Origin of the sequence: Campylobacter sp. RM16190 (assembly GCF_012978835.1) — a bacterium.
Classification (GTDB): Bacteria; Campylobacterota; Campylobacteria; order Campylobacterales; family Campylobacteraceae; genus Campylobacter_A.
Genome location: NZ_LIWS01000005.1, coordinates 1 through 55390 on the forward strand (window position 1 = coordinate 1; position 55390 = coordinate 55390).

Sequence of the window (55390 nt, forward strand, 5' to 3'; positions counted from 1 at the left end):
CAACTCTTAAACCAGAGAGTATACCGCATGGTAAATGTTTCAATCCCCTAAAACGGGGAAGCTCGAGCGAAATAAATTTACGCCACGGTTTGAGAGTGAATATAAGAAGGTTTCAATCCCCTAAAACGGGGAAGCTCGAGCGAAATTTATTAGCACTTTAGACGATAGTCTAAATGCTATATTGTTTCAATCCCCTAAAACGGGGAAGCTCGAGCGAAATCGGTATTCTGTCCAAAAGTTGGTAGAGATACCGTGACTAAAATGTTTCAATCCCCTAAAACGGGGAAGCTCGAGCGAAATTAAACAGACGCAAAAAAGAGGAGGAGATGACAATAGCGGATAAAGTTTCAATCCCCTAAAACGGGGAAGCTCGAGCGAAATCTGAATTACAAGATGTAGATCCTTTTGATCCTAACGTTTCAATCCCCTAAAACGGGGAAGCTCGAGCGAAATAAAACAATTGACACTACTATGGATAGTAAAACTACATACTATCGTTTCAATCCCCTAAAACGGGGAAGCTCGAGCGAAATAATATACTCTGAAATTCGCAGAAGGCGATTTGAAAAATTCCGTTTCAATCCCCTAAAACGGGGAAGCTCGAGCGAAATCGCGTTTACGTTAGAAGTTGCGGTTAAAACCGCCATTAGGGTGTTTCAATCCCCTAAAACGGGGAAGCTCGAGCGAAATTATGGCCCACCACCAAAACATGGTGAACCAAAACTTCGAAAGAGTTTCAATCCCCTAAAACGGGGAAGCTCGAGCGAAATCGAAGATCAAATCGTAGCGTTGGAAAACGCGATAGAGACTAAAGTTTCAATCCCCTAAAACGGGGAAGCTCGAGCGAAATACGTTAACCTAGGGGAGAGCCTCCTATGATGATTTTTAAAATATATATGTTTCAATCCCCTAAAACGGGGAAGCTCGAGCGAAATAAAAGGGTTGAAGATAGCTTTAAGGATACAATGCAGGATATGTTTCAATCCCCTAAAACGGGGAAGCTCGAGCGAAATATCTAATCTAAGATATCTAGGTGCGTCTGTAGTTGAAAAAAAGTTTCAATCCCCTAAAACGGGGAAGCTCGAGCGAAATTATCCTCTCATTCTACCTGGTGATGATGTTGAACTAACTGGGTTTCAATCCCCTAAAACGGGGAAGCTCGAGCGAAATGGTAATTTAATAGGCAGCCAAATTAAGGCGGAGCTTAGTTTCAATCCCCTAAAACGGGGAAGCTCGAGCGAAATAATAATAAACCGGAAGGTAAAGGTAATAGTATATTAGTTTCAATCCCCTAAAACGGGGAAGCTCGAGCGAAATAATGGAACTACACTTACAATCTGCTGCACAAGCACATCAGGCGTTTCAATCCCCTAAAACGGGGAAGCTCGAGCGAAATAAACTTGTCATGGGCAATGACGGAGAAATCCGTTTGGATGTTTGTTTCAATCCCCTAAAACGGGGAAGCTCGAGCGAAATTGAGTATGATGTTTATACCTTGACCGAAGTGGAGTGTTTCAATCCCCTAAAACGGGGAAGCTCGAGCGAAATAAATGTTTATTAACATAAAGACACAAACAAGCGAGGGAACTCGGTTTCAATCCCCTAAAACGGGGAAGCTCGAGCGAAATTACAATATTTGGAATGGTAAATATTGAAAAAGATGTGGAGGATATGTTTCAATCCCCTAAAACGGGGAAGCTCGAGCGAAATTATTGATACAAATTTTGAGGATATTGAGCATATTGAACATCAAGTTTCAATCCCCTAAAACGGGGAAGCTCGAGCGAAATAGAATAAGGATACAAAATTAATACAAGGAGTATAAAAGTTTCAATCCCCTAAAACGGGGAAGCTCGAGCGAAATTGACCTTGTAATACAAGGTCTTGAGTCAAATGGCAGGTTTAAAGTTTCAATCCCCTAAAACGGGGAAGCTCGAGCGAAATCATCCTCGACGGAGTCGGGGATGGAGAAATAGCTATGGCTGTTTCAATCCCCTAAAACGGGGAAGCTCGAGCGAAATGATCAAGTTTTCGTTACTCGTAACGATCTTGATAACAAATACGTTTCAATCCCCTAAAACGGGGAAGCTCGAGCGAAATAGTGTAAAAGAAATCAAAAAGGTCACTGACAAAAAACGTTTCAATCCCCTAAAACGGGGAAGCTCGAGCGAAATAAGTTGGGTAACTGAAGAAGATTTCTTCGAAGTTGACCCTAAGGTTTCAATCCCCTAAAACGGGGAAGCTCGAGCGAAATAGGTGGATGATAGCCAAAGCCGCCAAATTGATAATCTTAATGTTTCAATCCCCTAAAACGGGGAAGCTCGAGCGAAATTATAAAGCCTATGAAGCTCTTACAGCTGATCAAGAGCTGGAGAGTTTCAATCCCCTAAAACGGGGAAGCTCGAGCGAAATTGGCAGCCATCGCCTGGAAAGAGACTAACTTCGGTAAAATGTTTCAATCCCCTAAAACGGGGAAGCTCGAGCGAAATCCGCTTAATCTAAATAAAAAAAGGTGGGCCAATGGGAAAAATTGTTTCAATCCCCTAAAACGGGGAAGCTCGAGCGAAATTAATAGGTTGAACATTAGCTGTTCTTATTATAGGCTGGACATTTTGTTTCAATCCCCTAAAACGGGGAAGCTCGAGCGAAATAGCCAATAAAACGCATTAAAATTAACAATGAGTTTTTAAGGAACTATTTGTAAACGGCATTATATCACAAAGAGCCAAGAAGTTCGAAAATGCAGTGAAAAACATTTTCCAAATTTGAGGTATTTTGCTTATAGTTACATTAAAGTATCGATAAAAAGCATATTTGCAATAGCTAAAAAGTTCGAAAATATAAAATAAAATTTAACAAAATTGTGCTTTTTCGAAATTTATAGCAAATTTAGATAGGTTAAAAGCCGTAAAATTGAGTTTTTAAAAATTGAGTTTAGACAAAAATACGCAAATCTAGGTTTTGAAAATGTAAAATTTCGGATTTTCGAATATATTTATACTTAAACCAATATAAAATATCGATTAATGGGTAGGTTTGAAATTTTAAAAAGTTCGAAAACCTTTTGCGGATAAAAAGGTCTAGATGTAAGTATCAAGTGGATTAAAAATTTTGCCTTCTCCTAGACTTTCACTTTTAGCCAAGCAGGTTTTGCATATACGATAAAACAGCACTTTATCACTTTTTGGCTCTATGAGTTTTAAAATTTTAGACTTAATGAGATGATAATCGCTTTCTTTTATATCAAGTTCAAAAACCGAGTAGTTTGCCCTGACGCCGTAACTTTCCAGTAAATTTGATACCTTATTTCTGCGTTTATTCGAGCGTATATCGTAGCATATTATTAGATTCATTGAAATCTCGCTATGAAAGGTTTGTATTTTATATTTTCAGAAACGCAACGCTTGAGCGCGTATGCCTGTTTGGTTATGATGTCTTGAGTCTTTATCTCTTCGCTTCTAAATGTAGTATATGCAAATAGTTTTTCATTGACGTTTTTAGTGATATTACGCCTAGTATCGACGCTTAATAACCCGTCTTTGATGTCAAAAGGCTCATTTTTGTTTATCATAGATATTATTGCACGATCAACTATAAACGTCCTAAACTCTTCTATTAAATCAAATGCCAAAGTGGGCTTTTGCTCGTCTAATGCATGTAAATATGAGACGTGAGGAGAAAGACCCGCTGCGACTATGGACTTTAAGACTTTAGAGTAAAGGATAGCGTAAGCATAGTTGAGAGCCGAATTTACAGTATCAGTCGCACCCTTAGTAATACGTCCGGAAAAGCCAAATTTATAATCAATAGCCTTTGCGATAGCCTGCCAGTATGAATTGGCACTTGTGCCTTCATATCCCATAAGCTCCGCTGTGGAGGAAGATGTAGGTATAAAATTTTTTAAAATACCTTGCATGGCTTCTATTTCGCTATCTAAAATTTTATGGTATTTGTTTAGATATTTTAAATAGTTGATTTGATTTCTTACCTTACCGATAACGAATTGCTGGGCTATCCTAAGTGATTTTTTAGTTTTTATAAGCGAAATTTGAGATGCAGCTGTTTTAGTTATAGAGCTATTTGAAGTAAATAGTGTAGCATAGCTTAAATTTGTCTTTTCATCTATAAAATCTATAGGAATTTTCTTTTTAGAACACTCTTTGATGACGGACGAGCTTATAGAAGTGTCTGCATTTATTATAATTTGCAAAATTTGATTTATAGGAAATTTATGTTTTATCTTGCCATGCTCTTTGAGAACAAATTTGCCTTGAGAAAGAGCTAAGAAATAAAACGGAGTAGTGATATGAATAAGACTACTATGCGAGAAATTTTTAAGATACTCGCGCTTTTTGGCTTCTAGTGTGTTTTGGACAGATTTTATGCGAGGCTGCTTGGCGTTTTTGTAGTAGGACAGGAGTTTTGATTTTTTAAGCTGCTGGGTTAGAGGATAGGGAAATTCCAAATTCACAAGCTCGTTTACCAATGTTTGTTTGTCGGTAGTTTTTATAAATTTTCTAATTAAATTTGTAACCGTTTCATCAAAATGCCTTATAAGCCTATCTTGTTGGGATGGTGAAAGTAGCTTTAGTTTGATACTTTTTAAATGAAATATGTAGGAGTTTAAATTCTCTATACTCTCTTTTATAGTCGGTTTTCTAATTTGGGATGAGAGTTTTTTAAGAGTAGATAGAAGCTTTTCTTCGGATATGCTTAAATTTGCTCCCTTAAAATTTACACCCAAGAATGTAAATTCGCTATTTTGATCATGTATAGCAGTTTTGGTTTCATTTATAGATAGCTTGATGGTGGATAAAAAAGCTTTAAGCTCGGCTAGGATTTGTTCTGCACTCTCTTTAGAACTGCATAAAATAACAAAATCATCTGCATATCGCACAAAATCGATGGCTTTTGAGTGTAAAAACATATCCATTTGATTTAGATATATATTTGAAAGCAGCGGGCTTAAAACATCCCCTTGATGAACGCCTTTAGCGTGAGATAGATAGTCAAATTTAGAAAAAATACCGTTTTTTATCCAAAGTTCAATGAGTCTAATGATACGTGAATCCTTAATGTGATTATTTAATATCTCAAGCAAAAAATCATGATCTATAGTTTCAAAGAAATCTTTTATGTCACTTTTAATAGCATATGTATAGGTTTTTAGAAAATCTCTTGTGCGATAAATTGCGTTAGTATATGATTTACCGCTTCTATAGGCATAAGAGCAATTTGAAAAGCCTTTGTCAAAATATCTTGAAAGCTCGGATATAAGTATGTTTTGTATAAATTTGTCTTTTAATGACGGAATCGCCAATTTTCTAAGTTCATCCTTGTTTTCTTTGGGTATAAAAGCTCGCTTTAAGGGTTGAGGCGAATAAGAGAAGTTAAAAATTTCACCCCTCAAGTCCTCATAAAAAGATGCGGTGCAGATATCATCTATGTTCAAACCATCAAGTCCAAGTGATGTTTTCTTTAGTCTTTTTAGGGCTAACTCATAAGCATTTTGAGTAAATATATCCTCCAGATTAAGCTCAAACACAACTATTTCCTTTACATATTTATTATAAATCAATATGAGTTAAATTCGCTCCACTTTCATCTTGCCAAGTCCAAATGTTGTGCTTTTGCCAACATTTATTAAAGTGGCAAGTTCTAGTAATCTAGCGGAGCGTTCATCAAGCCCATAAACCCTCATATCTCCCATAATGCCACCAAATTGCATTTTTGTTCTTTGGCGATTTGAATATCGCTCGAGATCATAAAACTTAAAATTTTGCTCGAATTTATCAAATTTCACTTCAAATTTATCCATATTAGTATCCGTTAGTTCGCCAAATCTCATTGCTATTTGCCTAATAAACGATCTAAAATCAAGCTTTGATCTAACATAGCCGTTTTTTTGCTTAATACGAATCGTGGTTAAAGCGGTGATCTTATAGTTACCAGAAGGAAAACTTGGCGAAAAAACAAGAGTGTGATCGGATGAGTTGATAGACTCTTGAGGCGATATAGTTGTGTCATTTATAGTTAAATTTTTAAATTCAAATTTTTGCCTAGGCATGCCAAAGCCTATCTGACACATATTTTCTATTGCAATAATAACATGAGGCAAGTATGATGTGGCATGATCGAAAAGTAAAATTTGAAAATCAAAGCTGTGCGAGTTAAAATCTATATCAAGTATAAATTTGGGCGATTTTGAGACATTTTCAAAAAACTCAGCATATATACACTTGTCAAAATAACGACAATTTTCGCAACTTGCATCAACATAGGGACAAGTAGCCTGTCTTAAGCCTCTACCAAAAACACCTCTTATAGTAGAGCCAGTAAATGCATGAGTAGGTTTTATGCTAATGCCTTTTACGCCAATAGTTAGATATTTGATCATTATTATTCGCTTGTAAAATTTAATGTTGATTATACTGTAAAATAATTTTTCATGCTAATATAAAAAGTATTACGGTGTGGCAATACTTAAGTGCAATTGAAATAAAAGGCGATTGGCGACATTGTAGTAATTTATTGACGGTTTTTTTTGGAAATTTTAACGCTTAGTTTATAAGACAAAATAGAAACTAACACTATATCAGCCATTATTTTAGGGCTAGTAAGCATTGCTATAAGTGGTATCATTTTATATCCTTTCGATGTTTTTGTTTTCTTGTGTATATTTTTTTGGACTTTACAACTCTTGATCGCATACCAATCTCTCTTTTAATATCGGCCAATATATTCAAATCTCTCTGTTTAAATTTCATTTTACCCCTATCTTTTCATAATTTTTGACAAGAATCTATATACTGCAAATGCCGTAGTAACCGCTCTGATAATTCTTTGTGCTAAAATATATATTGCATTTTATCTCCTTTGGACTACTTAATAATTTACTTTTTAATAATACCAATTGATATATTTCCAAATTATATACCGGCTATACCACATAGATTACAGCTGCATCATTTTGGGATAATTTATTTTTTAGTATGTTTAATTACCACTTCTAAAACTTCTGCCACAATCTCTAATATTTTAACAATGTCCATTTTATCTCTTTTTTTTAATTTGTTTAGGAGAATTGTATATTATTATTTGGACACCATTTGACATTTTATAAATGAAAATTTATAAATTTGTTAAAAAAGACAATTTGTAATATAACAAAATAAGATAATATGTAGTTTTTGTTATCGTAATAATATTTTGTCATACAATATTGCAAAAAACAATCAAGATGATACATTAAGCATATTTACAATAATTAACCTTATGATAACATTTATATCTATTTTCAATTACTATAGAATCAATCAAAACTCTTAATATGCTATAAAATATTTTAAATTATATATCAAAATAGTTTAAATATTAAAAAATAACTATATTAATTAAACTGCTAATCGATGCAATGTGTATTTTTTAAAATAAAAGCAATTAATCTTTTGATTTTAAAAATTATATTTTTTAACTTAATTTTTTTATAAAGTAAATTTTATTTTTTTGATTTTTTGGATTATATCTATATATAACTTTTATATTAGATTCTTTATCAATACTAAAATTCATCAGATCTTTGCCTTGTATATAAAAATCTTTGCCCAGAAAGCCAAATGCAGGATTTAAATCCGAAGTATAATTTATATTGCGATATTGAACTATTTTTCCATCTATCTTGTATGACAATTTTAAAGAACCTATTATTATTTTAAATGGGCTTTCTACTTTAAAATCTCCTATACTCTTACCGGATTTTTTTATTTCTGATATTACTGGCTTATCATTTATAAATTTAAACTCAAAGCAAGATAAAAGATCTGTTTCTTTTACTATTTTTAATTGTTTTTTATTTATCTTAAAATCTTTATCACTAAAATTAGTAAAACAGTAATACTCTTTTTTCGTATTGTTGTCTAAATATTTATTATAAAAAAGACACTCAACAACTTTGATATCAGAATATAAAAAATTACTTAATCTATCTTGTGTACTTTTATAAAATTCGTAGTTACTTTTTGTACTTTGAGCGTTTTTTACAAGATCATAAAGCTTATAGAAATTAGAATCCAAATTTTTATTTTTTGTATTCTTATAACGCTCAAGTTCATATTTTGAATTTTCATAAAGCCCCTTTTGTATCAAAAGTTCGGCCAGCTTAAGTCTTATTTTGATAACATAAATATCCTCATTTTTTTGCATCAACGCCTTAGAGTACATACTAATGGCAAGATCTATATCGGCTTGCTTTACAAAATCACCAAATTCACTCCAGTAGTAGGATGTCTTGGATATCTTATCATGTAAATTTTTATAAATTTCTATAGATTTTTTAGTGTCTCCTATTTTGTGAGATAATTGTGCAAAATCTCGGCCAAACCATTGGTCATAAGACATAATATTAAAAGCATGAGAGCAAAATTTAACAAGCCATGAGATGTTGTAGTTTTTGTATTCTTTTTTTATAAAATTGTCTATTGCGATACGTAAGGCTCTTGATACAAGCGATGGGTATTGTATGATTTTTCCATCATTGCTTTTAAATTCTTTAGCAATATAATCATCGTTTTGAAAAAAATTCACATTCCACAATTCAAGAAATTTTACAAAATCAATTGATCCTGGATTATTGTTCTCAAATTTTATACAGGCATTTAATATTACCGAATGCAATATAGACGGCCTATTGTTTTTTAATTTTAGATATTTATATAAAAAATACTTAAAAGTATTAATTTTTATATTTTTTTCGTTAGATATATATCTATAAATAGCCCATCCAAAAGCCTCACTTTCTATATCATTAAAGCTACTCTGATCCAAGCTTTCGAAAATTTTAATAGCATCTAAACACTTATTTGCTTTACTAAGGGAATTTGCAAGTTTAATCTTTTCAAATTTCGGCACAAGATCACAGTCATTGGTTGAATCATCAAAATTTATTGATTGTCTTACTTTATTATTAAAGTATTTATCTGCGCTTAACATAATTTTATTTGACTATTATGGATTTTATCATCCCAGAAAGCTGGCTATCGCCCGATATGTCAATGCAAGTACTAAAACAACCTTTTTTATTAAAATAAAAATCTAAAATACAAATCATATCATCTTTCCTAAACATATATCTTTCATTGTATTGAAGATGTTTTATGTTTATTATTTGTATATTGTATGGTTTTATTGCTTCATTTAAATTTTCATAAAAATCTCTTAAAAAATCTTCTTTAAACTGAAAATTATTAACTTCAGAACGAGCATCTAAAATAGATTTTTCTAGTGGACATAATAGCGGTTGTATCGTTTTTGAAAGAATATTTTGTTCAATAAATAAAATTTTACTTATTTGATTTTTTGAGTTGTAATTTATATTTACTCTGGATGTTTCATTATCAAAACCTAGTGTATATTGCTCACAATATTGATTATGAACAATGTCTAATATTGATATATTTTTAGGCTTTAAAATTTTAGCTATTTTAATATAAATTTGATATTGTATTTGTGTTTGGAAGCTTTCTTTTGGGAATATAAGTTCATCTGTTTTAATATCTTCATCGACTGCTGCATTAACAGGTATCACAATATTGTTGTTTGAAATTTTTATATTTGAGAATATTCCAACATGTGGCTCATCCAAAACATAGAGATTGCAAGACGCCCTTGTAATGGCTGTATACAACCATCTAAAATAATCTTGACTTAAAATGCTCTGATGACTTTTACAGTTTAAAAATACATTTTTCCACTCACTACCCTGAGCTTTATGGCATGTTATGGCATATCCAAATTTAACTCTTAGTGCATTAAAATAAGGATCTGATTTTAATGCATCTTTCCACTCTTTTGTATTTGGCTTAAGATTTTTATGTCTCATAATGAAATCAACATAAATTGCCTTATTTTCGTCAGAACTAAGGTTCGGCTGCTCTGAATATAGTAGATTTTCTATAATCTTACATTTTACACGTACCGGAGTGCTGTCAATATCATAAAAAAGTATAACTACGTCTTTAAAATTTATTTTAACATCTATTGTCCTATTTTTAGTAACTATATGCCTTGTTTCAGTTTCTGATAATATGTCTTCTATAATACCGAAATCTCCATTTGATATAAAAATTTCATAATTAGCATTATTCATCAAGGACATTATTTTATCTCCAACCCTAATTTCATGTTCACTACCTGGAAAAAGAATTTGACGAATCCTGTCATTATACTCTTTAACACTTGCATTAGAGTAGGCTATTACCATAGTTTGATGATCTATCTTTTTATTTGTTATATCAATATATTTTTGCGCAAAATTCTCATGTTCAATATGCTCAATATCCTCAAAATTTGTATCAATATCAAGCTGATTAAAAACTTTCTTTTGAAGAGATTTTCTTATAGGTAAAGTATTTTTAAGTATCCCACTATCGTCTTTTTGCCTAACAACATCTTTAAGTTCAAACTCTTCAATATCAAAGCCAAAATTTTCTAAAATATATTTTTTATCCAATGCCGGTGAAAAATTCATACCAACTGGTAGAAGTTGTGCGTTATCCCCTATAAAAACAACCTTTTTTCTATGGTCGCTACAATCAAGATTAATATAATGCATAAAATCTTTTAATAGATATCCACTGCCAAATCTTATAAATTCCATCTCACTATAAATATCCGATATCATAGAAGCTTCATCTACTATATATAAGGTATCGCTCGGGTTTTCATTAACAGCGAGTGAATAGTAGAATTTAAATGTTTTGTCTAAAATATCTTGATATTCAACAATGTCTTTTGTGGTATATATTGTTTTGTGTATAGTATAGGCTCTGCTATTTGTTTTTTTGGCTATAACTTTTGCTGCTTTGCCTGTAGGTGCGGCCAAAATATACGATCTCTTAATATAAGCTAAGTATTCTGTTAATCCTTTTGTTATAAAAGTTTTACCTGTACCTGCGTAACCACGCAATAAAAATACTTTATTATCTGACTTTAAAAATAATTCCAGCTTTTCAACAAGTTCTATTTGGGATTGAGTTAAGTCATATCTTTTAAAAAAATCTGTCAAAGTTATCATAATGATCCTTTATATTAAATTTTGTATTATAATATGTTTTAAACAGCCAATTTTACAGTTTTATATACTTTCTAATTTTTATTGGTTTAATATTAAGATATATAATAGACACAATATGTCAAATTTTATAAAAAATATATTTTTAAATAAGTTTTTTAATTATAAAACAGAATATAATACTATTTAAATCATTCTCTCCAATTTAACAAGCAACTTCACTAAATTTACAAGATCTGTAATCATAGCGTAATATCCTGTATTAATCTCAGTAATATTCCAATTATATTTTTAGCACGATCTTTTGTCTAGTCTAGCATATTATATATAAGATTATTACAAATTATATAGTAGCACTTCATCCGACTCCTAGTTTACTACTTAGTTTTATCTTTGTTCAGACACAAATTAAAAAATAACCTTGGATTCTTTTTAGAAATTTGTTAGAATTGGGAAAATTTTTCGGACTAGAAAGGTAGATTCTTTTAATATTAAAAAAGCTTGCAAACACCTATTTAACAGTTATTTTATTTTTTAATCTATGGTGTCCCTATCTCCCGGCCACTTATTATTTCCATAATATATAATTTAAAAAATCCAAAAAATACTTTTTATAAAAATAAGAACATAATATGCTGATAAATTTCATCCAAAATATCTCGCCTTCAATAAATTCTAATAATATTTTTAAATATAAAATTTTATAAAAATGAAATACCAAAAACGAATTATTGTATAATTTTCAAAAGGATCTTATTTGTGGTATAGAATTTTGATACGGCTAAAAAAGCCAAGTAATACATTATGGGCTATGCCTACGATTGGTGCTGCCGTGGCTATAATATTTGCTTTTATGGCTTTTTTGGGTACTTTCTACTTGCCTCCGCAACTTTTACCTGATATAAAGCGAGATCTTTTGCAAAGCCTACTTGATATTATAACCTCAAGTATGCTTGCAGTCATTACTTTTTCACTCTCCATTATGGTTTCGGCATTTGCCAGTGCATCAGCAAATGCTACTCCTAGAGCTACGGAGCTAATTATGGCTGATGATGACACGAGACTAACGATAGCTAGTTTTATCTCTGCTTTTATATACGCAGTTATTGCAAGAGTAGCTTTGGGGTTAGAATATTATGGTCAAAACGGAAGATTTATACTGTTTGTAAGCACAGCTACGGTTCTTGTATATCTCATATACACATTAATAAAATGGGTTCATACACTCTCACATCTTGGTAGACTTGGAAATACTCTTGATAAAATTTATAAAGCAACCTCAAAGGCTATGAATAATTACAGCATAAATCCAAATTTAGGAGCCTGCTGGAGGCCAAACGATAAAAAGCCAGATTTTATACTTAACTCTAAAGATACAGGGTGTTTAACGCATATAAATTTGAGTCACTTATATAATCTATCCAAAAAATTAGAATTTAAAATTTTTATCAATACGAGACCCGGGGATTATATCATCAAAGGAGATGAAGTAGCATTTTTATACTTTGATGAGGTAGTAAATCAAAATACGCAAGAGATAGAAAAAATATGTGCTCAAATTTATGAAACTATCGTTATTGACACCCAAAGAAGTTTTGAACAAGATCCTAGATTTGGATTTATAGTGCTTAGTGAGGTTGCTCAAAAAGCCCTATCTCCAGCGATAAATGATCCAGGAACAGCATTTAGTGTGTTAAATTTAATTGCAAGATTACTACTTGAAGATTATGATTTGCAAGATAAAGACAGGGATTACACCTACGATCGAATCGGTATAAAAGATATTAATGTTAGTGATTTTATAACCCAGAGCGTAGATGCTATAGCACGCGACGGTGCTTTAAACGTGGAAGTTGCTCTGAGGGTTCAAAAAACACTTTTTGCAATATATAAAAATAGCAAAAACAAGATTTTAAAAGAAACATCAAAAACTCAAGCAAAAAACGCCATGGATAGAAGTTTAAGTGTTCTTCTAAGCGATTTTGACAAGACTAGACTAAAGGAAAAATATATAAAATTTTTTGAGTAAAAGATATATCAAGTACTTTTTAAAACATACAAAAAAATGATAAAAGTCGCCTAATTAATCCCCACTACATATAAAAAAGGTAAACAGATCAAAAAGGCAACAAAATATCGCAAATAAAATACTAGATAAAAACAGTGGCAGAGTAGTTATTGTGTCAAGAATTTAAAGGGTCTAAAGCAATTAGTTTTTTATTTTCTTTGATATCTTTAATTATTGTTACTTTTTCTTCACTAATTTCATTTTCTTCAAAAATCTTAACATCCTTGTTAAAAGCCAAAAAAGCCTTTATGGCGTTTAATGTATCATTATTGACATTTTTTAATGTAACGGTCATTTGTTACTCCTTTTATTTTTAATAATATTTATTATAAGAAAAAACATCTGAATAATAATTTAAAAAATCGCTATTATGTAGCAAAACACACAAGACTTTCATTACAAAAGAGGCTAAAATTCTGTCATAGTTTTTAAATAAGAGATATTTCTTTTTAAGCTATAAAATATTTACTGTAAAGAATCTATTATAGCAGTTCTTGAAAGGCTAGAAGCGGAGTAGAGTCTCACTCAATATCGGCTCTTGTATCTAAATACTCCGAAATTAAAGAACAGATAAAATATTATCAAGAGATTGTATCTATTTTGCAAGATGAACTGTCTGTTATAGACAAAGCCATTATAATATTTGATCCAAACTATAATATAAATGAGATAAAAACTAAAAAACATTACCAACAATAGGCGTTTTTCTCGTGGAGAGCTTAGTGAATGTCAAGGGTGGCCGTAAGGCTATCTACGAGCTTTTTGAAAAAAAGCGACGCCCTTGATCGTTTTTTGAGAGAGTGCTACGATGTCCCGGCAGGGAAACGGAGGAAAGTTCGATATTTAGCCAGCGGCGAACCCTTGCTACTTTGGCTGCGTAGCAGGCAATAGTACCAGCGGGGGGCAACGATATCGCCAAAGGCGATGAGTGTAGCGGCGGTCTTTTGGCTGAGAGCGGTAATTTCTCTTGTTCCAAAAAACTCTAGTATATTATAGATATATTAGAGTTTTTACTTGCTTCATAATTCTATATTATACGTTAAGAAGAAGTAAAGTTTTCTATCATTTTTCTATCATTATGAATAAATCATATAGATTGCTAATCGTATTATCAAGAGTTTTAATAATAATCTTATTACAACTGCACGCTCGTTACATCTAGTAGTTTTTGCATAATCAATTATTTCTGATAAAAAGCATACATTATTTTATAAAATTTTTTCATACTTTAAGAAAATTTATTGCAATATCTTAAAAAATTTCAATAGAAAGGAAAATGCTAGGCTAGTGTTCAAAAGCACTAAAAATAGGGTATTATTGGTGTCAAGAGAGAGACTTGAACTCTCGACCTCCGGCTTATGAGACCAGCGCTCTAACCAGCTGAGCTACCTTGACACTTATTTTAGTTAGAAATGCGCATTATATTACACTATTGCTTATATGGATATAAATTCTGCATTTTTTTTGTCACAAACACTGATAATTGATTCACTAAAATATATATCATAAGCTACTACTTATAAATTTTCTGTTATAATTTTTGCTTTTATAGACAGGTGTCCGAGTGGTTGAAGGAGCACGCCTGGAACGCGTGTAAGGTTAATAGCCTTCGTGGGTTCAAATCCCATCCTGTCTGCCACTTTACTAATACAAAACAAATTTATATCGTATTTTCAATTTTTATTTATCTTTATTTAATATTTTATAAGAGTAAATTTAATAAAATTAATAAAAATAAATCCACACAATAATAAAGACCGAAAGTCATTATTGCGTATAGAAAGGTGCAATTATGTTTTTTGGAAACAAAAACACACAAGAAATAGAGGTGTTAAAGGAGCAAATTAAAAAGCTTCAACAAGAAAATCAAAGTCTTACTGAAGAGAACTCAAGATTGCGAGATGAAATTTCAGTAGTAAACAAATCGCCAAGCCAAGAAAATAATGAAGACAATATTATGGCTAGAAGTATTATCGATGGCGCAAAAGTAGGTCTAGCGGCAGTGCAAAAAAATATTCAAGAGATAACAAGGATTAAAGATCTATCTCAAAGTAGTATAAAAAATGCAAGAACAATAGATAGGCTGCAAGCCGAATCAAACGGAATAATTAACTCAATTTCGCATATCACAGAGTCTTCAAATAAATCTCGTGAGACAGCAGAAGGACTGCATAAAAGCGTAGACGAAATAACAAGTGTTATAAATTTGATTAAAGATATATCCGATCAAACTAATCTACTCGCCCTTAATGCTGCTATAGAAGCGGCAAGAGCAGGGGAGCATGGAAGAGGTTTTGCGGTAGTTGCGGACGAAGTAAGAAAACTAGCCGAAAGAACACAAAAAGCAACAGCAGAAGTTGAGATGAACGTAAATTTGTTAAAACAAAATGCGAACGATATGTTTGTTCAAAGTGAAGAAATAGAAAAAATATCTTTAAATTCAAATGAAAGCATATATAGCTTTAAAAGTTTATTTGACGAACTTCATGGCGAACTTATTAAATTTCAAGGCGAAACAGAGCAGCTATACTATGAAATTTTCATAACTCTAGCAAAAACAGACCATATAATTTTTAAATTCAATGGATACGACCACATTCTTAAGGCTGATTGGTCGGCAATGACAGATCATTTTAATTGTAGGCTTGGTAAATGGTGCGATAGTGCCGGTAAAGAAATTTTTGGTCAAACCACATCATTTAAGAAGCTTCAAGAACCTCACGCAAATGTCCATAAACAGATAAACAACTCTTTAGTTGCAATGAGCGAGAATAAGATTACAATCCCTCAAATTATAGAAAATTTCAAAAAAGCCGAAGAGTCTTCTCAAATTCTATTTAATCTATTTGACGAGATGCTTCAAGAAAAACTACAAAAATAAATTAGGCGGCATAATCGCCGCCAATCTATACAAAAACAGCTATTAAAAATACGCCCAACACAAGGCGATATACTACAAAAGGTAACATACTCATCTTTGATATCAAAGCCACAAAAAGTTTCACGCATATATAGGCGCTAACTCCACTGATTACAGTCCCCAATATTAAATCACTCCAAGAGATATGACAAGGAGAGTTTGCAAGCTTTACGGTTTCAAGCAATCCTGCAAGCAAAATAACAGGAATGGACATTAAAAAAGAGAAATTTGCACTAGCGGTTCTATTAAATCCTAAAAGCAAAGCTGCACTCATAGTAATGCCCGAGCGAGAAACGCCAGGGATTAAAGCTATGGCTTGAGCCAAACCTATGATAAATGCAAGCTTGATTGTCATATCATATTCGCTTTTCAATCCGTGATTTTTATCCGCGATAAACAATACTAAAGCAAATAAAATAGTAGTAATAGCGATAATAATGCCACTTCTGGCATACTGTTCGATAATATCATTAAGAGCTAGTCCGCATAGCCCTACCGGCAATGTTGCAAAGCCGACAGACCATACAATAGTGCTGTCGCCAACTTTTTTTCTATGCATCATTGAAGCAAAAAAATCAGCCAAAAGCTTTTTGAGACTATCTTTAAAATAAAATAAGATTGCGGTTAGTGTTCCGACATGAACCGCCACATCAAAGGCTAAGCCTTGATCTTGCCAACCAAGCAACTTTGGTACAAGCACCAAATGTGCCGAGCTTGATATAGGCAAAAATTCGCTTATGCCTTGAACAAGAGCAAGAACAATAACCTGCAAAAAATCCATTATTTAACTAAATCTTTGATAAATTTGACCAGTTTTTCAGGGCTAAATCCAAAATGATCAAATAGATCATCCGCTTTGCCGCTCTCACCAAAACTCTTCATTCCATAAACAATATCTGCAAATTTATACCACTCTAGCGCACTTGCAGCCTCTACGGCTACTATATTTGTGGTTGGATCTAAAATTTTATCTACATAATCTTTTGGCTGTTCGCAAAGCAGATCAAAGCATGGTGCCGAAACTACATTTACGCCTATACCAAGAGCGTTTAGAGTGTCTGCCGTTTTTACGCATAAACTTACTTCGCTTCCGCTTGCCACAAGAGTTATTTTGGCATCTGACGTAGATTTTAAAAGATAAGCTCCTTTTTCTACGCTTCCAAACTCACCACCATTAAGAGGCTCGAGTCCTTGCCGAGATAGCACGAAAGCTGATGGAGCGTTTAAATTTAGAGCTACTTTCCAGCATTCTACGTTCTCGTTTCCGTCTGCTGGACGGAAGGTATAAAAATTTGGCATCGCACGAAGAGTGCTAAGCTGCTCTATAGGCTGATGAGTGGGACCATCTTCTCCTACTCCGATACTGTCGTGAGTAAAAATAAAGAAGTGCTTTACGCCCATTAAAGCAGCAATTCTTGCACTTGGTTTTAAATAATCGCTAAAGATAAAAAATGTCGCCGAAAAAGGCAAAAACAGCCCGTATCTAGCAAATGAATTGTTTATCGCGGCCATCGCATGTTCTCTTATTCCAAAATGTATATTGCGTCCGTTCGGGAAGTCACCCATACCTTTTAACTCGGTTTTGTTTGACGGAGCAAGATCTGCCGAACCGCCCATAAATCCAGGAAGAGCCTTTGCAATCTCATTTATTATCACACCGTTACTATCGCGTGTTGCTACTTTTTTACCTGCAAAATCAGGAAAATTTATCTTTGATATTTCAGGATTAAGAAGCAAATTTAAAAGCTTTTTGCCCTCATTGCTTAAATTTTCAACCTGTTTATTCCATAAAGCCTCAGCCAAATCGCCTTTCTCAATAGCCGCTCTAAAACGCAACAACACATCTTCATCGATAGTAAATTTTAAGTCAGGATCAAACCCCGCAGCCTCTTTAGCGACTCTTATAATCTCTTCTCCAAGCGGAGCACCATGACTATGATGGCTTCCCTCAAGCTCACCGGCACCCTTTGCTATACGTGTATTTGCAATGATTAAATAAGGCTTTTCTCTTTCCTTGGCTTGCTCAAGAGCAAATTCAATCTGATCATAGTCGTGCCCATCTATACGAGCCACATCCCAGCCTTGAGCCTCAAAACGAACCTTTACATCCTCGCTCCAAGCTATGCTTGTATCACCCTCTATTGTGATATTATTTGAGTCGTATATCAAAACCAAATTATTTAAACTCAAATTTCCCGCTATAGCACAGGCCTCATAGCTAATGCCCTCTTGTAAATCGCCGTCTCCGCAAAGACAGTAAATTTTATGATTTATTACCTCATTATTTGGTTCGTTTAGCAAATTTGCAGCGTATTTTGCAGCCATAGCAAATCCTACGGCATTCGCCACACCTTGTCCAAGCGGACCAGTTGCAACCTCCACACCTTTAGTATGAATCTCAGGATGACCGGGAGTAAGCGAGCCAAGTTGGCGGAATTTTTTAAGCTCATCAAGGCTTAAATCATATCCGCTTAAATGTAAAAAGCTATACACCAAACTACTTGCGTGACCACCACTAAATACGAGTCTATCACGATTTAGCCAATTTGGATTTTTTGGATTGTGATTTAAAAATTTCATAAGCACGACCATCACGTCCGCTAGCCCCATTGGTGCACCCGGATGTCCGCTATTTGCTTTTTGCACCATATCGGCGCATAAAAATCTTATAGTATCGGCCTGTTTTTTTAGCATATTTTTCCTTTATCTCAAGTGTCTATCTATTAAATTTACAACTATCTCTTTAATTCCAAGATGAGTGCTTTTTAGCTCGTTTTCTATTTTTTCTATAAGTTCGTCTTTTGCCTCTTTAGCACCTTTAACGCCAAGCAGATTAGTAAACGAGTTTTTCACACCGTCATTATTTGTAGGTTTGCCGACCTCAGTGGCACTCTTTGTCGCGTCTATAATATCATCGGCTATTTGAAAAGCAAGTCCCAAATCAAGCCCGATCTTATAGATTTTTTCGCTATATTCATAGCTCATATCGGCTATTACGCATCCGGCTTTTAAACTTGCGGCAATTAGCTTAGCGGTTTTGTGCAAATGCAAAAACGTAAGCTCTTGCAATCCAAGCCTCTGGTTTTCAAAGTGGCAATCCAATGCCTGACCCAAAACCATTCCGCTAACGCCGGCATTCTGACTTAGAATTTCAACGCATTTTATACGAATTTCAGGACTTAAATTAGCTTTTGAAATTTGATAAAACGCATGAGTATTCAAAGCATCTCCAACCAAAACAGCGGTAACCTCATCAAATTTTACATGAAGTGTAAGCTTGCCTCTGCGAAGCTCTGAATTATCCATTACCGGTAAATCATCGTGAATAAGAGAGTAAGTGTGCATCATCTCAAACCCAAGCGCCACATCAAACGCATCCTTTAAAACTTCTGGCTTAAGCGCTTTCACAACGCCCAATAAAAGCATCGCACGAAAGTGTTTGCCTCCGGCAAGCAGCATATACTTTAAAGCCTCATCAAAATATGGATGAAAGCTTGGAGCACTTGGCAAATTTTCCGCTAAGAAACTCTTAAAATCATTTAATAAATTTTCATTCATTTAGCGCACTTTATAAAAGAAGTCAAAACCTTCACGTCGAAAAAGCAGTATATATTCGCCTTTGTCTTTTGATGTAAATTTCAAAACATCCTTATAGTTTTTAACTTCATTTTGATTAATTTGTATAAGCTTATCGCCAGGCTTTATCCCAAACCCGGTAGCCTGCGAGTCTTCATCAACCTTTTTAACTACAAGTTTATCATCAAGAGTTATTCCTTGCGTCTTAAAAAAATCTCTGGCGGTATTAACTACTTTAGACTCTTTTTTTATCTCTGTTTTATCAACATTAAAATTTGTCTTTTGAGTATTTTGAGCGTTTGACTCGCTAGAAACTGGTATATCAAACCTCTCGATTACTTCATTTCTGATGATTTCAAAATTTAAAATTTCGCCCTTTTTGGAGAATAAAATTCTCTCATTTAGCTCTCTTAGAGTGGTAAATTTTTGGCCATTTATACTTACTATTTCATCGCCCATCATCAATACAGCGCCTCTACCTAATCTCTCTACGCTTTTTACGTAAATTTTATCCTTAATAGCCTCAAAGCTAGCTCCAACATCTCCATAATACAGATCAGGATAGGCGATAAAATGCTTTAGATATCTACTTGGCACAAATTTATTACCGCCCACTGCGATACCGCGCATATTGCAACAAACACTAAGAAGCGCTCCTGTGCCATTTACATCAAAAGTAAGAGTATCGAGCTCTCCTAGTCTTTCTCCAAGAGATTTGACATGTCCATAAACAGTCGCATTAAGATCGCTAGTAACGCTTACCCAATCGCTCTTTTTAGTATTGTTATCATCGCTCATTCTAATTGGCTCAAGCTTGATATCCGATGCAAGTAGATAAAGTCCCAAAAATGGATCGAATTTGATATAGTTTTTGATAGGCATTTGACTATTTTTAGGAACGGCTATTAAATTCGGGCTAAGCGCAATGCCATTATTTCCGCTTACATTCACAATACTTGGTAAGGTTTTTTCAAAGCAAGCGTTAAAATCATCTTGTGTAGGTCTAGGAGCAGCAAAAACAATCGCACAAAGTGTTAAAATAAGAAAAATTTTTCTCATCTATACACCTCCGACAAATCCACCTAACATCTTAGAAGCCATATGCTTTTTGCTCTCTTCAACCATTGCCATTACGTCATTTACGGCACTAATTAGTAAAATTTGCAAACTCTCTTTGTCCTCAAGCAGACTATCGTCTATAGTGATATCCAGAAGCTCTCCCTTGCCATTAGCTCTTACGCTAACAAGCCCTCCGCCACTCTTTACACTAAATTCGCGGTTCGCAGTTTCATTTTCAAGCTCACGAGCTTTCTTTTGAACCTCTTCAAGCATCTCACCCATTTTAGAAAAATCAAGTCCTTCAAACATAAAAAATCCTTTTGGTTTTGGCTGATTATATCAAATTTGAGCTTATATAAATTTGTTTTATTTTTTGATCTGTTTGCAGAGTATCTAAACTTTAGGATATTGTTTGGTTTTTCTCATTTACATGCACGATTTTAGGCTCAAATTTTTTAGCTTTTTTAAATTTCATTGTTGCGTAAGCTACTATGATAACCTTGTCACCTATACAAACTTTGCGTGCAGCGGCTCCATTAAGGCAAATATCGCCTTCTTTTTCGCTTTTTATTACATAAGTAGAAAATCTCTCGCCGTTATTTATATTTAGAATTTCAACCTTTTGATTTTCTATTAAATTTGCCGCTTCCATCAATTTTTCATCAATTCCTATCGAGCCTACATAGTTTAGATTGGCATCACTTACCGTTGCCCTATGAATTTTACTAGCCAAAATCTCTATTCTCATTTTATACCTTTTGTATTTTAAATTTATTTGTCATAGATAAAATTAGCGAGATAAAGTCTGTAAAACAACATCTTTATCGCTAAACGGATATTTTATCCCTTTGATCTCCTGATAGCTCTCATCGCCTTTACCTAAAATCACTAAAATTTGCCCGCCTTTTAAGCTTTCAAGTCCGATTTTAATAGCCTTTTTTCTATCGGGTTCGCAAATCACACTATCATTCATCTTCATGCCCGCACAAATTTGCTTTATTATCTCTATAGGCTCTTCGCTTCTTGGATTATCGCTAGTCACTATCGCAAGCTTTGCAAATCTTTGCACCATTGCACCCATTTTAGGACGCTTTGTATTATCTCTATCTCCTCCCGCTCCAAAGATCGCCACAATCTCATAGTGACAAAGTGCATTCAAGACTTTTTCAATTCCATCTGGAGTATGCGCAAAATCAACAATAACAAGAGGATTGTCACTAACAACCTCCATACGACCCTCAACACCGCCAAAATTACTAACTGCACGCGATATCTCATTACAACTCTTATCCGTTAAGCTCATTACGCAACCAATCGCCGCAATTAGATTGTAAAGATTAAATTCACCCTGCAAATTTGAGCTGATCTCAAGCTCGCCCTTTGGAGTCTTAATAATAGCATTAATGCCATTTTTTAATCCATAAGCGATAGGAGTGAAATTTTCATGCTTTTTAAGTGAATAAGTAAGCGCATTTTTAGCGTTAAATTTTAAATTTCCATCATCGATATTTATAAGTTTTAAAGTGTCATCATCAAAAAAACTGCTTTTAACACGCGCGTATTCTTCGAAAGTGTGGTGGTAGTCGAGGTGATCTTGTGTCAAATTTGTAAAAATTTTCATCGCAAAATCAAGACTTTCTATACGGTTTTGGTCTATGGCGTGAGAACTAACCTCCATAACGAAAAATTCGCACTTCTCTTCGCTTGCAACTTTTAAATAATTAATAGTACGCAAAATTTCACTTGTAGTAAGCGCCTTTTCATCAATCCTTTTATCATTAACAAATGCGCCTCTCGTGCCGCAAAGCCCGCATTTATAGCCAAGATCAAGCAATATTGAGTAAATCGCTGCGGCAGTTGTAGTTTTACCGTTTGTTCCCGTTACGCCTATGATTTTTATATTTTTATCAATCCCCAAAATCTCTTTGCATTCGCTTAAACTTATGACTTTAGCGCCATTAGCAATAGCTGAGTCTATAAATTTTGAATTTGTATGAGTGCGAACAAAAAAGCATCCTTTTTCGCATTCTTTTGAATTATCCGTTACAAATGAGTCTTTAATGTAAATCTTCACTTTTGCGCCTTTTGTTTATTTCGCCGATTAGCGCATTTAGTCTCTCGTCGCCGGCAAAAATAGAGGCAGCGCTTTCTATGTAGTTTAATCCCATCTCGATAAAATCGTTTTTAATCAAATTTTCTAAAAATTGCAAAAAGTCATCTCGGCTACTTATCATAACTCTGGTAGAAAACATAATATCTTCAAATACACTCTTAAAGCTACCCTCTTTGGCAACCGCCTGCATAAAATCATGATAGCTGATCGCATTTTGACTTTCAAGCTCATCTTTCTCTTCAAATTTAGACTCTAGAGTGGCTAAAATTTCATCCAAATCCTCACCACTCATTCCCACATTCTCTTTGACCTTAAAAATTTCAAAGAGCATCATAGCCTCATCATATCTATTTTTAGCAAGCGAGCAAAGCATAATAAAAAACAGTAGTCTCTTGTCCTCTTTTTTATTATAAGCCAGCGAAAAATAGTTCATCGCCTCATCAAATCGCCCTTTATAAAAGGCCTTGACACCAAGTTTTTTATAATCTATCAATCTAAATTAACCTCTTCGCCAATAGGAATATTTATCACTTCAAGTTCAGGGTGAATATCTATCCTAAGTTGTCTTTCTATGCCGTATTTTAAAGTAGTTCCGCTTGCTGCACAGCCGTGACAATGACCTGTAAGTCGAACATAAATTTTGCCATTTTTAATGCCTAAAAGCTCGAGTCCTCCACCATCTCGCTCAAGCATAGGCATAACTTTTTGTAAACTTGTAGAAACAGGTTTTAAAAGCTCTTCATCACTAAACGGTATCATATCTCACCTTTTATTTTTTGGATTATTATACAATATTTGACAAAATTAAATTTTAAATGAAGAAAAATAATTTGCGATATTTAGGCAAATCTGAGTCTATTCTTAAAGAATATAAAAGTAAAAATTTTAAATCAACCAGACAAAAGAGTGTATTAGAGAGCTTTTGCTCTCTAATGTTATTCGCTAATTAGCTCTATATAAGCCATTTCAGCCGCGTCACCGCGTCTAACGCGAGTTTTAACTATTCTGGTATATCCGCCGTTGCGCCCTGCGAATTTAGGAGCTATTTGGGTTACTAACTTATTTGTAGTCTCTTTGTCTTGCAAATTTGCAAAAACTGCCCTATGTGCATTACTGTCACCTTTTCTAGCTCTTGTAATAAGCTTTTCTATATAGCTTCTAAGCTCTTTTGCTTTTGGTAGCGTAGTCTCGATCTTTTCACTTTTTATTATTGCAATTGCCATATTTTTAAGCAATGCAGAACGATGAGATGCCGTTCTACCTAATTTTCTATAACCATGTTTATGTCTCATTTATTGTCCTTTTATTCTTTTGGGCTGGTTTGTGTTTTCAACTCGGCTATCTTCTTTTTGAGCTGATCTTTGCTACTGCCTAAAGTATTACTTCCAATAGGATATCCAATCTCTTCCATTACGGCCTTTATCTCTTCAAGAGATTTTTTGCCTAGATTTTTAAGATCTCTAAGCTCATTTTCATCCATTAAAGCAAGCTCGCCGATAAATCTAACATCTGCTCTATCAAGGCAATTGAAGCTTCTAGCACTTAAATTTAAATCTTCAACACTTTGAAGAAGTTTGGCATGCTCTCCTGAAGCCATAGCACCGCTAGTCTGTGCAGAGATATCAATATCTAAAACACCTTTAAATACAGACATCTGGTGATACATAGCCTCAATGGCATGCTTAAACGCTTCGATTGCACCAACCTGACCATCGGTAGTCACTGTAAAAACTATCTTTTCGTAGTCAGGATTATCCTCAACCAAAACATTCTCAAGCTCATATACAGCCTTTTTGACAGGTGTAAAGAAAGCGTCAAGGGCTATATAATCATCTTCCATCTCCTCGCGAATCTCTTCACTAGGAACATATCCTATACCTTTTTGTATAATGATCGAAAATTTAAGTTCAGCATCCTCATTTATAGTAGCCAAATAAGCGTCAGTATTTACGATCTCAACCAAATCACTGCCAAGATCTCTGCCGCTTATCTCTTTTGGTCCTTTAAAAGAGTACTCTACAATCTCTTTTTCAGAGTCGTTTTTAAGCTTGAATCGCAAATTCTTCAAATTTATAATAAATTGAGCAACATCTTCAAGCATACCGCGCATAGAGTCAAACTCATGCGCAACGCCTTCTATTTTAACACCAGTAGGAGCAAATCCTACAGTGCTACTGTAAAGAAGGCGGCGAAGAGGGTGAGCTAGGGTCACCGCATAACCTGTCTCAAAGGGATAGGCTGTTATTCTAGCAACATTCTCGCTTATACTCTCTACTGAAATCTCAGTCGGCATATAGGCTGATGTAGTAATTTTTTTCATTATTACACCCCTTATTATTTCGAATAAAGCTCTACTATGAATCTTTCCTCAACAGGAATGATAACCTCTTCTCTTTCTGGCGTTCTTGTAAAAATTCCAAATTTCTTATCTTTTTCAACATCAACCCAAGAAACGATTCCCGTTTGAGCCGTTAGGTCAATAGCGCGAATGATTTGAGGGTTGTTTTTTGATCTCTCTACTATCTCGATTTTAGCACCGGCATCAACTCTGTATGATGGGATATCAACTTTTTTGCCGTTTACTAAAATATGTCCGTGAGTTACAAGCTGGCGAGCAAATCTGCGAGTTGTCGCAAAGCCCATTCTATAAACTACGTTATCAAGTCTTTGCTCTAAAAGCTGAACTAAAAGCGCACCTGTGTTGCCCTCTCTTCTAGCTGCTTCTTGGAATAGTTTTCTAAATTGTTTTTCAGAAATTCCATACATAAATTTAGCTTTTTGTTTCTCTCTTAGTTGCAAGCCGTATTCGCTAATCTTTGCTCTTCTTTGTCCGTGTTGTCCCGGTGCATAAGGGCGCTTATCAAGTGCTGACTTACCGGCCAATCTTCTCTCGCCTTTAAGTGCCAAACTTACGCCAAGACGTCTTTCTAATTTTTCAACAGGTCCTCTATATCTTGCCATAATAATTCTCCTAAATTTCTAATTACACGCGGCGGCGTTTTGGTGGTCTGCAACCATTGTGAGCAAGCGGAGTTATATCTTTAAGGAATACAACTTTAACGCCTTCGATCGCACCTACGCTTTTTACAGCAGTCTCTCTACCACTTCCCGGACCTTGAACCTTTATGCCCACCTCTTTGATTCCATGTTCTTTTGCTTTATTCATAGCGTCTTCAACCGCTTGTTGAGCTGCATATGGAGTTGATTTCTTGCTACCTTTAAAGCCAAGTGCGCCTGCGCTACTCCAAGCTATAGCATTTCCCATTTCATCAGTAACTGTAACCATAGTGTTATTAAAAGTTGCACTTATATAAACAACACCCTTGGCAATACTTTTTCTTACTACTTTCTTTTTAACTACTTTTCTTTTTGCCATCATCTATCCTTATTTTGTTGCAGCGCCAACAGTTTTACGCTTACCTTTTCTGGTTCTAGCGTTTGTTTTAGTCTTTTGACCACGAACAGGAAGACCCTTTCTGTGGCGAAGACCTCTGTAGCTACCAAGATCCATAAGTGCTTTTATATCCATAGCAACGCTCTTTCTAAGATCACCCTCAACCATATGGTTCTCTTGGATCTCTTTACGAATCGCTGCCGCCTCATCTTCGCTTAACTCATGAACTCTTTTATCATAAGAAATTCCTGTAGCAGTAAGAATTTGTCTTGATTTGTGAAGGCCAATACCATAAATGTAAGTTAGACCATACTCAATTCTCTTTTTCTTCGGTAAATCTACACCTGCGATACGAGCCATTCTTTATCCTTGTCTTTGTTTATGTTTTGGATTTTCACAAATTACGTGAATTATGCCTTTACGTTTGACAATTTTGCATTTGTCACACATCTTCTTTACAGAAGGACGAACTTTCATCTCAGTCTCCTAAAAATTTATTCCACTTTTTGGGGGCTGCATCAGGTTTAAAGAAGTTATTAAACCAACTATTTTCAAAACAAGTGGTAGCTTTGAAAATAATTCTTCATACAGCTTAGTTGCAAAGGCTGGATTTTATCTAAAATCAGCTTTTGTTTTACTTATGTCTATAAATTATTCTGCCTTTATCAAGACTATAAGGCGTGAGTTCCACTTTTACGCGATCTCCTGGCATTATCTTGATATAGTGCATTCTCATCTTGCCAGCAATATGACATAAAATCACATGCTTATTATCAAGCTCAACTTTAAATGTCGCATTCGGCAGAGCCTCTATCACGTTGCCGTCAATCTCTATGACGTCGTCTTTTGCCACTATTTACCTCCTCTCATAAATTTTATTTTATTTGCAAAAATGCAATATAAATTGCTTAAAATTTTAACTCACCACAAATTAAAATTTTACAATTCACAAATTTGATTTGCAAATTGTAAAAACTTAGGCGATAAATTTATGCCTTACTTAAAATTTCGGCTCTTCCGTTAATCACAGCCACACAGTGTTCATAATGGCTAGTTCTCAAACCATCCTTGCTAGTTACCTTCCATTTGTCACTTCCGACAACCGGTGTTCCGTCTTTTTGGCATATCATAGGCTCTATACAAAAAACCATTCCGTTTTTGATCTTTGGTCCGGCTTTCGGGTTATTGCCTTCTAAATAGTTTGGTACTTCAGGCTCTTCGTGCGGGCGCTTGCCTATGCCGTGTCCGCAAAATCCTCTAAGCGGCACAAAGCCTCTTGCAAGGATAAATTTCTCAAGCTCATAACTAAGCTCTTTAAAATGCATGCCCTCTCTTATGATGTCAATCGCAAAATAAAGTGCGTCTTTAGAACAAGCTATTAGAGCCTCGTCCTCTTTTGAAATTTGCCCAACTGCAAAAGTTCGAGCAGAGTCGCCAAAAAATCCGTTTAAATTTGAGCCGATATCAACACCTACTATGTCGCCTTCTTTTAGAATCGTTTTATCAGGGATTCCGTGGATGACTACTTCGTTTAAACTTATGCAAGCGGCATTTGGAAAGCCATAAAGTCCTTTAAACGCAGGCTTTGCGCCGGCAGCGCATATCATATCATCGCAAATTTTATCAATCTCAAGAAGCGACATTCCCGGCTTTATGATACTTTCAACATAATCAAGCGTACGAGCGACAATTTGATTTGCCGCTCGAAGCTTTTCAATTTCAGCCGGTTTTTTAAGCGAAATCGCCATTTTACAAGCCTACCGCACTTAGAGTTTGGTATTTGTTCATATAAATTTGAGCCTCAATCCTTCTCATTGTATCAAGTGCAACAGAAACAACAATCAAAACTGATGTTCCACCGAAATAAAAAGGCACACCCATAAATTTAACTAAAACCCAAGGCAGAGTTGAGATAAGTCCCAAATATATAGCACCTCCGAATGTCAAGCGCGATGCAATCTCATTTAGATACCCTGCAGTTCCCTCACCAGGCCTAATTCCAGGTATAAATCCACCCTGTCTTTTTAAATTTTCGCTAATATCTTTTGCGTTAAATACGATTGAAGCGTAAAAATATGCAAAAAACACTACAAGCAAGAATGTTAAAAAGTTAAAAAAGTATCCGTTCGGATTTAAAAAGTCGTTTATTGCCTGGATATATTTGTTTGTGCTTGCCTGTAAAATCGTACTTGGAAACATCAATATAGCACTAGCAAAGATAGGCGGGATAACACCGCTTAAATTTACTTTTATAGGGATGTAGTTCATTATACGCTTATTTTGGTTTTCCATTACAACTTTTCTGGAGTAAGAGACAGGGATACGTCTTTCGCCCATCTCAACAAAGATAACTATACCTACAGTTGCCAAAATAACAAGCAAAATTCCTATAACAACCAAGAAATTTAATTCGCCTGTATTTACAAGATTGACAGTTCCGCCAATAGCAGATGGGATTCCAGATACGATACCTGCAAAGATAATAAGACTTATACCGTTTCCTATTCCTCTTTGAGTTATCTGCTCGCCTATCCACATAAGCATCATAGTTCCTGCCAGCATTGAAGCTGCCGCAATAGCTATAAATAGATTCATATCCAGCATTATAGCCTGCTCACCACCTCTTCCGCTTAAGCCCTGAAGTCCGATACTAACACCGATTGCTTGAACTACTGTTATACCGATTGTGGCATAGCGAATGATCTGCATATACTTTTGCATACCGTCGCGATCTTTTTTCATCTTGCCTAAATTTGGGAATGTAGCAGCTAAGAGCTCCATAACGATGGAAGCTGTAATGTATGGCATAATACCAAGCGATATTATGCTTAATCTTTCAGCGGCTTTACCGCTAAACATATTAAATAATCCTAATGCATTAGAGCTATTTGAATCAAAAAACTCTTTAATTACATCGGCATTAACGCCAGGAACCGGCACATAGGCCAGTATCCTGTAAGCAAACAAAAATGCCAACGTGATTAATATCTTGTTGGTCAATGTTTTATTCATTATGCACGTCCGCTAACGATAACGTTCTCGTCTTTGATCTTTGAAACAAGAGTTTTTGCACTCGCTCCAATTAGTTTTATTTTTGTAACGCTTCTTGAAATTTTATGAACAGTAGCGATTGAAGCGATTGTAATTTCACCAAGCTCTTTTACCGCTGTAATTTTCTCAACGTTGATAACATAAGGTTTTTCAAATTTGGAAGCAAAACCCACCTTAGGAAGACGTCTTTGAAGTGGTTGTTGTCCACCTTCAAAACCTCTCTTTTCGTTGTAGCCTTTTCTAGCTCTTTGACCCTTATGTCCTTTTCCCGCAGTCTTACCTTGACCGCTACCTTGCCCACGTCCTAATCTCTTAGTCTCGCGAGTTGAACCGGCAGACGGAGTTAATTTTTCAAGTCCCATATTCCCTCTCCTTAGCTTTTAAGCATGCTTAATGCTTTGATTGTAGCGCGAACAACGTTTGCAGAGTTGTTTGAGCCAAGTGATTTTGTCAAGATATCCTTGATGCCTGCAAGCTCTAGAATAGGGCGAGTAGAACCACCCGCGATAACACCCGTACCTTCGCTTGCTGGGCGAAGTAGAATTTTACTTGCATTGTATTTAACCTCTATATCGTGAGGAATAGTTGAACCTTTAAGTTTAACATTGATAATGTTTTTGAAAGCATCATCAACTGCCTTTCTGATAGCATCAGGAACCTCTTTGGCCTTACCAAAGCCAAAGCCAACTAGTCCATTTCTATTACCAACAACTATAAGAGCAGTAAATCTAAATCTACGACCACCTTTAACAACCTTCGTAACCCGACCGATATCGACGATTACTTCTTCAAATTCTTCTCTATTATACTTTTCCATCGATTTTCCTTTGGGTTATAGTTTGATGCCATTTTCTCTTAAAGCGTCAGCAAAAGCTGCTACAACGCCGTGATACAAATAGCCGTTTCTATCAAATATTGCCTCTTCTATTCCCTTGCCCTTTAGTGTTTTTGCAAATTCTTTTGCCAAAACAGCTGCGCCATCTTTATTGGCTTTTACACCAAGTTTTCTTCCGTCAGCCGCTGCAATAGTAACTGCTGCAACATCATCTATAGCTTGAACGTAAAGTGTTCTATTTGATTTAAAAATAGAAACTCTTGGCAATGTTGTTGTGCCAGAAATTTTTGCTCTGATTCTTTTTTTTCTCTTGATTCTAAGAGCCAATTTTCTTTTTAATACATTTGCTGTCATTGCCTATCCCTTACTTCTTAGATGTTTTACCGGCTTTGCGGATAATGCGCTCTTCGGCATATTTTATACCCTTGCCTTTGTATGGCTCTGGTGGGCGATATCCTCTAACTTGAGCTGCGATTTGTCCTACAACTTGCTTATCATCGCCTTTAATAGTGATGACGTTTTTCTCTACGCTTACTTCAACACCTTTTGGTACTTCGTGGTTGATCGGGTGAGAAAATCCAAGAGTTAGCTCAAGCACGCTTCCTTTGGCTGCAGCTTTATAACCTACACCGTTGATCTCAAGCTTGCGAATGAAGCCCTCTGTAAGACCTGTAACGATATTGTTAGCTAGCGCTCTATATGTGCCCCAGTATGCTCTACTTTGTCTATCTTCGCCCTTAGGAGAAAATACGATTGAGCCGTTTTCTACCTTAACATCAACATGACCTTTTGTGTCAAGTTCTTTTGTATTATTGCCTTTTTTAAATTTAAGCAAATTTCCTTCTACGCTGACATCTAGTCCATTTGGAATAGCTATCGGCTGTTTACCTATACGTGACATTTTTTTCCTTTTTACTTGTCTAGGGTATGTCTACTTTATACGAATGGATACCACAATACCATAAAAAGCAGAAACTAAATTCCACTTCGTCCAAAGTTAAATTTGAACGACTTAAAAGAGCAAAGCCCTTTTAAAAACCTTTAAATTCTTTGTTGTCTCAAAATTTGAGATTTATATCGCAAATTTAGCAAATTTGATCGCTAAATTTTGGAGTGTTGCGAAATAGCAAGCTAATAAGCTTAGCCTATCGTGCAAGCTCCATTATAAGGTGTTATAAACGATGTAATAACATCGTTTATATTCATTACCATATAGTACAAAGAATTTCGCCGCCAACACCGGCTTTGTGAGCGTCTTCGTTGCTTAAAACGCCTTTGCTTGTGCTAACGATAATTGTTCCGTAACCGTTTTTAAATCTCTTGATCTCATCCTTGCCTTTATAGACACGACGACCCGGTTTTGAAACTCTTTTAAGTTCGTTTATAACGCTATTTCCACGCTCATCATACTTTAAAACAACGTTTATAAATTTCTTTTTGCCCTCTTCAACTACATTATAGCTTTCTATGTAGCCTTTAGTAGCCAAGATCGCCAAAGTAGCCTCAACAACGTTTGAGTGAAGCAACTTTGTAGTTTCAAGCTTTCTCATAGAGGCGTTTCTGATGCGTGTTAGTCCATCTGATATTAAATCATTCAACATTTTTCTTCCTTACCAGCTTGCTTTTTTAAGACCAGGAATCAATCCCTCATTAGCCATTTTTCTTAGGCATACTCGGCAAATTCCAAAATCTTTATAAACAGAGTGTGGTCTACCACAAATTTGGCATCTTGTATAACCACGAACCTTAAATTTAGGAGTGCGAGCTGCCTTTGCTATCATTGATTTTTTTGCCATATTACTTTCCTTTTGCAAATGGCAAACCAAAAAGCTCAAGCAATTTGAATGCCTCTTTGTCGCTATCTGTTGTTGTAACAATTACGATATTCATACCGTGAGTGCGCATGATCTTATCATACTCAACCTCAGGGAACATTAGCTGCTCGTCAAGACCAAAGTTATAATTACCGCGTCCGTCAAATCCGTCTTTTGGAAGACCTCTGAAGTCCTTAACTCTTGGAAGTGCAATGCTTATTAGCTTATCTAAAAACGCATACATTTGCTCTTTTCTAAGAGTTACTTTGATACCTACAGGAAAGCCTTCGCGAACTTTAAAGCCTGCAACTGATTTTTTAGCATCAGTTACAACCGCTTTTTGTCCGGCGATAAGCGAAATAGTATCAGCCATATTTTGAAGAAGCTTTTGATCTTTCGCACCTTCGCCAGCGCCAACACTGATAACGATCTTTTCAATTGCAGGGATAAGCATTGGGTTTTTGATATCAAATTCTTTTGCTAAACCCGGTTTAACAACTTCATTGTATTTAACTTTTAATCTACTCATAATTAAGCCTCAACCTTCGCCACGTTTGAAATATCAATTGGCATCTCTTTATTTATAAAGCCACCGTTTGGAGTCTTTTCGCTTGGTTTGATAGCCTTTTTAGCTACTTTGCAGCCCTCAACGATAACTTGTCCTTTTTTTGCTAATACTGATAAAACTTTTCCTGTTTTACCTTTATCATCTCCGGCAATAATCTTTACATTATCGCCTTTTTTAATCTTAAATTTGATATTAGCCATTATAAAACCTCCGGTGCAAGTGAAACAATCTTCATAAAGTTAGCATATCTAACCTCACGACCAACAGGTCCGAAGATACGAGTTCCTATAGGCTCTCTTTTGTTATCTAAGATTACCGCTGCATTCTCGTCAAATCTAATTAGTGAGCCGTTCTCTCTTTGAACCTCTTTTTTAGTTCTAACAACAACAGCTTTTACAACTTGACCTTTTTTGATCTTGCCGTTTGGAAGCGCTTTTTTAACTGAGCAAACTATAACGTCGCCAAGTGTTGCGTATCTTCTTTTGCTACCGCCTAAAACTTTTATACACATTAACTCTTTTGCACCGCTGTTATCAGCAACTACAAGTCTTGTAAAAGATTGTATCATTACTCAACTCCCTTTGCTAAAACAGCTTTTAGGCGGAAGCTTTTGCGTGCTGAAAGCGGTCTGCACTCAACAGCGACAACAGTATCGCCGGCTTGTGTTTCATTTTTTTCATCGTGAATCATATATTTCTTAAAGCGTTTTACAAATTTGTGGTATCTTGGGTGCATAACACGTCTTTCAACCAAAATCGTAGCTGTTTTATCTCCAGCTTTTTGCAAAACTACACCTTGAATTTCTCTTTTAAATGCCATTTCTCACCCCTTACTTTGAAGCGCTAATTGCAGTATTGATTTGTGCAATCTCTTTTTTAACTGCACGAATCTCGTTAGGGTTGCTTAGCTGCATAGTTTTTAGCTTTTGTCTTAATGTAAATAAAAGCACCTTTTTCTCTTTCAATAACGCGTTTAATTCTGCAACGCTTTTTTCTTTTAACTCAGTATATTTCATTTTCACTCTCTCGCGTTACAATTTTAGTTTTAAACGGCAACTTATGCATAGCAAGCGTAAGTGCCTCACGTGCTAACTCTTCATTAACTCCGGCCATCTCATAAATGATTCTGCCAGGTTTAATGTTCATAACCCACTCTTCAACACCTGCTTTACCTTTACCCATACGAGTTTGTAGAGGTTTTTTAGTTAGTGGCTTATCAGGGAAAACCCTAATCCAAGTTTTCGCTTGTCTTTTAACATGACGAGTCAAAGCAACACGAGCCGCTTCGATTTGGCGAGAATTTATTCTTCCGGCCTCAATAGCCTTTATACCGAATTCTCCCATCGCAAGATCTGTTCCGCGAGTAGCTTTACCGCGGTTACGACCTTTCATCTGTTTACGAAATTTCGTTCTTTTTGGCATCAACATGATTATTTACCTCTTCTTGCTCTGCGTGGTTTTTTTGGAGCTTCGTTATCTTCGGTTTTTTCAGCTTGAACACCTTTTTGAAGAACTTCGCCTTTAAATATCCACACTTTTATACCTATGTTTCCATAAGTTGTATGCGCCTCTGCAAAACCGTAATCAATCTTTGCTCTTAGCGTATGAAGCGGCACGCGACCCTCTAGATACCATTCGGTTCTTGCCATCTCGGCACCACCCAAACGACCTGCAACTGAAATTTTAATACCCTTGGCACCTGATTTTTGAGCGCCTTGGATTACCTTTTTCATAGCGCGTCTAAATGCGACACGTTTTTCAAGCTGCATTGCAACGTTTTCGGCGGCAAGTTGAGCAGAAGCTTGAGCTTTTCTCTCTTCTTTAATATTTACGTTAACCTCTTTGTTGATCAGCTTTTGGATATCTTCTTTAAGCTTTTCTACATCAGAGCCTTTCTTGCCTATTATTATGCCCGGGCGAGCAGCTACCACAGTTACTCTGATCTTCTTAGCCGTTCTTTCGATAAGAATTTGAGAAACCCCAGCATAATATAGTTTTTTCTTTAAAAACGCACGAATTTTGTAATCTTCGCCGATATTCTCTACCAAATTTCCTTTAGCAGGAAACCATCTTGACTCCCAGTTACGGTTAATTCCTAGTCTTAAACCGATCGGATTTACTTTTTGTCCCATATTATGCTTCCTTCTTTTCAGGTTTAGATACTTCTACCAAAATGTGGGCAGTTGGCTTGCGAATTCTGCTTGCGCTTCCTCTTGCTCTTGGTCTAAATCTCTTAAGTACGGGACCTACGTCAACTCTACAAGAGCTAACGATAACTTCCTCAGGTTCAAAACCACCGTTTGCAACGGCGGAACTGATTGCATTTGCTATAAATTTAGCTCCCTTGTTTGGCATAAAGCTTAGGCTTGCAAGTGCTAGTTCTGCATTCATGCCTTGAACCTCTCTTGCTATAAGTCTTGCTTTAGTAGGAGATAGTCTAATAAATTTAATAATAGCTTTACTCATTTATCTCCCCTTATTTGCCGATTTTTTTCTGAACAGAGCCTTTATGACCCTTAAACGTTCTAGTTGGAGCAAATTCGCCAAGTTTATATCCGATGTGATTTTCAGTTACATACACAGGGATAAAGCTTTTACCATTATGGACATTAAATGTAAGTCCAATCATTTCAGGTACAATCGTACTGCGTCTTGACCATGTTTTGATCGGCTTGTTGTCGTTTGCTTTCTTGGCAGCAACAACTTTTTTCATTACATGTCCGTCTACGAAAGGACCTTTTTTGAGTGATCTAGCCATCTCTATTTTCCTTTCCTTCTTGAGATAATTAGCTTGTCGCTAGCTTTTTTGCGGCGAGTCTTAGCACCTTTTGTCGGTTTACCCCATGGAGTTACCGGATGACGACCTGAATTTTTCTTGCCTTCACCACCACCGTGCGGGTGATCGACAGGGTTCATCGCAGAACCGCGAGTTTGAGGGCGAATTCCTCTGTGGCGGTTTCTACCTGCTTTACCGATAGTTACGTTAGCCCAATCTTCGTTGCCGATAACGCCGACGCTTGCCATACACTCTGCTAAAATTTGTCTCATCTCACCACTTGGAAGTCTTAAGATGACATATTTTTCCTCTTTACCCATTAGCTGAGCATATCCGCCGGCAGATCTTGCTATCTGTCCGCCTTTACCAGGCTTAAGCTCGATATTATGAACGATCGTTCCCACAGGGATATTTCTTAGTTTCATAGCGTTGCCGGGTTTTATATCAAGACCGCTCTCGGCAGCTGCAACTACGTCACCTACGTTTAGTCCGTTTGGTCTGATGATATAGCGTTTCTCACCGTCTTTATAAGCGATAAGCGCTATACGGCAGTTTCTGTTTGGATCGTATTCGATCGCTTCAACTTTGCCTTCGATGCCAAATTTGCGTCTTTTAAAGTCGATGATTCTATATAGTTTTTTAGCGCCGGCTTGTTTATGTCTTGATGTGATACGACCGTTATTGTTTCTACCGCCTGTTGCAGGTAGTTTTACAAGTAGGCTTCTAACGCTTGGTTTAGCCGTGATATCTTCACTGCTAAGACCTGTCATAAATCTACGGCTCGGTGTATATGGTTTATATGTTTTAATCGCCATCTTACGCCTCCATGCTTTCTAGAGTTGAACCTTCAGGCAACTTAACGTAGAATTTTTTAACTTCACTGCGTTGTCCTGCTTGTCCTTTAAAACGCTTAACCTTGCCTTCCATTCTAAGTGAATTTACGCGAAGCGGCATCACTCCGAAATACTCTTTTAAAATTTCTTTTAGCCTATTTTTAGTCATTTTTGGTGAAGTTTGGATAACTACTACACCATCTTCTTGAAGGCCAAGAGTTTTTTCTGTATATAAAATTGTTTTGATATCAGTTATATCTGCCATTTTAGCCCTCTTTTGTTATAGATTCAAGTGCCGCTTTTTCAATGATAACCGCACTAAATACCGATACTAGATACGCATTTATCTCACTTGCATCTACCAGATAGCAGTTTGATAAATTTCTAAATGCCAAAAGCGTGTTATCATCAACCAAATCTTTAACTATCAACGCATCTCTTAAATTTAGGCTATTGATAATTTTTGCCGCATCTTTTGTCTTTCCGCTGTCGATGCTGATGCTATCAACTGCGAAAATTTTGCCCTCGTTAGCCTTTTGTGCCAATGCGCACTCAAGAGCCAATCTCTTTTGTTTTTTATTAACTTTTTGTAAATAATTTCTATTGTTTAATGGACCAAAAGATACTGCACCGCCAACCCATACGTTAGTTCTAGTTGAACCTGCACGAGCGCCGCCGCGACCTTTTTGTCTCCAAGGCTTCTTACCTCCACCGCTTACAAAAGCACGAGTCTTAGTGTGAGCCGTATTTGCGCGGATACCTGCAAGGTAAGATTTAACATATAGATAAAGGTTGTGTGGATTTACTTCTGCATAGTTTGCAGGAAGATCTAAATCTCCAGCCTTTTCAAATTTCTCGTTTAATACGCAAACTTTACTCATTTTACTATCCTTACTCTACCCATTGCACCGTTGTGTCCAGGAACTGAGCCTTTTAAAACTAAAATTCCGTTTTCACTGTCAAAACTTACAACTTCGTTTTTAACAGTTACTTTCACATCGCCCATATGTCCTGCCATTTTCATACCAGGTTGAACACGTCCCGGCCATTCGCAGTTACCGATTGATCCGTGGCGTCTGTGGAAACGTGAACCGTGACTTTTAGGTCCGCCACCAAATCCGTGTCTTTTAACAACGCCTTGATAACCTCTACCCTTTGAATCAAAGCTAACTTTTATGATTGCCGCTGAACTTAACGGACTTACGTCAAGATCGCCTGCTTCGCTATTTGCAACTGTTAAAGTAGCAAATTTATTATATTCAGCCGAAAGATTATATTTCTTTTGTTGGCCTGCTATAGCTTTGTTCTTCGCTTTGCCTTTTGCATAAGCAACGATTGCGCGGTTATTTTCACCCACTTCGCAAACTTTAGTTTCTACAAGTTTTAGAAGTGTAACCGGCGTACTAGGAACCGAAATCGTCCTACTCATGCCTATTTTTTCTACGATATATTCCATTATCTAACCTTTCGCCTGATTACTTGCCCATCGCACGAACTTCGACATTAACTTCAGGAGCCAAGTCAAGTTTTGTTAGCGAATCGACTGTGTCAGGTGTAGCTGCTACGATGTCAAGCATACGTGCATGAATTCTCATCTCAAACTGCTCACGTGAATCTTTGTTGATGTGTGGTGATTTTAAGACTGTGTAGCGTTTGATCTTAGTAGGCATTGGCACTGGACCTCTTACGTCAGCACCAGTTCTTTTGACAGCTTCTACGATTGCTGCAACTGTGCGGTCTAGAACTCTATGGTCATAAGCTTTGAGCTTAAGCCTGATTCTCTCCATTTGTTTTCCTTTAAAAATAGAACTTGTCGCAAACATACGACCTTTTATGACTTACATAAAAGACTGAGATTTTACTAAAATGAGCTTTTAAAGTCAATGTTTCAAGCTGTTTTAGTAAGAATTTGTAAAATTTATTTCCTTTTTATAAGGAAAGATTTTAATACAACATCGCTATTTTTATTCAAAATTTTTAAAATTTGATATTTAATTTTAAATTTTTCCTTATTAAAAGGAAAAATGTTATAATTCTTTCAAATTTTAAAAGGCTAAATTTGAAAGAACTGCTATCGCTTTACAACACTCCTTTAAAATCCATCAAATTTATAGATAGAAAATTTAGCATAACTTCGCCAAAAACCCTCATCATAGGAAGCGATGGAAGCGGCAAAACTTCACTTGTAATCGATCATCTAAAGCAGTTTAAAAACGAAGAAATTTTATATATAAACTTGCAGGATATAAGAATAAGCGAGGCCAAAATTTTAGATGATTTAGAGACATTCTTGAAAGACAATAAGACAATAAAGACCCTTGTAATCGAAGGTATAACCTTGCCGGAACATATCGTGGCGATGGATAAAATTTCAAATTTGAACTTACAAAACATAATCATAACAACCGAACTAAAAAACATAAATTTAAGTGGATTTAAAAAGCTAAATTTAAGCGGTCTGGATTATGAAGAATTTATCGCATTTTTTCCTAAAAATTTAGATCAAGATCAGCTGTTTAGTCATTTCGTAACCCACGGCAATAACCTAAATTCAGTCTTTCTTGATCAAAGTGAAGTTGTAGAAAATCTCCAAAGTAGGCTTAAAAGCAAGCTTGGTGAGGTAGAGATAAATTTACTAAAAGAGTGCGCCGCTTTTCAAGGAGCGAATTTAAGCGCTTATGAGCTATATAAAAATCTAAAAACACGCTCTAAAACCTCAAAAGATCGAGTCTATGCAGGACTTGTTGAGCTAGAAAACAGAGGCTTTATAAGTCTTGTGGCAAAATTTGAGCAGCCAAGTGCGGCAAAGAGGCTTTATTTTAACGATTTTGCGATGCGAAATGCGCTAAGTTTAAAAAAGGATTTCGTAAAACTTTTTTCAAATATCATCTTTTGTGAGCTTTTTAAATTTAAAGAGGAGATTTTTTACACTAAAGAGTTTGATTTTTTCCTTACTAAAAGGAAACTTACCATACTTTGCATACCGTTTAGCGATAGTGATCTAATATTTCTGAGATTCAAAAAACTGCATGCAAGCTTGAAAGCTCTTGGAGTAAATAAACTTCAAGTTATCAGTGTGGCAAATCAAGCAGATCTTAGCATAGAAGGCATCAAATGTGAAATTTTGCCTTTTTCGCGTTGGGCGCTTAGTTTTTAACTAAAATTTAGGAGAGTATATGAGAGTAATTTTGACGTTTTTTGTTGCTGTTTTGCTTAGCTTTGGATACGAGATAAATCATGAAAATTGGGGTAAATTTTATAAATTTACAGGGGCGACGGATGAGGAAAAATTTGAGCTTTATCTAAACTCATTTGATAGCGAATTTGAAAATTTTAAAGGCGAAAAAAGCTTTGAACTCCCTACTAAAATTTACGGACATCTCTTTTTTAAAGGAGAAAAATTTGAGTTTTCAAAGGGCAAGATAGAAAAAACCGATGATAATATAACCGCTTTAAACGCACTCTCCGACTGGCTAAATTTAGATGTAAAACTTGATGAAGATGGCAAATTAAGCGGCAAGCTAGCCATAAAAGGCAAAGCACATAAAGCCACTATAACTAAGGAGTTAAGCTATGAAATTTTAACTCTTGGGTTACAGATAACAAATAACCAAAACACAAGGCTTGAGGGGATAGTTAGTGACTTTTTCTCGGCTGATTTTGTTACAAAAAACAAAAATAATTTAAAAGAAAAATTGGAAAACTTCAAACAAGAATTCAAAGATAGCGAGCAAAATTTATTTAAAAACGACATTTTAACGCTTGAGTTTAGCAACGAAATTTTTAAAACCACTTGCAGAAATCTTGGCAAAGAGGGCAAAATTTGCAACTCAAAATTTTTAAAAACAGGCAAAAATATCTCGGCTCAAGATGTTTTTATAAATTTGGATGATGAAAATTTAAAAGCTATTTTTGAAAGCAAGGAGATAAAAATGGATGAAAATTTTATGCTTTCTCCTGTCGGAATTACTTTTGAAAGCTCAAATAAAATCATCTCAATTGAGGAGATAAGGTCTTTTATGAAGGATAGTTTCGGGCTTTTTAATGAGTAAGATGAATAAAATTTGCGGTATTGATGAGGCCGGCAGAGGAGCGCTTGCTGGTCCTTTGGTAGTAGCTGCTTGCGTGCTAAATAGCGAAATTTCAGGGCTTAACGACTCTAAAAAACTAAACGCAAAAAGACGCAAAGAGCTTTTTAACGAGATCGCTGCGAAGTCGCAATTTTTAATCGCATATTTTTCAAATCGCCAAATAGATAAATTTGGACTTAGCGAGTGCTTAAGGCGGGCTTTAAATCTTTTTAAAAGTCATTTTGCAAACTACGATCTACTTTACGACGGCAACGTAAATTACGGCACCGGCATCAAAACGATGATAAAGGCTGATGGCAAAATCGCCGAAGTAAGCGCGGCAAGTATCTTAGCCAAAGTAAGCAGAGATGAACTAATGAGCGCATGGAGCAAAATTTATCCTGATTACGGATACGCCTCTCACAAGGGTTACGGCACAAAGGCGCACCTTGAGGCGATTAGAAATTTGGGTGAATGCGAGCTAACTCGAAAAAGCTTTATAGTTAAGGCATTTCAGCCCACACTTTTTTAAGATCAAACTTTGAAAAATACTATAAATTTTTCAGTATTTTAGTAACAACCTTGTAGAAATTTAACAGTTTTCATAAATTTTCGTTCAAAAATACTTGTTTTTGATAAAAAACCATAATTTTTAGATACAATCAACTCATGAAAGCACTACTTTTTCCTATAGCAGCGATAGTTTTATCATTTATCGCTTATACTTTTCCGACCGGTTTTGTAGCTATCAAAGGCTATATCGTTCCGCTTCTTGTTGTTATCATGCTTGGCATGGGTATCACGCTTAGCATCGATGATTTTAAACAAATTTTGCACAAGAAAAAAGCTCTGGGACTTGGAATTTTTATCCAATTTCTCATCATGCCGCTTGCTGCTTTTTTGATCTCAAAAGCGTTTAGATTTAGCAACGAAATCACCGCGGGTATGATGCTAGTAGGCACAAGTGCGGGAGGAACGGCCTCAAACGTCATGACCTACTTAGCCAAGGGCGATGTGGCTTTAAGCGTTAGCATGACGCTATTTTCGACTCTACTTTCAATAGTATTAATGCCGTTTCTAACATGGCTTTACATCGGACAAGAAGTTCCGGTACCTGCTATGAGCATGCTTTTAAATTTGGTTAAAATTATGCTTGTGCCGATAGTTGTGGGCGTGCTTTTAAATACGTTTTTCCATAAATTCGTTAAAAAGATCCTTCCTGCGCTTCCTATCATATCCATGGTGGCCATCATCACGATCATAGCGATCGTAGTGGCGCTAAACGTGAAAAATATCCAAACCGTAGGCGCACTAGTAGCGCTTGGCGTAGTCCTTCATAACGGCTCGGGGCTATTTTGCGGATACTTTTTATCGAAACTCTTTGGCTTTGATGAAAAGACGGCAAGAACCGTCGCTATCGAAGTGGGTATGCAAAATTCAGGCTTAAGCGTCGCGCTTGCCGTTAAGTATTTTGGCTCGCTTGCTGCGCTTCCCGGCGCATTATTTAGCGTATGGCATAACTTATCTGGATCTATCTTGGCAGGAATTTGGAGCTCAAAGAGTAAAAGCGAAGCTTAAATTTACTACTTGACTATCGTCATTTTAGCTTAGCTTGCAAAAACTCTAAATTTAGCCTTTCCGTAAGAGTATGATAGCTGAAATTATCAACGCAAATCCGACTATATCAATAAATACAAACTCGCTTCCAAGCCAAAAAGTCGCAAACAAAGCCGCCGAAACCGGCTCGATAGCAGATACCACGCTAGCCTTGCCGCCGCCTAGAATTTTAACCCCTTGCATATAAAGACTAAAGGCAAAGATAGTGCCAAAAACCACGACACCGCAAAGAGCCAAAAATCCGCTAAAGTCGCTTATGCCTTTAAGCTGCCAAGGCTTAGCGTATAAGCTTAGAATAATGCCACCTATAACCATCGCCCACGCGAGTATAAGCGTAACAGGATAGCTTCTCATCAGTCGCCGAGGTGAGAGAGTGTAGATGACGATAGTGCAAGCTGATATTATCCCTATGATAAGCGTCTTTACCGGGATAACAAGGCTTGTAAAATTTCCATGAGTGGCAAGCAAAAACACTCCAAAAATCGCACAAAATACGCTTATACTTTCCTTTTTGTAAGGAAATCTCTTTTCTTCTATACAAAGTACAAATAGCACCAAAACAGGTGCAAGATACTGTAAAATAGTTGCAATTGCCGCGTTTGAAAGTTTGATAGTAACAAAATATGTGTATTGGCACGCCATAATGCCAAATAGCGCGTAAAAAAGCAGATCGGTTATATTTCGCCTTTGCTTAAAAATACTAAATACAAATTTGCCGCTTTTTGCATATAAAATCACAAGCATTATCACGCCTGAAAGTAGCAAACGAAGCGATGTAAGATACTCCGCGCTTATACCTTTTCGCTCGAAAAGATACTGTCCGCAAGCCCCTGAAAATCCCCAGAAAATCCCGCCAAGAAGAGTTAAGACTATGCCGAAATTTTGACTATTTTTATCCATGGCGAGATTATAACTAAAAAGCTGATTTTAATGAATGATTATAAAACGGCTAAAGAGAATTTACCTACGGCTTTTAAAATTTAATCAATGAAATTTTATCAAAAAACCGAATTTATCTTTTTAAAATCGCGTAAGCTCTAAGAGGAGCCGCATCGGCATTTGCTATCTTCAAAGGAGCGGCGGAGAAGAAGAAACTCCTGTTTTCTAAAATTTGTAAATTTATTAGGCATTCGATGATCTGAATTTCTCTTTCAAAAGCCTCTTTGTGCCTTAAATTTGCTCCATGAGCATCGATTGTGGATAAATTTGTAGCAACGGTTTTAAAGCCGTTTTGTTGAGCTAAATTTAAAAAATCATCGTCCAAAAACGGCGAATTTATGAAAAAATCTTGCTCATTTTTAAACTCACAATGCACGTTTAAAAGTAAAATTTTAGCGTTATGCGGATTTGGCGGTATTTTAAATTTGATAGCTTCGTTTAAATTTGCCCTTACTCCAACGCAAACGGCTTCGCCGACAAAACACTCAAGAGAAGCTTGCTCGCTCTTTACTCCTTTGATACCGCAATGCATGGCAAAATCGGTATGCGAGCCTGTATGAAGAGACATAGACAAATTTCCTGTGCAAAATCCGCTGTCTAAAATTTGCTCTACCAAAAACGCAGCGTCGCCCGGATAAATTTGAGTTTTGGAGCTTAAAATAGGACTTAAATCGATAATTTGCAAATTTTGCCTTTTGAAATTTTAAGAAGTGTAGCTAAAATTTCTTAAAATTTAAAAGAGGGGAATTTTGGCTTTGAAATTTTATCCCAAAGCCAAAATTTGTTTAGCCTAAGCGGGATTAATGTCCACAACCGCAGCCACAACCGCCGCTTGATTTGATAGCTTCAAAAACAGCGTCATAGTTTGGTTCATCTGCTATTTCAGGTACGATTTGCTTGTGAATGATAACTCCGTCTTTCACGACAAAAACCGCGCGAGCAAGCAAGCCTTTAAGCGCTCCTTCATCTATCAAAACACCGTATTTTTCGCCAAATTCCTTAGCTCTAAAGTCGCTTCCCACGCGTAAATTCTCTATGCCCTCAGTAGAGCAAAATCTACCCATAGCAAACGGAAGGTCAAGTGAGATAACGCTTAGTTTTATAGCGTTTTTGCCTGCCATTTTTTCGTTAAATTTGCGAGTTTCGGTTGCGCAAACTCCCGTATCAAGCGAAGGAACGGTAACTAAAATTTCGATTTTACCGCTATTGCCTCCCACTTTAAACTCGCTTAAATCATTTCCCGTAAGCGTAACTTCAGGAGCGCTTTGTCCTACAAATACCTCATCACCTCTTAAATTTACAGGCGAACCTTTGAAATTTACTTTTGCCATTTTTATCCTTTTGAACTGAAATATAACGCAAATATTACTATATTTTTACAAACAATTAACCCCAAACGGCTACAATTATAAATAAACAAGGAGTAAATATGAGCGAAAAAGAGATCTTAGAAAAACTGCAAGAAAAGCGCACTAAATGCGTGGTTTATACTCGCGTTATGGGATATCACAGACCGGTTGAGAGCTTTAATCTTGGCAAAAAAGGCGAACACAAAGAGCGAGTGAAATTTTGTGAGCGTGCAGAGTAAGCCGCTTCACTCCATTACCCCATTTACTACTCTTGACTTTCCCGACAAAACCGCTTGCATAGCGTGGTTTACAGGATGCAATATGCGCTGTGCTTACTGCTACAATACAACCGTAGTGCTTGGCGAAGGGTTTGTCGGAGAAGATGAATTTTTGCATTTCTTAGATAAACGCATCGGCAAACTAAGCGGAGTTGTGTTTAGCGGCGGAGAATGCACTATAAGCAGTAGCTTTTTGCCTCTTGCAAGAGAGGTTAAAAAGCGCGGGTTTTTACTTAAAGTTGATACTAACGGCTCAAATTTAAAAGTTTTAAAAACGGCTTTAAGTGAAAATTTGATCGATTATATCGCGCTTGATTTTAAAGCTCCGAGCCAAAAATTTCATGATATAACGAAGTCAAATTTCTATGAAAATTTCATCCAAACACTTAAGTTTTTGATATCCATAAATTTCAAATTTGAAGTTCGAACGACCGTGCATGCTGATTTGCTCTGTGAAGATGATATATCAAATATGAGCAAAGTACTTCAAAATCATGGCTATAACGGAACTTACTACTTGCAAAATTTTTTAAACACAGGTGAAAATTTCGGAAATTTAACTACTCCGCAAAGAGAATTTGACGCTAATAAGATAGAGTCAAATTTAAAAATAGAGTTTAGGAATTTTAACCAATAGATGAATATTGCTTTACTTCATAAAGTAAAAAATCATAAACTCTTTGCTGAATTAATGTCTCTTCCTCTTCTCCGTTAATAAGTCTTCTAAGGTGTGAAAAATCTATTTTAGAAGCATATCTTTTATGGCTTTTCATAGATTGATCTATACTTAAAAGTAGGGCATCAAGAGTGAGATGATCCTTACATTTTACCTTTGATATATACTCTTTTGTAATCTGTATTAAAACAGCTTTTCTATCCTCGTCATTATCGTAAATCTCTTTTGAAATTTCATATAGTATTATGAAATCATCTTCATCAGGATCAAGTTTAGCAGCTATAATAGCGGCAAAAACTTTCGCACGAAACTCTAAAGAACGATGATGATATACAAAAAATTCTCTAAAAAACGATAGAAGTTTTAATTTCATTCCTATTAACATTTTACAACCTAACTTAAATTTAAGTATTACTTTAGTAAAATTGCATTCGCCTCTTCTTAGACCTGTGCAATGCTACTTTCTCAGGCACCGCTTCAGGGTGGGAACACAGCAGAGCACTTGGATTTAGTGTGTGCCGCAGTAATCTGAGAAGGGGTTTTTAAATTCCATTCTTCAGATTATCGCACAAATTTTTAAATTTTTACTTGCAAAAGAGAAAAATGCTCTTTAAATTCCTCGCAAATTTTAGCGAAATTCACACCATCTACGCTTGGCTTATTCTTAAAAAAACTATCCATATTGTTAAAGCCGTCAATCAGCTCTTTTGACTTCACACCGTAGCTTATAGAAATCCCCGCCTCGATAAATGCCGCAAGCTTATCGCAGTGCTTAAGCGCCTTACCGTCGATTGCGTTAAATTTATCCTCATTTACATTGTCCATCGTACCTTCGTGATAGGTAGGTTTCTTTTCGCAAATTCTATTTTCAAACTCGTTTTTTACGAATTTTCCGTTTTGTTCTCTGATGCCTAAAATGTAGCTGAACTCATCTCTAAAGCTATCAGGCACAAACGGCAAAATCCTCTCATCAATGAGTCTCATCTCATACTCAGTTATGATCTCATTTAGACCTTCAACACCATATTTAACGGGGCTTATAATATCCCTTGTAAGGCTTTCTGGAAGATCGTGAAAAAGAGCGCAAAAGAAGTTATTTTCAAGCCTTTTTGCACAAGCACCGACCTTAAGCGAGTAAAAATAACTTAAAATCGCAACCACAAGCATATGGCCTAAAACTGCCGTTTCAGGGATACGCGGAGTTTGAGCCCAGCGCTTTTGAAAGCGAAGCCTTCCACTTAGATCTACAAGCTTGGCTAGCTTTTGATTCATCACTATTTTTCGCACGCCGATTAGCTCGTAATAGTCCTCAAGCTCCTCTTCAACCTTACTCTTAAGCTCTTCTATATCGCTTAAAAACTGACTTGTTTGATATACGATAGAAAATTCCCAGCGAGTTGCAAGATAGCTTGCCGCCTTTAGGATAAGGCGCTCTTTAGCGTGCTTTTTATCTTTTTTAAGCAGATAATTTCTAAGACGTTCTAAAAATTTGCCTCCGTCGATGTCGCGAACCAAATTTTCAAGTATATTTAGAACCCAGCCGTTTATCTGCTCACTCTTTTGCTTTTGTATCTGATGAAATACGTCAGGGCGGATATCGGTAACCACCACGCGTGCGAAAAACTCAAAAATTCCAGCCTCTATGATGTAGTTCATATCGATATCTTTTTCAAGCTTTGCAATAAAATAAGCGATAACAAATTTATGCGCCTGCTTGTCAAGCTCGACTAAATTTGTCATCTTCGGATAGTCGTTCCAGCGCGAGATGGACGCCGCTTTGAAGATATGTTCGATCAAATTTGCATTTATCATCATTTATCTTTTTTAACTACTCTTGCACGTTTTTCGCCTAAAAATTCAGGCTTTTTAAAACCTTCTCTGGCAGGTTTTTTAGCAGATCCAGATCTTTCTCTGCTTGGCTTTTTATCAAATTCTTTTGTTCTTGAGCCGCTTCTTGAATTTGTACGAGCAGCAGGCTTTCTATCGCTTCTATCACCGCTTCTTTCGCGTTTTTCATAGCTTGGAGTTATGAGAGTGCTTGCAGGTTCTTTGATTTCCGGTTTTTTAATGATCTCATCAGAGCTTATCTCAATAACCGTATGAACGTTGCCGCGCGGGTTAAAGTCGCCCACGATCTTCATCCATTTTGGCTCAAGCTTTCTTTCAAGAACAGAGTAAATTTCGTTTATGCTATCTTCGTGGCTTATATTTCTGTTCATAAAGCTGTTTATATAAAGCTTGATCGCCTTTAGCTCCACTACAAATTTGTTCGGCACATACTCAAGATAAATAGTCGCAAAATCAGGATAACCAGAACGCGGGCAAAGGCAGCAAAACTCAGGCAAAGTGATCTTGATCTTATAATCTCTGCTTTGTTTATTTTCCCAAATTTCAAGGTCGCGCTCGACATCAAACTCTTTTAAAATTTTCTCACCGTATTTTAACTCTTGTCCTAAATCATTTTCATTAATTTCTTGCATATTTTTCCTTAAATTTCTTTTGGTTTTTCTATATAAAACCCTTGTACATAGTCGATTCCACCACTTCTTACGATTTCAAAAAAATCAGCCTTATCTACAAATCTAACAGCTGTTTTTACTCCTATTTTTTTAGCAGTTTTATTAAGATTAACAAATAAACTTTCAAATCTTTCGTCATTTAAATTTTTATTAAACTCAATATCATATATGAAAAAATCTATAGGCAGATGTTTAAAATACTCAAATCCTGCGTTATTTCCACCAAATTTATTAAAAGCAAATCTAAAACCTAAATTTTTATATTGATTTAAAATTTCTTTAAATCTATTCATTTCATTATAAACGATCTTTTCACTAAATTCTAAAATAACTTTATTTGGATTAATTTGACCAGACTCTACGAATTCTTTTATAAAATTTATAAATTGTAAATTTCTAATCGAGACTGATGAAACTTCAATAATATAAGAACCTTCATCATCAAATTTTGACTCAGAAAATTTCTTAATGGCATTTATATCAAATAATATCTCATATCCGTTTTTATTTGCGATATTTTGGGCTTTTTGTTTTGATATAGGTCCAAATTCTTCAGTATCAATTTTGATAAGAATGTTTTTTAAATTCTCTTCATCTTTTAGACTACTAACTAACTGAGATTGAAATAAAAACTGCTTATCTTTTATAGATTTGCAAACAGATTGTTCAAATTCATCTGTAATTGCAAATTTTGCATTTTCTTCTAAACTTAACTTCTCGATTAAAACAGATATTGAATTTTCAATGTTTTTAGAATAATTAATATTAACTAACTCAAATTTAATCTTAAGTTCTATATCGTCTATTCCATTAGATAAAACGCTCTTTTCAAAAATATTTAAAAAATGTATTAGTTGAGAACTCTTACCCTCACAAAACATTAAAAAGCAATCGTTAGTATATCTGCCTATTAAAGTTTTTTTAGACACCTCTTTATTTAGAAAAAAATCTAACCTCTCAATAAGTTTTTTAAGTAAAACATCAGTAATATCAAAACTATAACGCTCATTTATATCGTTTAAATTTAGTATTTTTAGCATTGCTATATTGCCATCTTGGCGATTTTCAAACTGATATGCTTTTTTTGAAATTACTTTTAAAATTTCACTTCTATTAAAAGCGCCAGTAGTGCCATCTAATACTGTTTCATTAAAACTTTGATATATTTTATAAGTAGTAAAATATACCTGACATATTATTAAAACTATTAAAAGTACTATCTCATCATTTTCTAAATTTACTTCATCTCTTTTTATAAAAACATATGCAAAAAATAGAATAAGTGCAAAAAATGGAATAGATATTTCAATAGCAGATATAAATCTTCTTGATCTTTCTTTTATTTGAGAATCCAACATTTATACATCCAAGTGTTTAACGTCTTTTGCGTGCTCTTGTATATAATTTCTTCTCGGCTCCACCTCATCGCCCATAAAGAGATTAAACGTATCACTCGCACTCATCGCATCATTTATGTTTATCTGTAACAAGCGGCGATTTTCAGGATTCATCGTAGTCTCCCAAAGCTGATCGGGATTCATCTCACCAAGACCTTTATAACGCTGTATATAAGCACCTTTTTTAGCATTTTTCTCAACTTCATCAAGAATTTCAATCACATCTTTACTAAAACTAAATTCGCGATCTTTTATCTTTTGATTTATATAAAGTGCTTCTTCGTAAAGAGGATTTGTAAATAAATTTTCATTTACGATAAGCTCTTCAAGACCGCTTTCAGTCTGGACATAGATGCGAATTTCATCTTCATTTATGTATGAATTTAGGATATTGTATCCTTCATTTTCAAGATATATTTTTAAAATTCCAAAAATTTCATTGTAATTTTTAGAAACTATATCAGGATTTTCTATCATATATCTAATCGCACTTAACACGTTAAATCGCTTCTCAAGCTCTTTTAACACGCTTCTATAAGCGGCTACTATTTTAAGAAAATCAATTAAATCCTTATTTCCGATTCCTTCAAATTCCACCCCTTCAATTCCCGTTTCGATCAAAAATTCATTCAAAGCCTTCTCATCTTTAAGATAAATTTCTTTTTTGCCTTTTTTGTATCGGTAAAGCGGCGGTTGAGCAAGATATATGTAGCCGTTTTCAACTACAGGATTTAAAAATCTAAAGAAAAATGTTAAAAGCAGAGTTTGGATATGACTCCCGTCAACATCGGCATCAGTCATTATAATAATCTTATGATAGCGAAGTTTTTCGGCATCAAATTCATCTCCGATACCACAACCAAGAGCCGTTATCATATTTTTAATCTCATCTGATTTTAAAATTTTATCAAGTCGTGATTTTTCAACGTTTAAAATTTTACCTTTCAGAGGTAAAATCGCCTGAAAAACTCTATCACGACCCTGTTTTGCAGAGCCTCCCGCAGAGTCACCCTCCACTAAATAAAGCTCACTTATACTTGCATCTTTACTTTGACAGTCAGCCAATTTTCCAGGCAGAGTTCCTACGCTAAGTCCTTCTTTTTTACGAGTTAAATCTCTTGCTTTTTTAGCGGCTTCTCTTCCTCGAGCCGCCATTAAAGCCTTATTCATTATGGCTTTTGCTTCGATAGGATTTTCTTCAAAATACTTAACCAAAACTTCAAAAGTCATCTTTTGAACGATAGGTTTTACATAGCTTGAACCAAGTTTTCCCTTAGTTTGACCCTCAAATTGCGGCTCAGGAACTTTAACGCTTACAACAGCAATAAGTCCTTCTCTGATGTCATCGCCCGTTATTTTTGTATCTTTTTCACGCACGGAAGCGTTTGCTGCGATGTAGTTTGTTATCGCTCTAGTTAGACCCGCACGAAAACCGGCTTCGTGAGTTCCGCCGTCAGGAGTTTTGATATTATTTACGAAACTTAGTAAATTTTCGCTATATGTTTCGTTATACATCAAAGCAAAATCAACTATCACATCCTCTTCACCACCGCTAAATGATACGGCTTTGCTAACCGGATTTGATCTGTTCATATCGGTTACGAAGCTCTCAAGTCCGCCTTCAAAGTGATAACTCTCACTTCTACCTGTGCGTTGATCTTTAAAATTTATAGTTATTTTTGGATTTAAGTATGCAAGTTCGCGAAATCTCTTAGTCAAAATTTCATCGTCAAATTCCGTTACTTCAAATATACTGTCATCAGGCCAAAATTCAACCATAGTTCCGGTTCTATTTGTAGTTTTTATGATCTCCATTTCGCTTGTTGGAATTCCTTTTGCAAATTCTTGCCTGTGAAGATTTCCGTCACGCTTAATATTTACAACCAATTTTTTTGAAAGTGCATTTACTACAGATACACCGACACCGTGAAGACCGCCTGAAACTTTATAAGTGTCTTTATCAAATTTACCGCCTGCGTGAAGCACGGTTAGTACAACAGTCGCAGCCGAAATTTTCTCGGTAGGGTGCATATCTACAGGAATTCCACGACCGTTATCGCTAATTATCGCTGAGCCTTCGTTTGTAATTTCAATATTTATCGTATCACAATACCCGGCCATCGCCTCATCGATAGAGTTATCAACAACTTCATAAATCATATGATGAAGTCCGTTTATATGAGTATCTCCGATATACATTCCAGGGCGTTTTCTAACGGCTTCTAAACCCTTTAAAACTTTAATATTTTCTGCACCGTAATTTTGTTGCATAAACTAACCTTAATTATAAATTTATTGGCATTATTATCGTTTTTAGCTCATTTGAACTAACAGTAAATGCCAAATTTGAGTCATTAAAACCAAGCTCGAAACTATCTTCTTCGATATTTGTTAAAAAGTCTATCAGGTATCTATTTCTAACACCTACAAAAAATTCCTCGTCAAGTCCTGTTTGAAAATCAATCACAGTTCTAGCCTCTGAATTATCTTCAATAATACTTTCAAAAGTTATGGTTTGAGGAGCGAAAATTATTTTCATACCATCTGATAAAATTGATATAGTTTTAATCCCCTCTATCATCTTATCTCTGCTTAGTTTTAGTCGTTTTTTAATTTCTTTTGGAATTACCCTATCGTAATCAGGAAATTTTCCGTTTATAAGTTTTGTGAAAAACTCAAAATTTGCACTTTGAGCTATCAAGATATTTTCATCATAGTAAATTTCGATCTTATCGTAAAATAGCTTTTGAATTTCACTTATCGCTTTTTTTGGAATTATCAGCGAAAATTCATTTTGAGTTGGGGTTTCAGATCTAAATACACTTAGCCTTTTTGTATCTGTTCCGACGATGTTTATGTAGTTTTGTTTAATATCTATAAGAGCTCCGTTTAGCTCGTATTTTGGGTTATTTGTGTCTATGTTAGGAAATATCTTTTTAAGGCTTCGTCCAAGCATTATCGCATCTATGTCAAATTTACTCTTTCCTTCTACAGTTGGAAATTTAGGAAAATCTTCAAATTTATACATAGGAAGTTTGTATTTTGAGTTTTTTTGCTTGATGTAAAGGTAGTTATTTACCGTTTCAAGAGTTACCTCTTCATCTTTTAAGCTTCTTATAATGTCAAGCAGTTTTTTGCCGTTTGCGGTTGCATTTCCTTCGTCCATTATCTTTACATTGCTTAGTTTATATGCAAGACCTATCTCATGATCTGTGGCTTTTATATTTAAAATTCCATCTTTAGCGCAGATATATATGTGAGAAGTTATAGCGCTTAAATCTTTTTTTTCTAAGTAAGGATTTGTGTTTGTAACTATGCTTTCAAGAGCATTTTTGTTAATTACCGCCTTCATAGTTTTCTTCCTTTATTTTTTAAATTTCTTTTAGTATCAGTAGTAGGTATCATGAATATGTGAAAAACAGTTTCAAAGCTTGAAATTTCAGCATTTTGATAGTTAAAAACTAAATCTGATTTTTCACATTTATTCACATATTTCATCTTAAATTTTTATCCTTTTGTCAAAATTTTGTTTTTGATCTCTTCAACTTTTATCTTAAAATACTCATCTTCATTTATCATTTCATTTATCTTTTTGATATTGTGACTAACTGCCGAGTGATCTTTCATATTAAAATAACTTGCTATCTGAGGCATAGAATTTGGCGTTAAATTTTTAGCTAGATATATTACGATTCGCCTTGCTTCAACGATATTTTTCACGCGTGATTTGCTTTTTATCTCGCTTGGTTTTATATTTAGCTCTTTGCTTACTATTTCGATTATGTTTTCTAAATTTATATTTTCACGCTTCTCTTTTATCTGATCTCTTAATATATTTTTAGCAAATTCGAGGCTTATCTCTTGTCTCATGAGTGTCGCGTAAGCGTTTAAATTTATAATTGCGCTTTCGATTTCGCGGATATTATCACCCATGTTAGTTGCGATATATTCGATCACATCTTTAGTTAGATAGATTTTATCAAATTCGCATTTTTTCTTGATAATCGCTATCTTCGTATCAAGCTCAGGAGGGGTGATATCAGCTATAATTCCCCATTCAAAGCGCGTTCTAAGCCTATCTTCAAAGCCTCTTAAGTGCTTTGGCTGGCGATCTGATGTCATTACGATCTGGCCGTTTTTTGAATGAAGTTCGTTAAATGTGTGAAAAAACTCTTCTTGAATTTTATCCGTTTTTCCTAAAAACTGCACATCATCTATGAGCAAAACATCACAGTTTCGGTACTTCTCGCGAAATCTCTCCATTGAGTGGTTGTTGATATGATATGTAAAATCAGTTATAAACTGCTCACTTGTGATACAAATTACAACTTTGCCGTTATTTAAGCAGAAATTTCCGACTGATTGGAGCAAGTGAGTTTTACCAAGACCTGTTGGACCGTAGATAAATAGCGGATTATACGCTTTTCCAAGCTGCTCGGCGGCTGATTTTGAAGTGATGTAAGCGTATTGGTTTGAATCACCCACAACGAAATTTTCAAAGGTATAGCTTGGGTTTAAAAGACTACTTTGAGCCTTTATCTGATTTACATCTACTTTTGCGGTTTTGATCTGTGGCTTGCTCTTTTGAGAAGTGATGTTTATATGAGGTTTTGCACCAGTTTTTACTTCAAAAAGATGAGCTATTTTGCCTGCGTATTTTGTTTGGATAAATTTTGCTATAAGTTCATTTGGAGCGTTAAATACGATAACTTCTGAATTTGAAGCTTTTTCGTTAAATTTAAGCTGCTTTATGTAACACTCATATTCTGATTTTAAAATTTCGTGTCCAAGTAGCTCTAAAACCTCGTTTGCAAGCAAATTTATCCCTTTTTATTATAGTGGTTTATCATTTTATCTTAAATTTCATAAAATCTTTGTTAAAATGCCTTTAGGATATGTTTTTCACAGCGTGAAAAAAACGTGAAAAACTTTTTTATTTGGCAAATTAAGGATGTGATGAAAATTTTAGGAATTGATCCTGGAAGCAAGAATTGCGGTTATGCGATTATCGAAAAAACTGCGTTAAAAACAAATTTGATTGAAGCCGGACTTATAAAGATTAAGCCCGATTTGCTTCAGTATCAGATAACGCAGCTTTGCGAAGGACTTGATCTGATTTTTAAAAACCACAAATTCGATGAAGTTGCGATTGAGGATATATTTTTTGCGTATAATCCAAAAACGGTTTTAAAGCTGGCTCAGTTTCGAGGTGCATTAAGCCTTAAAATTCTTCAAATTCACGGAGAATTCGCAGAATACACGCCGCTTCAGGTAAAAAAAGCGGTAACAGGCAAGGCAAAAGCGGATAAGGAGCAAGTTGCCTTTATGGTGAAGAAAATTTTAGGAATTACTAAAGATATAAAACCGCTTGATATAACCGATGCTATCGCGGTTGCATTAACGCATGCAAATAATTTGCGGATAAAAAAATAAATTTAAAGGATATAAAATGAGGAAAATTTTAGTTGTTTTGGCTGTTTTTGCATCGATAAATTTATTTGCAAATGAAGTTTCAAAAGATAATGAAATCATCTGCAACTACTCAAATTTAGGCATAGAAACAAAGAAAACTACAAAAGCAAAACAGATTATGGTTAAAGATGTATTGTTTAGCGGTTCAAATTCGCAAAATTTTGGAGTTAAAAAGGACTTAAGACAAACTTGTGAAGTTTTAAACTGCGTAATGGATGATAGCGTAGAAAATAAGCAGGCATTTTTCAAAAATGCAACACTTACGATATTAAATGGAGATGATGAGATATCCAATATGGCGGTTGATTATTTTAGTTCTCGTGAATTTGATTTTGCTAAAAAATTAAGACATGATGCTTTACTTTTAAAATTTGGTTGCGACTATGAACTTATACCTATTGAAACAAGAAATGGCGTGAATAAAGTATTTGTAAAAGCTATCGTCATGTCAAGAGGAAAAGAGATTGGTAAAATAGAAATAAACGGCAGAGTCCTTGCTATAAGAGGTAAATTTGGCATGGTGCAAGACATGCAGGTTTATAATCTAAAATTAAAAGAGATAAAAGAGTAAAATTTAGTCGCGTGACATCAAAACCACGCGAATTTTTAATGTTCACTGTTTGCGATGTGATTTTCATAAATAAATTTATGTTCATCAGGCAATGCGTCGTAAATTATATGAGCTAGATCACGTATTTCCCAAAGAGCGGATTTGGAGCTTCTTAAGGATAAGAAATTTTGCAAACTTCTAGCGTTTATACTCCATGTTAATTCCGTTTTATAGCACTCCGGTAAGCAGTATTTGACGATGTCAAGGCTTGTTGTAGTCGTGGCTAAAATTTCGCGTAGATTATCAAGTGCTTTTATGCTTGCGTTATCGATTAGCTCATTTCCCGTTAGCACGATGTATCTGCTTGCGTTTTCAAAGTCGCCAAGCTCAAATTTCGCCTCGTTTCTAAGCTCTTTTAGTGTGTAACGGGTTGATTTCACACTTAAGCT

Annotated in this window: 66 protein-coding genes, 2 tRNA genes, 1 other RNA gene, 1 pseudogene and 1 CRISPR repeat array (1 of these 71 cut by a window edge); of the genes and pseudogenes, 13 read left to right on the forward strand and 57 right to left on the reverse strand. The window is 35.3% G+C overall.

From position 1 onward, the window contains the following. Positions 1-36 precede the first annotated feature (36 nt). Positions 37-2651: a CRISPR direct-repeat array (repeat unit 37 nt; unit sequence GTTTCAATCCCCTAAAACGGGGAAGCTCGAGCGAAAT). Positions 2652-3080: 429 nt separating this feature from the next. From cas2 to CDOM16190_RS06615, 5 genes are all read right to left on the reverse strand, one after another. Next, complete coding sequence (cas2, locus tag CDOM16190_RS06595; protein WP_170019473.1) at positions 3081-3353, reverse strand: CRISPR-associated endonuclease Cas2; 273 nt, start codon at positions 3351-3353, stop codon at positions 3081-3083. Then, entirely contained in the window at positions 3350-5545 is a 2196-nt protein-coding gene (cas1, locus tag CDOM16190_RS06600; protein WP_170019474.1) for a CRISPR-associated endonuclease Cas1, read from the reverse strand. The genes cas2 and cas1 overlap by 4 nt, the downstream gene beginning before the upstream one ends. A 39-nt stretch (positions 5546-5584) precedes the next feature. Continuing rightward, positions 5585-6397, reverse strand: coding sequence for a CRISPR system precrRNA processing endoribonuclease RAMP protein Cas6 (gene cas6 / locus CDOM16190_RS06605; RefSeq protein ID WP_170019476.1), 813 nt, complete (start codon positions 6395-6397; stop codon positions 5585-5587). Positions 6398-7470: 1073 nt separating this feature from the next. Further along, the gene (locus CDOM16190_RS06610) at positions 7471-8988 is read right to left on the reverse strand and encodes a tetratricopeptide repeat protein (protein WP_170019478.1); all 1518 of its coding nucleotides are present in this window, start codon (positions 8986-8988) and stop codon (positions 7471-7473) included. 4 nt (positions 8989-8992) lie between these two features. Beyond that, complete coding sequence (locus tag CDOM16190_RS06615) at positions 8993-11071, reverse strand: ATP-dependent DNA helicase (protein WP_170019480.1); 2079 nt, start codon at positions 11069-11071, stop codon at positions 8993-8995. A 754-nt stretch (positions 11072-11825) separates the two neighbouring features. Here CDOM16190_RS06615 and CDOM16190_RS06620 point away from each other — a divergent pair. Then, complete coding sequence (locus tag CDOM16190_RS06620; protein ID WP_170019482.1) at positions 11826-13097, forward strand: DUF2254 domain-containing protein; 1272 nt, start codon at positions 11826-11828, stop codon at positions 13095-13097. A 154-nt stretch (positions 13098-13251) separates the two neighbouring features. Here the strand turns inward: CDOM16190_RS06620 and CDOM16190_RS06625 are convergent, their stop codons facing one another. Together CDOM16190_RS06625 and CDOM16190_RS06630 are read right to left on the reverse strand one after the other, a co-directional pair. Continuing rightward, a complete protein-coding gene (locus CDOM16190_RS06625) occupies positions 13252-13431 on the reverse strand; it encodes a hypothetical protein (RefSeq protein ID WP_170019484.1) in 180 nt (59 codons plus the stop codon). Positions 13432-14454: 1023 nt separating this feature from the next. After that, positions 14455-14531, reverse strand: a tRNA-Met gene (locus CDOM16190_RS06630). A 155-nt stretch (positions 14532-14686) separates the two neighbouring features. Between CDOM16190_RS06630 and CDOM16190_RS06635 the strand changes: the two genes are divergently transcribed. From CDOM16190_RS06635 to CDOM16190_RS10960, 3 genes and pseudogenes are all read left to right on the forward strand, one after another. Continuing rightward, positions 14687-14775 (forward strand) — tRNA-Ser (locus CDOM16190_RS06635). 546 nt (positions 14776-15321) lie between these two features. Then, a pseudogene (locus CDOM16190_RS10955) lies at positions 15322-15495 on the forward strand (methyl-accepting chemotaxis protein); the annotation flags it as partial. 3 nt (positions 15496-15498) lie between these two features. Beyond that, positions 15499-16017, forward strand: a complete 519-nt coding sequence (locus CDOM16190_RS10960) for a CZB domain-containing protein (protein WP_502707517.1) — start codon at positions 15499-15501, stop codon at positions 16015-16017. A gap of 25 nt (positions 16018-16042) precedes the next feature. On the opposite strand, the gene CDOM16190_RS06645 is transcribed toward CDOM16190_RS10960, so the two are convergent. From CDOM16190_RS06645 to rpsJ, 38 genes are all read right to left on the reverse strand, one after another. After that, positions 16043-16837, reverse strand: coding sequence for an undecaprenyl-diphosphate phosphatase (locus CDOM16190_RS06645; protein WP_170019488.1), 795 nt, complete (start codon positions 16835-16837; stop codon positions 16043-16045). Then, on the reverse strand, positions 16837-18750 hold the full coding sequence (gene tkt, locus CDOM16190_RS06650; RefSeq protein ID WP_170019490.1) for a transketolase: 1914 nt from the start codon (positions 18748-18750) through the stop codon (positions 16837-16839). The genes CDOM16190_RS06645 and tkt overlap by 1 nt, the downstream gene beginning before the upstream one ends. A gap of 9 nt (positions 18751-18759) precedes the next feature. After that, positions 18760-19614, reverse strand: a complete 855-nt coding sequence (locus CDOM16190_RS06655) for a polyprenyl synthetase family protein (RefSeq protein ID WP_170019492.1) — start codon at positions 19612-19614, stop codon at positions 18760-18762. Then, positions 19615-20691 (reverse strand): DUF7488 domain-containing protein, encoded by a 1077-nt coding sequence (locus CDOM16190_RS06660; RefSeq protein WP_170019494.1) that lies wholly within the window; start codon positions 20689-20691, stop codon positions 19615-19617. It abuts the gene before it with no gap. Further along, positions 20692-21000, reverse strand: a complete 309-nt coding sequence (locus tag CDOM16190_RS06665; protein WP_169975284.1) for a YbaB/EbfC family nucleoid-associated protein — start codon at positions 20998-21000, stop codon at positions 20692-20694. It abuts the gene before it with no gap. Between the two features lie 91 nt (positions 21001-21091). Further along, positions 21092-21439 (reverse strand): aspartate 1-decarboxylase, encoded by a 348-nt coding sequence (gene panD / locus CDOM16190_RS06670; protein WP_169975282.1) that lies wholly within the window; start codon positions 21437-21439, stop codon positions 21092-21094. 42 nt (positions 21440-21481) lie between these two features. Beyond that, a complete protein-coding gene (locus tag CDOM16190_RS06675; protein ID WP_170019496.1) occupies positions 21482-22765 on the reverse strand; it encodes a UDP-N-acetylmuramoyl-L-alanyl-D-glutamate--2,6-diaminopimelate ligase in 1284 nt (427 codons plus the stop codon). Continuing rightward, entirely contained in the window at positions 22749-23297 is a 549-nt protein-coding gene (locus CDOM16190_RS06680) for a histidine kinase (protein ID WP_170019498.1), read from the reverse strand. Before CDOM16190_RS06680 ends, CDOM16190_RS06675 begins: the two co-directional genes overlap by 17 nt. Beyond that, positions 23294-23563 carry a NifU family protein gene (locus CDOM16190_RS06685; protein ID WP_170019499.1) on the reverse strand — a complete coding sequence of 90 codons (270 nt, stop codon included), beginning with the start codon at positions 23561-23563 and terminating at the stop codon, positions 23294-23296. The genes CDOM16190_RS06680 and CDOM16190_RS06685 overlap by 4 nt, the downstream gene beginning before the upstream one ends. A gap of 176 nt (positions 23564-23739) precedes the next feature. After that, the gene (gene rplQ / locus CDOM16190_RS06690; protein ID WP_170019501.1) at positions 23740-24096 is read right to left on the reverse strand and encodes a 50S ribosomal protein L17; all 357 of its coding nucleotides are present in this window, start codon (positions 24094-24096) and stop codon (positions 23740-23742) included. An 11-nt stretch (positions 24097-24107) separates the two neighbouring features. Further along, positions 24108-25124: a DNA-directed RNA polymerase subunit alpha gene (locus CDOM16190_RS06695; protein ID WP_170019503.1), complete on the reverse strand. Its 1017-nt coding sequence runs from the start codon at positions 25122-25124 to the stop codon at positions 24108-24110. Positions 25125-25138: 14 nt separating this feature from the next. After that, entirely contained in the window at positions 25139-25765 is a 627-nt protein-coding gene (gene rpsD, locus CDOM16190_RS06700) for a 30S ribosomal protein S4 (RefSeq protein ID WP_170019505.1), read from the reverse strand. Positions 25766-25787: 22 nt separating this feature from the next. Then, positions 25788-26180: a 30S ribosomal protein S11 gene (gene rpsK / locus CDOM16190_RS06705; RefSeq protein ID WP_170019507.1), complete on the reverse strand. Its 393-nt coding sequence runs from the start codon at positions 26178-26180 to the stop codon at positions 25788-25790. Between the two features lie 9 nt (positions 26181-26189). Then, on the reverse strand, positions 26190-26558 hold the full coding sequence (gene rpsM, locus CDOM16190_RS06710; RefSeq protein WP_170019509.1) for a 30S ribosomal protein S13: 369 nt from the start codon (positions 26556-26558) through the stop codon (positions 26190-26192). Between the two features lie 3 nt (positions 26559-26561). Then, a complete protein-coding gene (rpmJ, locus tag CDOM16190_RS06715; protein ID WP_170019511.1) occupies positions 26562-26675 on the reverse strand; it encodes a 50S ribosomal protein L36 in 114 nt (37 codons plus the stop codon). Between the two features lie 157 nt (positions 26676-26832). Further along, entirely contained in the window at positions 26833-27051 is a 219-nt protein-coding gene (gene infA, locus CDOM16190_RS06720; RefSeq protein WP_002943098.1) for a translation initiation factor IF-1, read from the reverse strand. 136 nt (positions 27052-27187) lie between these two features. Beyond that, a complete protein-coding gene (gene map / locus CDOM16190_RS06725; protein ID WP_170019513.1) occupies positions 27188-27946 on the reverse strand; it encodes a type I methionyl aminopeptidase in 759 nt (252 codons plus the stop codon). 1 nt (position 27947) lies between these two features. Beyond that, positions 27948-29210 (reverse strand): preprotein translocase subunit SecY, encoded by a 1263-nt coding sequence (gene secY / locus CDOM16190_RS06730; protein ID WP_170019515.1) that lies wholly within the window; start codon positions 29208-29210, stop codon positions 27948-27950. Next, complete coding sequence (gene rplO, locus CDOM16190_RS06735) at positions 29210-29611, reverse strand: 50S ribosomal protein L15 (protein WP_170019517.1); 402 nt, start codon at positions 29609-29611, stop codon at positions 29210-29212. Before rplO ends, secY begins: the two co-directional genes overlap by 1 nt. Before the next feature lie 11 nt (positions 29612-29622). Continuing rightward, positions 29623-30066, reverse strand: a complete 444-nt coding sequence (gene rpsE, locus CDOM16190_RS06740) for a 30S ribosomal protein S5 (RefSeq protein ID WP_169975256.1) — start codon at positions 30064-30066, stop codon at positions 29623-29625. A 15-nt stretch (positions 30067-30081) separates the two neighbouring features. Next, the gene (rplR, locus tag CDOM16190_RS06745) at positions 30082-30438 is read right to left on the reverse strand and encodes a 50S ribosomal protein L18 (protein WP_170019519.1); all 357 of its coding nucleotides are present in this window, start codon (positions 30436-30438) and stop codon (positions 30082-30084) included. Positions 30439-30448: 10 nt separating this feature from the next. Next, the gene (gene rplF, locus CDOM16190_RS06750) at positions 30449-30985 is read right to left on the reverse strand and encodes a 50S ribosomal protein L6 (protein WP_170019521.1); all 537 of its coding nucleotides are present in this window, start codon (positions 30983-30985) and stop codon (positions 30449-30451) included. Between the two features lie 304 nt (positions 30986-31289). Next, positions 31290-31685: a 30S ribosomal protein S8 gene (gene rpsH, locus CDOM16190_RS06755; protein ID WP_170019523.1), complete on the reverse strand. Its 396-nt coding sequence runs from the start codon at positions 31683-31685 to the stop codon at positions 31290-31292. Positions 31686-31694: 9 nt separating this feature from the next. Continuing rightward, positions 31695-31880 (reverse strand): type Z 30S ribosomal protein S14, encoded by a 186-nt coding sequence (locus CDOM16190_RS06760; RefSeq protein ID WP_169941742.1) that lies wholly within the window; start codon positions 31878-31880, stop codon positions 31695-31697. A gap of 1 nt (position 31881) precedes the next feature. Continuing rightward, entirely contained in the window at positions 31882-32427 is a 546-nt protein-coding gene (gene rplE, locus CDOM16190_RS06765) for a 50S ribosomal protein L5 (RefSeq protein WP_170019525.1), read from the reverse strand. A 2-nt stretch (positions 32428-32429) separates the two neighbouring features. After that, a complete protein-coding gene (rplX, locus tag CDOM16190_RS06770) occupies positions 32430-32666 on the reverse strand; it encodes a 50S ribosomal protein L24 (protein ID WP_170019527.1) in 237 nt (78 codons plus the stop codon). Continuing rightward, positions 32666-33034 (reverse strand): 50S ribosomal protein L14, encoded by a 369-nt coding sequence (rplN, locus tag CDOM16190_RS06775; protein ID WP_170019529.1) that lies wholly within the window; start codon positions 33032-33034, stop codon positions 32666-32668. Before rplN ends, rplX begins: the two co-directional genes overlap by 1 nt. After that, positions 33034-33285 carry a 30S ribosomal protein S17 gene (gene rpsQ, locus CDOM16190_RS06780; RefSeq protein WP_170019531.1) on the reverse strand — a complete coding sequence of 84 codons (252 nt, stop codon included), beginning with the start codon at positions 33283-33285 and terminating at the stop codon, positions 33034-33036. The genes rplN and rpsQ overlap by 1 nt, the downstream gene beginning before the upstream one ends. Before the next feature lie 10 nt (positions 33286-33295). Next, positions 33296-33481, reverse strand: coding sequence for a 50S ribosomal protein L29 (rpmC, locus tag CDOM16190_RS06785; RefSeq protein WP_169941752.1), 186 nt, complete (start codon positions 33479-33481; stop codon positions 33296-33298). Then, positions 33468-33893: a 50S ribosomal protein L16 gene (gene rplP, locus CDOM16190_RS06790; protein ID WP_169941754.1), complete on the reverse strand. Its 426-nt coding sequence runs from the start codon at positions 33891-33893 to the stop codon at positions 33468-33470. Before rplP ends, rpmC begins: the two co-directional genes overlap by 14 nt. 2 nt (positions 33894-33895) lie before the next feature. Continuing rightward, positions 33896-34597 carry a 30S ribosomal protein S3 gene (rpsC, locus tag CDOM16190_RS06795; protein ID WP_170019533.1) on the reverse strand — a complete coding sequence of 234 codons (702 nt, stop codon included), beginning with the start codon at positions 34595-34597 and terminating at the stop codon, positions 33896-33898. A gap of 1 nt (position 34598) precedes the next feature. After that, positions 34599-34931, reverse strand: a complete 333-nt coding sequence (rplV, locus tag CDOM16190_RS06800; protein WP_170019535.1) for a 50S ribosomal protein L22 — start codon at positions 34929-34931, stop codon at positions 34599-34601. A gap of 10 nt (positions 34932-34941) precedes the next feature. Beyond that, positions 34942-35223, reverse strand: coding sequence for a 30S ribosomal protein S19 (gene rpsS, locus CDOM16190_RS06805; protein WP_169941760.1), 282 nt, complete (start codon positions 35221-35223; stop codon positions 34942-34944). A 2-nt stretch (positions 35224-35225) separates the two neighbouring features. Further along, positions 35226-36056 carry a 50S ribosomal protein L2 gene (gene rplB / locus CDOM16190_RS06810; protein WP_169941762.1) on the reverse strand — a complete coding sequence of 277 codons (831 nt, stop codon included), beginning with the start codon at positions 36054-36056 and terminating at the stop codon, positions 35226-35228. A 1-nt stretch (position 36057) separates the two neighbouring features. Continuing rightward, positions 36058-36339: a 50S ribosomal protein L23 gene (locus CDOM16190_RS06815; protein ID WP_170019537.1), complete on the reverse strand. Its 282-nt coding sequence runs from the start codon at positions 36337-36339 to the stop codon at positions 36058-36060. A 1-nt stretch (position 36340) separates the two neighbouring features. Beyond that, the gene (rplD, locus tag CDOM16190_RS06820; protein ID WP_170019539.1) at positions 36341-36955 is read right to left on the reverse strand and encodes a 50S ribosomal protein L4; all 615 of its coding nucleotides are present in this window, start codon (positions 36953-36955) and stop codon (positions 36341-36343) included. Further along, on the reverse strand, positions 36952-37530 hold the full coding sequence (gene rplC, locus CDOM16190_RS06825) for a 50S ribosomal protein L3 (RefSeq protein WP_169941768.1): 579 nt from the start codon (positions 37528-37530) through the stop codon (positions 36952-36954). The genes rplD and rplC overlap by 4 nt, the downstream gene beginning before the upstream one ends. A 19-nt stretch (positions 37531-37549) precedes the next feature. Continuing rightward, positions 37550-37861, reverse strand: coding sequence for a 30S ribosomal protein S10 (gene rpsJ, locus CDOM16190_RS06830; protein ID WP_002947121.1), 312 nt, complete (start codon positions 37859-37861; stop codon positions 37550-37552). Between the two features lie 272 nt (positions 37862-38133). On the opposite strand from rpsJ, the gene CDOM16190_RS06835 reads away from it, so the two are divergent. From CDOM16190_RS06835 to CDOM16190_RS06850, 4 genes are all read left to right on the forward strand, one after another. Next, positions 38134-39231 (forward strand): ATP-binding protein, encoded by a 1098-nt coding sequence (locus tag CDOM16190_RS06835; RefSeq protein WP_170019541.1) that lies wholly within the window; start codon positions 38134-38136, stop codon positions 39229-39231. A 19-nt stretch (positions 39232-39250) separates the two neighbouring features. Further along, positions 39251-40126 (forward strand): hypothetical protein, encoded by an 876-nt coding sequence (locus CDOM16190_RS06840; protein WP_170019543.1) that lies wholly within the window; start codon positions 39251-39253, stop codon positions 40124-40126. Between the two features lies 1 nt (position 40127). After that, positions 40128-40676: a ribonuclease HII gene (rnhB, locus tag CDOM16190_RS06845; RefSeq protein WP_170019683.1), complete on the forward strand. Its 549-nt coding sequence runs from the start codon at positions 40128-40130 to the stop codon at positions 40674-40676. A gap of 137 nt (positions 40677-40813) precedes the next feature. Beyond that, positions 40814-41722, forward strand: a complete 909-nt coding sequence (locus tag CDOM16190_RS06850) for a bile acid:sodium symporter family protein (RefSeq protein ID WP_170019545.1) — start codon at positions 40814-40816, stop codon at positions 41720-41722. 51 nt (positions 41723-41773) lie between these two features. Here the strand turns inward: CDOM16190_RS06850 and CDOM16190_RS06855 are convergent, their stop codons facing one another. From CDOM16190_RS06855 to tpx, 3 genes are all read right to left on the reverse strand, one after another. Next, positions 41774-42661 carry an EamA family transporter gene (locus CDOM16190_RS06855; RefSeq protein ID WP_170019547.1) on the reverse strand — a complete coding sequence of 296 codons (888 nt, stop codon included), beginning with the start codon at positions 42659-42661 and terminating at the stop codon, positions 41774-41776. Positions 42662-42773: 112 nt separating this feature from the next. Further along, positions 42774-43385, reverse strand: coding sequence for a cyclase family protein (locus tag CDOM16190_RS06860; protein WP_170019549.1), 612 nt, complete (start codon positions 43383-43385; stop codon positions 42774-42776). A gap of 115 nt (positions 43386-43500) precedes the next feature. After that, on the reverse strand, positions 43501-44031 hold the full coding sequence (gene tpx / locus CDOM16190_RS06865) for a thiol peroxidase (protein WP_170019551.1): 531 nt from the start codon (positions 44029-44031) through the stop codon (positions 43501-43503). A 98-nt stretch (positions 44032-44129) separates the two neighbouring features. Between tpx and nrdD the strand changes: the two genes are divergently transcribed. Both nrdD and CDOM16190_RS06875 read left to right on the forward strand, forming a co-directional pair. Continuing rightward, positions 44130-44288 (forward strand): anaerobic ribonucleoside-triphosphate reductase, encoded by a 159-nt coding sequence (nrdD, locus tag CDOM16190_RS06870; RefSeq protein ID WP_169941782.1) that lies wholly within the window; start codon positions 44130-44132, stop codon positions 44286-44288. Next, entirely contained in the window at positions 44278-44964 is a 687-nt protein-coding gene (locus CDOM16190_RS06875; protein WP_349644384.1) for an anaerobic ribonucleoside-triphosphate reductase activating protein, read from the forward strand. Before nrdD ends, CDOM16190_RS06875 begins: the two co-directional genes overlap by 11 nt. Here CDOM16190_RS06875 and CDOM16190_RS06880 read toward each other — a convergent pair. Beyond that, on the reverse strand, positions 44954-45388 hold the full coding sequence (locus tag CDOM16190_RS06880) for a hypothetical protein (protein WP_170019555.1): 435 nt from the start codon (positions 45386-45388) through the stop codon (positions 44954-44956). The two genes, CDOM16190_RS06875 and CDOM16190_RS06880, sit on opposite strands and share 11 nt — an antisense overlap. Before the next feature lie 53 nt (positions 45389-45441). On the opposite strand from CDOM16190_RS06880, the gene ffs reads away from it, so the two are divergent. Further along, positions 45442-45541, forward strand: an RNA gene (gene ffs, locus CDOM16190_RS06885) — signal recognition particle sRNA small type. A 38-nt stretch (positions 45542-45579) separates the two neighbouring features. Here the strand turns inward: ffs and CDOM16190_RS06890 are convergent. The 7 genes from CDOM16190_RS06890 to dnaA are packed head-to-tail and all read right to left on the reverse strand — an operon-like array spanning position 45580 to position 53737. Then, positions 45580-46815 carry an HD domain-containing protein gene (locus tag CDOM16190_RS06890; RefSeq protein ID WP_170019557.1) on the reverse strand — a complete coding sequence of 412 codons (1236 nt, stop codon included), beginning with the start codon at positions 46813-46815 and terminating at the stop codon, positions 45580-45582. Further along, entirely contained in the window at positions 46815-47483 is a 669-nt protein-coding gene (gene queF / locus CDOM16190_RS06895; protein ID WP_170019559.1) for a preQ(1) synthase, read from the reverse strand. The genes CDOM16190_RS06890 and queF overlap by 1 nt, the downstream gene beginning before the upstream one ends. Positions 47484-47491: 8 nt before the next feature. Beyond that, positions 47492-48880 (reverse strand): EAL domain-containing protein, encoded by a 1389-nt coding sequence (locus CDOM16190_RS06900; protein ID WP_170019561.1) that lies wholly within the window; start codon positions 48878-48880, stop codon positions 47492-47494. Continuing rightward, entirely contained in the window at positions 48881-51190 is a 2310-nt protein-coding gene (gyrB, locus tag CDOM16190_RS06905; RefSeq protein WP_170019563.1) for a DNA topoisomerase (ATP-hydrolyzing) subunit B, read from the reverse strand. It lies immediately after the preceding gene. A 13-nt stretch (positions 51191-51203) separates the two neighbouring features. Then, the gene (gene dnaN, locus CDOM16190_RS06910) at positions 51204-52271 is read right to left on the reverse strand and encodes a DNA polymerase III subunit beta (protein ID WP_170019565.1); all 1068 of its coding nucleotides are present in this window, start codon (positions 52269-52271) and stop codon (positions 51204-51206) included. Beyond that, positions 52268-52417 (reverse strand): hypothetical protein, encoded by a 150-nt coding sequence (locus tag CDOM16190_RS06915; RefSeq protein ID WP_170019567.1) that lies wholly within the window; start codon positions 52415-52417, stop codon positions 52268-52270. Before CDOM16190_RS06915 ends, dnaN begins: the two co-directional genes overlap by 4 nt. Positions 52418-52426: 9 nt before the next feature. Continuing rightward, the gene (gene dnaA, locus CDOM16190_RS06920) at positions 52427-53737 is read right to left on the reverse strand and encodes a chromosomal replication initiator protein DnaA (protein ID WP_170019569.1); all 1311 of its coding nucleotides are present in this window, start codon (positions 53735-53737) and stop codon (positions 52427-52429) included. 138 nt (positions 53738-53875) lie between these two features. On the opposite strand from dnaA, the gene ruvC reads away from it, so the two are divergent. Together ruvC and CDOM16190_RS06930 are read left to right on the forward strand one after the other, a co-directional pair. Beyond that, on the forward strand, positions 53876-54352 hold the full coding sequence (ruvC, locus tag CDOM16190_RS06925; RefSeq protein ID WP_170019571.1) for a crossover junction endodeoxyribonuclease RuvC: 477 nt from the start codon (positions 53876-53878) through the stop codon (positions 54350-54352). Positions 54353-54368: 16 nt separating this feature from the next. Further along, positions 54369-54962, forward strand: coding sequence for a hypothetical protein (locus CDOM16190_RS06930; RefSeq protein ID WP_170019573.1), 594 nt, complete (start codon positions 54369-54371; stop codon positions 54960-54962). A gap of 35 nt (positions 54963-54997) precedes the next feature. Here CDOM16190_RS06930 and thyX read toward each other — a convergent pair whose 3' ends face one another. Next, on the reverse strand, positions 54998-55390 hold the 3' portion of the coding sequence (thyX, locus tag CDOM16190_RS06935) for an FAD-dependent thymidylate synthase (protein WP_170019575.1). 234 nt of this gene lie beyond the right edge of the window; the window shows 393 of its 627 coding nt (coding positions 235-627); the start codon falls outside the window, past its right edge — the gene reads right to left on this strand; the stop codon is at positions 54998-55000.

Excerpts from the sequence above, each read along its gene's own strand:
- rpsC (WP_170019533.1), bottom strand. The coding sequence starts at position 34,597 with ATGGGACAAAAAGTAAATCCGATCGGTTTAAGACTAGGAATTAACCGT.
- CDOM16190_RS06890 (WP_170019557.1), bottom strand. The coding sequence starts at position 46,815 with ATGATAAATGCAAATTTGATCGAACATATCTTCAAAGCGGCGTCCATC.
- dnaN (WP_170019565.1), bottom strand. The coding sequence starts at position 52,271 with ATGAAGGCGGTAATTAACAAAAATGCTCTTGAAAGCATAGTTACAAAC.
- tpx (WP_170019551.1), bottom strand. The coding sequence starts at position 44,031 with ATGGCAAAAGTAAATTTCAAAGGTTCGCCTGTAAATTTAAGAGGTGAT.
- CDOM16190_RS06915 (WP_170019567.1), bottom strand. The coding sequence starts at position 52,417 with ATGAAATATGTGAATAAATGTGAAAAATCAGATTTAGTTTTTAACTAT.
- CDOM16190_RS06840 (WP_170019543.1), top strand. The coding sequence starts at position 39,251 with ATGAGAGTAATTTTGACGTTTTTTGTTGCTGTTTTGCTTAGCTTTGGA.
- CDOM16190_RS06655 (WP_170019492.1), bottom strand. The coding sequence starts at position 19,614 with ATGAATGAAAATTTATTAAATGATTTTAAGAGTTTCTTAGCGGAAAAT.
- secY (WP_170019515.1), bottom strand. The coding sequence starts at position 29,210 with ATGAATAAAACATTGACCAACAAGATATTAATCACGTTGGCATTTTTG.
- rpmJ (WP_170019511.1), bottom strand. The coding sequence starts at position 26,675 with ATGAAAGTTCGTCCTTCTGTAAAGAAGATGTGTGACAAATGCAAAATT.
- rplD (WP_170019539.1), bottom strand. The coding sequence starts at position 36,955 with ATGAGTAAAGTTTGCGTATTAAACGAGAAATTTGAAAAGGCTGGAGAT.
- CDOM16190_RS06625 (WP_170019484.1), bottom strand. The coding sequence starts at position 13,431 with ATGACCGTTACATTAAAAAATGTCAATAATGATACATTAAACGCCATA.
- rplF (WP_170019521.1), bottom strand. The coding sequence starts at position 30,985 with ATGTCACGTATAGGTAAACAGCCGATAGCTATTCCAAATGGACTAGAT.
- gyrB (WP_170019563.1), bottom strand. The coding sequence starts at position 51,190 with ATGCAACAAAATTACGGTGCAGAAAATATTAAAGTTTTAAAGGGTTTA.
- rplX (WP_170019527.1), bottom strand. The coding sequence starts at position 32,666 with ATGGCTAATATCAAATTTAAGATTAAAAAAGGCGATAATGTAAAGATT.
- CDOM16190_RS06660 (WP_170019494.1), bottom strand. The coding sequence starts at position 20,691 with ATGAGAAAAATTTTTCTTATTTTAACACTTTGTGCGATTGTTTTTGCT.
- map (WP_170019513.1), bottom strand. The coding sequence starts at position 27,946 with ATGGCGATTTCGCTTAAAAAACCGGCTGAAATTGAAAAGCTTCGAGCG.
- rplE (WP_170019525.1), bottom strand. The coding sequence starts at position 32,427 with ATGAGTAGATTAAAAGTTAAATACAATGAAGTTGTTAAACCGGGTTTA.
- CDOM16190_RS06760 (WP_169941742.1), bottom strand. The coding sequence starts at position 31,880 with ATGGCAAAAAAATCAATGATAGCAAAGGCAGCTCGCACTCCTAAATTT.
- rplR (WP_170019519.1), bottom strand. The coding sequence starts at position 30,438 with ATGACAGCAAATGTATTAAAAAGAAAATTGGCTCTTAGAATCAAGAGA.
- rpsH (WP_170019523.1), bottom strand. The coding sequence starts at position 31,685 with ATGTTGAATGATTTAATATCAGATGGACTAACACGCATCAGAAACGCC.
- queF (WP_170019559.1), bottom strand. The coding sequence starts at position 47,483 with ATGCAAGAAATTAATGAAAATGATTTAGGACAAGAGTTAAAATACGGT.
- panD (WP_169975282.1), bottom strand. The coding sequence starts at position 21,439 with ATGAGAATAGAGATTTTGGCTAGTAAAATTCATAGGGCAACGGTAAGT.
- rpsQ (WP_170019531.1), bottom strand. The coding sequence starts at position 33,285 with ATGGCATTTAAAAGAGAAATTCAAGGTGTAGTTTTGCAAAAAGCTGGA.
- CDOM16190_RS06880 (WP_170019555.1), bottom strand. The coding sequence starts at position 45,388 with ATGTTAATAGGAATGAAATTAAAACTTCTATCGTTTTTTAGAGAATTT.
- ruvC (WP_170019571.1), top strand. The coding sequence starts at position 53,876 with ATGAAAATTTTAGGAATTGATCCTGGAAGCAAGAATTGCGGTTATGCG.
- CDOM16190_RS06815 (WP_170019537.1), bottom strand. The coding sequence starts at position 36,339 with ATGGCAGATATAACTGATATCAAAACAATTTTATATACAGAAAAAACT.
- rpsK (WP_170019507.1), bottom strand. The coding sequence starts at position 26,180 with ATGGCAAAAAGAAAAGTAGTTAAAAAGAAAGTAGTAAGAAAAAGTATT.
- cas6 (WP_170019476.1), bottom strand. The coding sequence starts at position 6,397 with ATGATCAAATATCTAACTATTGGCGTAAAAGGCATTAGCATAAAACCT.
- CDOM16190_RS06900 (WP_170019561.1), bottom strand. The coding sequence starts at position 48,880 with ATGTTGGATTCTCAAATAAAAGAAAGATCAAGAAGATTTATATCTGCT.
- CDOM16190_RS06695 (WP_170019503.1), bottom strand. The coding sequence starts at position 25,124 with ATGAAAAAAATTACTACATCAGCCTATATGCCGACTGAGATTTCAGTA.
- rplP (WP_169941754.1), bottom strand. The coding sequence starts at position 33,893 with ATGTTGATGCCAAAAAGAACGAAATTTCGTAAACAGATGAAAGGTCGT.
- nrdD (WP_169941782.1), top strand. The coding sequence starts at position 44,130 with ATGAGCGAAAAAGAGATCTTAGAAAAACTGCAAGAAAAGCGCACTAAA.
- rplC (WP_169941768.1), bottom strand. The coding sequence starts at position 37,530 with ATGGAATATATCGTAGAAAAAATAGGCATGAGTAGGACGATTTCGGTT.
- CDOM16190_RS06855 (WP_170019547.1), bottom strand. The coding sequence starts at position 42,661 with ATGGATAAAAATAGTCAAAATTTCGGCATAGTCTTAACTCTTCTTGGC.
- CDOM16190_RS10960 (WP_502707517.1), top strand. The coding sequence starts at position 15,499 with ATGAACGTAAATTTGTTAAAACAAAATGCGAACGATATGTTTGTTCAA.
- rpsS (WP_169941760.1), bottom strand. The coding sequence starts at position 35,223 with ATGGCTAGATCACTCAAAAAAGGTCCTTTCGTAGACGGACATGTAATG.
- rplV (WP_170019535.1), bottom strand. The coding sequence starts at position 34,931 with ATGAGTAAAGCTATTATTAAATTTATTAGACTATCTCCTACTAAAGCA.
- CDOM16190_RS06615 (WP_170019480.1), bottom strand. The coding sequence starts at position 11,071 with ATGATAACTTTGACAGATTTTTTTAAAAGATATGACTTAACTCAATCC.
- rpsE (WP_169975256.1), bottom strand. The coding sequence starts at position 30,066 with ATGGAAAAGTATAATAGAGAAGAATTTGAAGAAGTAATCGTCGATATC.
- CDOM16190_RS06930 (WP_170019573.1), top strand. The coding sequence starts at position 54,369 with ATGAGGAAAATTTTAGTTGTTTTGGCTGTTTTTGCATCGATAAATTTA.
- rplQ (WP_170019501.1), bottom strand. The coding sequence starts at position 24,096 with ATGAGACATAAACATGGTTATAGAAAATTAGGTAGAACGGCATCTCAT.
- CDOM16190_RS06665 (WP_169975284.1), bottom strand. The coding sequence starts at position 21,000 with ATGTTTGAAGGACTTGATTTTTCTAAAATGGGTGAGATGCTTGAAGAG.
- CDOM16190_RS06610 (WP_170019478.1), bottom strand. The coding sequence starts at position 8,988 with ATGTTAAGCGCAGATAAATACTTTAATAATAAAGTAAGACAATCAATA.
- cas2 (WP_170019473.1), bottom strand. The coding sequence starts at position 3,353 with ATGAATCTAATAATATGCTACGATATACGCTCGAATAAACGCAGAAAT.
- rplN (WP_170019529.1), bottom strand. The coding sequence starts at position 33,034 with ATGATACAATCTTTTACAAGACTTGTAGTTGCTGATAACAGCGGTGCA.
- rpsJ (WP_002947121.1), bottom strand. The coding sequence starts at position 37,861 with ATGGAGAGAATCAGGCTTAAGCTCAAAGCTTATGACCATAGAGTTCTA.
- rpsD (WP_170019505.1), bottom strand. The coding sequence starts at position 25,765 with ATGGCAAGATATAGAGGACCTGTTGAAAAATTAGAAAGACGTCTTGGC.
- rpsM (WP_170019509.1), bottom strand. The coding sequence starts at position 26,558 with ATGGCTCGTATCGCAGGTGTAGATTTACCGAAGAAAAAGAGAATTGAG.
- CDOM16190_RS06850 (WP_170019545.1), top strand. The coding sequence starts at position 40,814 with ATGAAAGCACTACTTTTTCCTATAGCAGCGATAGTTTTATCATTTATC.
- rplB (WP_169941762.1), bottom strand. The coding sequence starts at position 36,056 with ATGGCGATTAAAACATATAAACCATATACACCGAGCCGTAGATTTATG.
- CDOM16190_RS06685 (WP_170019499.1), bottom strand. The coding sequence starts at position 23,563 with ATGATACCGTTTAGTGATGAAGAGCTTTTAAAACCTGTTTCTACAAGT.
- rpmC (WP_169941752.1), bottom strand. The coding sequence starts at position 33,481 with ATGAAATATACTGAGTTAAAAGAAAAAAGCGTTGCAGAATTAAACGCG.
- rplO (WP_170019517.1), bottom strand. The coding sequence starts at position 29,611 with ATGGGACTTGAAAAATTAACTCCGTCTGCCGGTTCAACTCGCGAGACT.
- rnhB (WP_170019683.1), top strand. The coding sequence starts at position 40,128 with ATGAATAAAATTTGCGGTATTGATGAGGCCGGCAGAGGAGCGCTTGCT.
- tkt (WP_170019490.1), bottom strand. The coding sequence starts at position 18,750 with ATGCTAAAAAAACAGGCCGATACTATAAGATTTTTATGCGCCGATATG.
- CDOM16190_RS06645 (WP_170019488.1), bottom strand. The coding sequence starts at position 16,837 with ATGGATTTTTTGCAGGTTATTGTTCTTGCTCTTGTTCAAGGCATAAGC.